A 57671-nucleotide genomic window follows, 5' to 3' on the forward strand; every position below is an offset into this window, starting at 1 on the left:
TGGTGTCGATGCTCAACTCTTATTCGGGCTGGGCGGCCGCCGGTATCGGTTTCTCGCTGAACAACTCGATGCTGATCATCGCCGGCTCGCTGGTGGGCTCGAGCGGCGCGATCCTCTCGTACATCATGTGCAAGGCGATGAACCGCTCGTTCTTCAACGTCATCCTCGGCGGCTTCGGTGCCGACGCCGATGCCGGCGGCCCGGCGGGCGCGCAGCAGGAGCGCAACGTGAAGTCCGGCTCGGCCGACGACGCCGCCTTCCTGCTGACCAACGCCGACACCGTGATCATCGTGCCCGGCTACGGCCTGGCGGTGGCCCGCGCGCAACACGCGCTGATGGAGCTGGCCGAGAAGCTGACCCATCAGGGCGTGACCGTGAAGTACGCGATCCACCCGGTCGCCGGGCGCATGCCGGGGCACATGAACGTGCTGCTGGCCGAAGCCGAGGTGCCCTACGAGCAGGTCTTCGAGATGGAGGACATCAACTCCGAGTTCGGCCAGGCCGACGTGGTGCTGGTGCTCGGCGCCAACGACGTGGTCAACCCGGCCGCCAAGACCGATCCGAAGTCGCCGATCGCCGGTATGCCGATCCTCGAGGCCTACAAGGCCAAGACAGTCATCGTCAACAAGCGCTCCATGGCCAGCGGCTATGCGGGCCTCGACAACGAGCTGTTCTACATGGACAAGACCATGATGGTCTTCGGCGACGCCAAGAAGGTGGTCGAGGATATGGTCAAGGCCGTGGAGTGAGCGTTAACCAGAAGCCGGCCCGGCAGGCCGGCAGAGCATCGATACAGGCGCAGCACTGCTGAGGGGAACGAAACATGAGTCGCGAATACATGGAATTCGACGTGGTGGTCGTCGGTGCCGGCCCCGCAGGCCTATCCGCTGCCTGCCGCCTGAAGCAGAAAGCCGCCGACGCCGGTCAGGAGATCAGTGTCTGCGTCGTCGAGAAGGGTTCCGAGGTGGGCGCCCACATCCTCTCCGGGGCGGTCTTCGAGCCGCGCGCGCTGAACGAGCTGTTCCCTGACTGGAAAGCGCTCGGCGCTCCGCTGAACACCCCGGTCACGCGTGACGACATCTACCTGCTGAAGAACGAGCAGGCCGCCAGCAAGCTGCCGAACATGCTGGTCCCCAAGACCATGCACAACGAAGGCAACTACATCATTTCCCTAGGCAACCTCTGCCGCTGGCTGGCCCAGCAGGCCGAGAACCTGGGGGTCGAGATCTACCCGGGCTTCGCCGCTCAGGAAGCGCTGATCGATGAAGACGGTATCGTGCGCGGCATCGTCACCGGTGATCTGGGCGTCGACCGCGAAGGCAACCCGAAGGAAGGCATGTACACCCCGAGCATGGAGCTGCGCGCCAAGTACACGCTGTTCGCCGAAGGCTGCCGCGGCCACATCGGCAAGCAGCTGATCAACCGCTTCCAGCTCAACGCCAACGTCGATCCGCAGCACTACGGTATCGGCATCAAGGAGCTCTGGGACATCGATCCGGCCAAGCACGAACAGGGCCTGGTGGTGCACACCGCCGGCTGGCCGCTGGACGACGAGAACACCGGGGGCTCGTTCCTCTATCACCTGGAGAACAACCAGGTGGTCGTCGGCCTGATCGTCGACCTGTCGTACAGCAACCCGTATCTGTCGCCGTTCGACGAATTCCAGCGCTACAAGCATCATCCGGTGATCAAGCAGTACCTCGAAGGCGGCAAGCGCGTTTCCTACGGCGCCCGGGCCATCGCCAAGGGCGGCCTGAACTGCCTGCCAAAGATGGTGTTCAAGGGCGGCGCACTGATCGGCTGCGACGCCGGCACCCTGAACTTCGCCAAGATCAAGGGCAGCCACACGGCGATGAAGTCCGGCATGCTCGCCGCCGAGGCGATTGCCGAAGCGCTGGCCGCTGGCCGTGAGGGCGGCGACGAACTGACCGCCTACGAAGAGAACTTCAAGAACAGCTGGGTCTACGACGAACTCTACAAGAGCCGCAACTTCGGCGCCGCCATCCACAAGTGGGGTGCGATCAAAGGCGGTGCGTTCAACTTCATCGACCAGAACATCTTCGGCGGCAAGATCCCCTTCACGCTGCACGACACCAAGCCGGACTACGCCTGCCTGAAGCATGCCGACCAGGCGCGCAAGATCGACTACCCCAAGCCGGACGGCAAGCTCAGCTTCGACAAGCTCAGCTCGGTGTTCCTCTCCAACACCAACCACGAGGAAGACCAGCCGGTCCACCTCAAGCTGATCGATCCGAGCATCCCGATCGAGAAGAACCTGCCGCTGTACGACGAACCGGCACAGCGCTACTGCCCGGCCGGCGTCTACGAGGTGGTCAGCAACGACGATGGCAGCCAGCGCTTCCAGATCAACGCGCAGAACTGCGTGCACTGCAAGACCTGCGACATCAAGGATCCGTCGCAGAACATCACCTGGGTGGCGCCAGAAGGTACCGGCGGGCCGAACTACCCCAACATGTAAGAAACAGAAAAGGCTCTTCGCCGGTCGGCGACTGGCTTCTGCACAAGCGCTGGCAGTCGGTTAAACTTGCCGCCTTTTTGCGCGGCCTTCCTACCGGCTGCGTCAGCAACACGAGCCGCCGCATTTCATGAGCCAAGCTGAAACACCCCGCCCTTCACCATCCCGCCGCTTCTCCGTCGCGCCGATGATGGATTGGACGGATCGCCACTTCCGCTACTTCGCCCGGCAATTGTCGCAGCGCACCCTGCTCTACACCGAGATGGTGACGACCGGGGCGCTGCTGCATGGCGACGCGTCGCGCTTCCTGCGCCACGACGAGAGCGAGCATCCGCTGGCGCTGCAGCTCGGTGGCAGCGTGCCGGGCGATCTGGCAGCTTGCGCGAGGCTCGCCGAAGCCGCGGGTTATGACGAGGTGAATCTCAACGTTGGCTGCCCCAGCGATCGGGTACAGAACAACATGATCGGTGCCTGCCTGATGGCCCACCCGCAACTGGTCGCCGACTGCGTGAAGGCCATGCGCGACGCGGTGGGCATCGAGGTCACCGTCAAGCACCGGATCGGCATCAACGGCCGCGACAGCTACGCCGAGCTGTGCGATTTCGTCGGGCAGGTCAGCGAGGCTGGCTGCCGCAGTTTTACCGTTCACGCGCGCATCGCGATTCTCGAAGGCCTCTCGCCCAAGGAAAACCGTGAAATTCCGCCACTGCGCTACGAGGTCGCGGCGCAGCTCAAGCAGGACTTTCCCGAACTGGAGATCGTGCTCAACGGCGGCATCAAGACACTGGAGCAGTGCGAGGCGCACCTGCGCGTCTTCGACGGCGTCATGCTCGGCCGTGAGGCCTACCAGAACCCCTACCTGCTGGCCAACGTCGACCAGGCGCTGTTTGGCAGCAGCGCTGCGCGCGTCAGCCGCGCCGAGGCGCTACGCGCCATGCGGCCCTACATCGAGCGTCATCTTGCCGAAGGTGGCGCCATGCACCATATCACCCGGCACGTGCTCGGTCTGGGCCAGGGTTTCCCGGGCGCCAGGCGGTTCCGCCAGCTGCTTTCCGTTGATGTGCACAAGACGCCAGACCCACTCGCCCTGCTCGACCAGGCGATCGACTTGCTCGAGGGCCATTGAGCGTCTGCAATCGGGAACACCCCGCGCCAGGCGCGTTCAAATGGCACCTCACGACTGTAGCCATTGAAGGCCGTCGAACCGCTCGGGTAAGGTCGTGCCAACCTCAGGACGGAGTTCCCATTGATGACTTCCAAGCTGGATCAACTCAAGCAATTCACCACCGTGGTCGCAGACACCGGTGACATGGACGCCATTGCTCGTCTGCAGCCGGTGGACGCAACCACCAACCCTTCGCTGCTGCTCAAGGCCGCCGCCCTGCCCCGCTACGCCGAGCACCTGGCCAGCGCAACGGCGCAGGCTCAAGGCGACGTCGGCCTGGCTTGCGATCTCTTCGCGGTGGCGGTCGGCAATGAAATCCTCAAGCTGATCCCGGGCCGCATCTCGACCGAGGTCGATGCGCGCCTGTCGTTCGACAAGCAGGCCATGGTACAGCGCGCCGAGCGCCTCATCGGTCTCTACCAGCAGGCCGGCATCGAGCGCGAGCGCGTGCTGATCAAGATTGCTGCCACCTGGGAAGGCATACGCGCCGCCGAGGAACTCGAAAAGGCCGGCATTCAGACAAACCTGACGCTGTTGTTCTCCTTCACCCAGGCAGTCGCCTGTGCCGAAGCCGGTGTATTCCTCATCTCCCCCTTCGTCGGACGCATCTACGACTGGTACAAGAAGCATGAAGGCCGCGATTATCTCGGCGCCGAAGACCCAGGCGTGCAATCGGTCACCCGCATCTACAACTACTACAAGGCGCATGACTACAAGACGGTGGTCATGGGTGCGAGCTTCCGCAATATCGGCCAGATCGAAGCGCTGGCTGGCTGCGATCGCCTGACCATCAGCCCCGAGCTGCTGGGCCAGCTGGCCGAAACCGATGGCACACTGGCGCGCCAGTTGACGTCCGGTGCGGGGAGCGAACCCCGCGTCACGCTGGATGAAAAGGCGTTCCGCTGGGGGCTGAACGAGGATGCCATGGCCACCGAGAAGCTCGCCGAAGGCATCCGGCAGTTCGCACGGGATCAGGAAAAGCTCGAAGCGCTGCTGGCAGCGAAGTCCTGATCAGGACCGTTCCAGCGCGGTGACGAGGTCATGGAAGGCCTCGCGGTTGGATTCGTTGAGGCTCATCAGGATTCGGTGGGCCTCGAGTACCTTGGCCTTGACCACTTCCTCGGACTGATCCTGCGTCGGCAGATCGGCGAGGCATTCCGGGCAGGGCAACGGCCGGTCAACGATGTTGAACACCTGGTCGAAGCCCATCGAATGCAGCAGCCGGGTAATATCCGGATGCGTCGTCACCAGCGTCGGCAGCATGCCGACCTTCTGCCGGGAAAGGATCGAAAGCTTGGCCAGCAGGCCGAGCGTGGTGCTGTCGACGCTCCGACTCTCGGTCAGATCGATGACGATCGATGAAAAATTCAGAGACGAGAAGATCTTCTCGATTGTCGCATCCAGCGCCGAACACAGCGTCAAGCGTATTTCACCGATGAACTTGAGCACAAAGGTGCCGTCCATCTCGGCGAACTGGATTTTCCCAGTACTCATGCAAGGTTCCTGCTCAACACCAGCAAGGCAATGTCATCAGGCATGTCGGCCAACTCGGCAAGGCCGAACATACGGCTTAAACCGTCCAGCGTGCCACCAGCGTTGCTGACCAACTCTGGTAGTGCAGACTCCTTTTCTTTGAGTGTGTCGCCCGGCAAAAGGTCCAAAATGCCATCCGAGAGCAGCGTCAGGCTGAAGGCCTCCGGCAGCTCCAGCTCGAAATCCTGGTAGACCGCATCGGCGAACAGCCCGACGGGCAGCCCTCGCCCCTCCAGATAACGTGCCGCTGCGCCGGTATAGAGCACCGGCAGCGGCAGGTGACCGCCAATCGCATAGTGCAGCACGTTGCGCTCGACGTCGATCACGCCGCCGAGCATGGTCACGTGCTTGCCCAGCTTGCAGTTGATCAGCCCGCGGTTGATGTGATCGAGTACCTCGGAAGGTTTGAACTCACGCAGGGTTCCACTGCGGCGCGACTCGTACAGCAGGCGCGTGGTCATGAACTTCAGCAGTACCGTCACGAAGGCCGAAGACGCGCCGTGACCGGAAACGTCCGCCAGATAGAAGCCTATCCGACGCTCGTCGACGCGAAAGTAGTCGACGAAGTCCCCGGACAGGTACAGCGAGGGAATGATGCGGTGGGCGAAGTCGAAGCCATCGGCGCTCCAGGGCGTCACTGGCAGCATGTTCATCTGCACCTGCCGACCGGCATCCTGGTCTTCCTGCAACAGGTGCAGGCTCGCCTGCAAATCCCGGTTGGCCGATTCCAGTTGCTCGCGGTAGCGGCGGTTCTCGAGCCGCAGGCGGGATCGGTCAAGCGCGCGACGCACCGAGTGCTCGAGCATCGCGAGGTCTTCGAGTGGCTTGATCAGGTAATCGGCAGCGCCCAGGCGCAGGGCCTCGACCGCATCGCTCATGACACCTGCGCCAGAGACCACGATGACCGGCAGGTCCAGCTGGCGTTCGCTGATCCGGCGTATCAGCTCGAGGCCGTCCATGTGCGGCATGCGCAGGTCACAGATGACCAGGTCGGGCTGCTCGGCGTCGAACAGGGCCATGCCGTCGGGGCCGTTGGCAGCCTGCAGAACCCGGAAGCCGCTGTCTTCGAGGTAGGCCGCGAGGCTCGCCCGCACCACATCGTCGTCATCAATGATCAGCAGCGTTGCGCTTGGTTTCTGCATGTTCCTACCAGGCGACGATTCGCCAGGATGATGGTCTTAGCATGGTCCGCGCCGACGAATGGGTGCGGTCGGTTTCAAGGCGCAGACGGTACTCCCATACGGAGGGGGTTTCAAGCCACACGCCGCCTGCCCTCCGGAACGCTTTGCAGCTTCCATTACCGGGAGCTATAAGAACCGCAATGCCAATAAAGAAAGGAAGACCACAATGAGTCAGAACGACCGTCAGTACAGCGAGAAGCGCGATTTCATTCGCATGCACGTCGAAACCGACGTGCAGTTGCTCATCGGCGAGCGCCAGGTGGCAGCCCGCTGCATCGACCTGTCGAGCACCGGCATGCAGGTGGTGCTGAGCGAGCCTCTGCAGGCCGGGCAACAGGTGCGGGTATTGATCCCCTCGAGTCATCCGGAGCTGAGGGGCCTGGACGCCGAGACCGAAGTCGTGCGCGTGGCCGACCTGGCGGACGGCCAGCACCGGATCGGGCTGGCCATTCTCAGGATGAACTGAGAACGCCACCCGACGAGCGCACGATCAGAAGTCGTCTTCTACCTGGCCATCCCGGGTGCGGAACTCACGATTCTGCAGGTAGGCGTTGCGCACGAAGATGTATTCGTCGCCGGTGATCAGCTTCTCGGCCGAGAGCAGGCCGGCTCGGGTATCGACCAGGTCCACACCGCGGGTCAGGTTGCGAGTCGGGACGTCGTCCATATACGGATAGGGCTGGAGGAAGGCATCCGGCACGCGTCCTGCGGCATCACGCACCGTGCTGGGCCCCAGCAACGGCAGCACGACGTAGGGGCCGTTGCCCAGGCCCCAGACACCAAGCGTCTGGCCGAAGTCCTCGTCGTTCTTCTGCAGCCCCATGTGCGTGGCTACGTCGAACAGGCCCAGCACGCCGAAGGTGGTGTTGAACAGAATCCGGCTGGCGTCGATGCCCGCCTCGCGCGGCTTGCCTTGCAGCAGGTCGTTGGTCATGACGATCACGTCGCCCAGGTTGCCGAAGAAATTGCCGATGCGATCCTCGACGAAATCCGGCGTGACCTTCTGATAGCCCTTGGCGAGCGGCTTGAGCGTGTAGGTATCGAGCGTGTCGTTGAAACGGTACACCACGCGGTTAACCCCTTCCCACGGGTCCTCTTCGGCCGCCTGCAGCGGCAAGGCGACAACGAGTGCTGCCATAGCGGTCAGCACGCCTGATTTGACGAGCCCGAATCGACGTGCACCGATCATAGGCATTGCAACTCTCCTGTGTTGAACGTGAGGAACCGGGCATCCAGCGCCCGCGCGGCGCGCAGTATAAAACCAATCGGCCGCCGCGCGCGTATCGCGTGGCCAGGCGGTCCGCAAAGAACCAGACAAATGGCCGAAGGCTGGTTTAATCTCGGCAGCAGGCAGCAGTCTTTGACCCTGCCGCTCCGTAAATCATGAGGGAAGCACTATGCCGGAACGTGAATTGCAGTCGCAGCTCCTCGAGTTGCGCAATCAGCTGGCTCAGGACACGCCGCTGACCGATGAGGAACGTGCCTCCTTGCAGGCCCTGGCACAGGATATCGAACTGCGTCTTGCCGCCCGTGGCGAGACCGAGTACAGCGATTCGCTGGTCGACGGCGTGAACCTCGCGGTAGAGCGCTTCGAGGTCAGCCACCCGAACATGGCGATGACCCTGCGCAATATCATGCAAAGCCTGGCGAACATGGGCATCTAGCGTTACGCCATTCGCCTCGTCCGGCAGGAAAGGTTGATTGCCTTTCCTGCATTCAGGTCATTGACGAACCAGGCGCCGGTTGTCGATGGCCAGCGGCCCGGTACTGCGATACGGGTTGATGTCCAACCCACCCCTGCGCACGTAGCGGGCGTATACCGTCAGCCGTTCGGGCTGCAGCAGCCGCTGCAGATCAAGGAAAATTCGCTCGACACACTGCTCATGGAAGTCCGCGTGCTGGCGGAAACTCACCAGATAGGCCAGCAGCCCTTCGGCCGAAAGCGCCGGTCCACGATACTCCACGACCACACTGCCCCAGTCCGGCTGCCCGGTAACCGGGCAGTTCGACTTGAGCAGGTGGCTATGCAAGGCCTCGTCCACCTGACGCGAAGCATCGCAACTCAATAGCGCCGGGCGCGGCTCGTCGTAGTGTTCGATGGCCACGTTCAGCTCGTCGATGCAGCGTCCGGGCAAGCCGGCAACGCCTTCGGCCGTCACTTCGTCAAGGCTCCGCAGCGTCACCTCCACCGACTTGCCCGCCGCGGCGGACAGGTCGCGCGTCAGGGTTTCGGCCACGGCGTCGGCGCTATCGAACACGCTCTGGTTCAGCGAGTTCAGATACAGCTTGAACGATTTGGACTCGATGATATTCGGCGAATCGGCCGGAATGCGGAACTCGCCGATCGCCACGACCGGCTTGCCAGACGGCAGCAACCAGGAGAGTTCGTAGCAGTTCCAGATGTCGACGCCCGAATAAGGCAGCGACTCGGCCGTGAGCCCAAGCTCTGCCCATTTCGGCGCACGGGCGATGGGAAACAGCAGCTCGGGGCTGTAATGGGCGATGTAGGCGCTGGATTTGCCCAGCGGGGATAACTCGGCGGGATGCTGCATCGGGATGACCTGCAAGACGAAACGCTGCGCAGTTTATAGCCTCGCCGCGACTTTTTCAGGAGCCTTACGGCGAGGCGGCCTAAAGCCGGCACGGCCTGCTCGAGGCAGGCCACTGCCTCACTGGCGCATACCCCTGCCGCTCTGCAGCAGCCGGACGCAGACCAGATACAGCACCACGGCGGCCACCAGCATGAACGTGATCGCCACGCCGATGCGGATATCCGACACGCCAAGGATGCCGTAGCGGAACGCGTTGACCATGTGCAGGATCGGGTTGGCCAGCGACAGCGTCTGCCAGAACGGCGACAGCAGGTGAATGGAATAGAAGACCCCCCCCAGGTAGGTCAGCGGCGTCAGGATGAAAGTCGGAACGATGGAGATGTCATCGAAGTTTCGCGCGAACACCGCGTTGACCAGCCCCCCCAGCGCGAAGATTGTCGCCGTCAGGGTGATCACCAGCAGCGTCACGCCCAGGTGATGGACCTGCAGATCGGTGAAGAACATCGACAGCAGCGTCACGATCACGGCTACCGCCAGACCACGGGTGATACCGCCGAGCGCGAAGCCCGTGACAATCACATGCGGCGAGACCGGCGAAACCAGTAGCTCCTCGATGGAGCGCTGGAACTTCGTGCTGAAGAAGCTCGACACCACGTTGCTGTAGGAGTTGGTGATCACCGACATCATGATCAGCCCCGGCACGATGTACTCCATGTAGCTGAAGCCATCCATCTCGCCGATGCGGCGGCCGATCAGGCTGCCGAAGATGACGAAGTACAGCACCATGGTGATCGCCGGGGGCAGCAGCGTCTGCGGCCAGATGCGTGTGTAACGACGGACCTCCCGCTGGACGATGGTCTGCAGCGCAACCAGGTTGGCGCGAATTTCGGCGCTCATTTGTTCACCTTCTGCAGATTGTTTTCCACCAGCGACACGAACAGCTCCTCCAGACGATTGGTCTTGTTTCGCAGGCTCAGCACCTCGATTCCCTGCGCGGCGAGCAGGCGGAAGAGTTCATTGACGCCCTGGCTCTTCTCCACCTGTATCTCGAGCGTATGGTCATCGACCAGGCGCACCGGGTAGCCCGCGAGCTGCGGAGCAACGGTTTGCGCGTCCTTCAGGTCAAGCAGGAAGGTCTCGACATGCAGCTGCTTGAGCAGCTCGCGCATGCTGGTGTTCTTGACGATCTGCCCATGGTCGATGATGCCGATATGCCGGCAGAGCTGCTCGGCCTCCTCCAGGTAGTGCGTCGTGAGGATGATGGTGATGCCTTCACGATTGAGTTCGGTGAGAAACGACCACATCGAGCGGCGCAGCTCGATATCCACCCCGGCGGTGGGCTCGTCGAGGATCAGCAAGCGAGGCTGGTGGATCAGTGCTCGAGCGATCATCAAGCGACGCTTCATGCCACCTGACAGCATGCGCGAGGAAACGTCGCGCTTGTCCCACAAGCCCAGCTGGTTCAGGTACCGCTCGGCGCGCTCCTTGGCCACCTTTGCCGGAATGCCGTAGTAGCCGGCCTGGGTGACGAGGATGTCGAAGGCCTTCTCGAACTGGTTGAAGTTGAATTCCTGCGGCACAACGCCCAGGCAGCGCTTGAGCCCTGCCGGGTCACGATCAAGGTCGTGGCCGAACACGTTGACCGTCCCGCTGGTCTTATTCACCAGGGTGGACAGAATGCCGATGGTGGTCGACTTGCCGGCCCCGTTGGGCCCGAGCAAGGCGAAGAAGTCGCCCTCGGCGACGTCCAGATCGATGCCCTTGAGCGCCTGGAAGCCGTTGCCGTAGGTCTTGGTCAGCTGCCGAATGGACAGAGCAGTACTCATAGGAAGATGCACACAACGCAAGAGGATCACCTTAGATGGGGACGGCAGCCAGGAATGCAACCGGAGATTTCCAGCGCCCTGGTTGCCCTCCACCGCACGACAAAATCGCCTTACATTGACCCCAGCGGCTTTTACCCATGGCGATGGCGCCTATGCTCATCGGCATGCACACATTCTAGGGAGCGGTCTCAATGGCTTTGATCTGGTTACTGGTTCTCCTGCTCGGCATCGCCGTCATCGCTCACCTGCGGCTCTCGCTGATACCCGCGCTGGCGCTGGTTGCGGTCTATCTGCTGGCGATGGGCGCGGCGGAAGACGTTCCTGGCTGGCTTGTCGGGTTGCTCTGGCTCGTGCTCATCGTTACCGCCGTGCCGTTGCTGGTCGGCGATCTGCGCCGCAAGTACATCAGTGAGCCGATGTTCGACTGGTTCAAGAAGGTGCTGCCGCCGATTTCGGACACCGAGCGCGATGCCATCGAGGCCGGCACCGTGTGGTGGGACGGCGAGCTGTTCAGCGGTAGGCCGGACTGGAACACCCTGCTCGCCTATCCGCCGGCCAGGCTCAGCGAAGAAGAACAGGCATTTCTCGATGGCCCCACCGAGACGTTGTGCGCCATGGTCAGCGAATGGGACATCGCCCAACGGATGGACCTGCCGCCGGCCGCCTGGGAATACATCAAGGAGCAAGGTTTCTTCGCCCTGATCATTCCCAAGGAGTACGGAGGCAAGGGCTTCTCGGCATACGCCCACTCGCAGATCGTGATGAAGCTGGCGACCCGCAGTGGCGACCTGGCCAGCACGGTGATGGTGCCGAATTCGCTCGGCCCGGCAGAGCTGCTCCTGCACTACGGAACCGAAGAGCAACGCAACCACTACCTGCCGCGCCTGGCCAATGGCAGCGAGATCCCCTGCTTCGCCCTCACCGGCCCTTACGCCGGCTCCGATGCCGGCGCCATGACCGATACCGGCGTCATCTGCCGCGGCCAATGGCAGGGAGAGGAAGTGCTCGGCCTGCGGCTGAACTGGGAAAAGCGCTACATCACCCTTGGCCCCGTCGCCACGCTGCTCGGCCTCGCCTTCAAGACCTATGACCCGGAGGGCCTGCTTGGTGGCGATGAAGAACTCGGCATCAGCCTGGCCCTGATCGCCACCGACACGCCCGGGGTCGAAATCGGCCGCCGCCACGTGCCGCTGGGCGCCGCCTTCATGAACGGTCCGAACTGGGGCAAGGATGTCTTCGTGCCGCTCGAAGCGGTGATCGGTGGGCGCGACATGATCGGCAAGGGCTGGATGATGCTGATGAACTGCCTGTCGGTCGGCCGCTCGATTTCGCTACCGGCCACCGGGACCAGCGCAGCCAAGCTGTGCAGCTACACCAGCGGTCGCTATGCGGCGATCCGCGAGCAGTTCAACGTGCCCCTGGCCGCCTTCGAAGGCATCCAGGAGCCACTGGCGCGCATCGGCGGCAACGCCTGGCTGATGGATGCGGCGCGTACGCTCACCGCCAACGCGGTGGATCTCGGGCAGAAGCCCTCAGTGCTCTCGGCAATCCTCAAATACCACCTGACCGAACGCGGCCGCGAATGCATACGCGACGCCATGGACATCCACGGTGGCAAAGGCATCATTCTCGGTCCGAACAACTACCTGGGCCGGCTCTGGCAGTCCGCGCCGATCTCGATCACGGTGGAAGGCGCCAACATCCTCTCGCGCAACCTGATGATCTTTGGCCAGGGCGCGATTCGTTGTCACCCGTACGTGCTGAAGGAGATGGCGCTGATCGGCGAAAACGATCGCGAACACGCCGTCAGACAGTTCGACGAGCTACTCATGCAGCATGTCGGCTTCGCCGTCAGCAATGCCGCCAGCACGCTCGTGCTCGGGCTGACCTTTGGTCGTCTGGGCAAGGCGCCGGGCAATGCCCTGTCGCGCGGCTACTTCCTCTCGCTCAACCGACTGGCGGCGGCTTTCGCCATGCTGGCCGACCTCTCGATGATGCTGCTCGGCGGCGAGCTCAAGCGCCGCGAGCGCTTGTCGGCGCGGCTCGGCGACGTACTCAGCCAGCTCTACCTCGCCTCTGCCGCGCTCAAGCGTTACCACGACCTGGGCGAACCCAGAGAGCAGGAAGCGCTTCTGCGCTGGGGCCTGGAAGACTGCCTGCAGAAAGCCGAACAGGCGCTGGATGAAATTCTCGCCAACTTCCCCAATCGCCTGCTCGGCGGCCTGCTGCGGCTCGTCGTCTTTCCGTTCGGTGCGCGGCACGCCGGCCCATCCGACGCACTCGATAGCGAAGTCGCCGGCATACTGGGGCGTGCCGAAGGCGATCCTGCGCTCGAGCAACTGCTCGACGGCCTCTACCGACCGACCGATGCCGACGAGCCGCTGGGCACGTTGCACCATGCCTTCGACCGGCTCGCCGCCAGCCGCAAGGTCAGTGGCAAGCTGCACAAGGCATTGAAGGCGGGCGAACTGCAGCCAGCCCCGGGCCAATGCCCGATCGAGGCCGCGACAGAAGCCGGTGTGCTCGAGCAGACCGAAGCGCAGCAACTGCGTGAAGCCGAGCAACTCAGGCGACGCGTGATTGACGTCGACGACTTCGCCAAAGAAGAACTCGTCCAACCGGACGGGCACGTGCGTTGACGGAACGCTCGAGGCGGCGCCCAGCCGCCTCGATGCCGAGCGAACCCTGCCTGAATCGACGAGTCAATCAACTAAGCACACCGACTCGACGCGGCTCTATAATCGCCCGCCCAGACCGAAACGAGGTATCCATGGCCAATTCCTACCTAGATCACAACCTGGCGCTGCTGGCGCATCTGCGCGGCATTCTTATCGCCATGGGCGAATCCGGACAGGTCACGGATGAAAGCCATCAGCTGTTTCTCGAACGCTTCGACGAACTCGTCATGAACCTGCCAAACGTTCCAGAAGAGCGCCACCTGGGCCAGGACCTGATCTGCCAGGTGTTCCACCGCTATCCGCAAATCGCCCATCTGGTGCCGCGCGACCTGCTCTGGTTCTTTGGCGGCGACTGCCTGCACTTCATGCCCGACGAAGAAATCGCCGTCTTCCAGCAACTGGAAGAGCGCCGCTACGAGGCCGAGCAGAACGACGAGCCGTTCGACTGGAATCAGGAAAAGCAACTGCTGAGCATGCCGGAAGAAAGCCCGCGGCATTGAGACACCCGGGTGCGCCGTAGGCGCTCCCAACCTTCGTGCTACCGCCGGGGCGGAACGCCGCGAAATTTCCGCCCCGTAGCACCTGCCGTTCACGCCCCGCGAAAACCCTGATTCCTTAGGATGTAACGCGCGCACCTCCGACATCCCTTTGCACCGCGCTACCCTTTGCCGCGCTGGAAAAATGCCCTACCACATGCCACGGTGGATCCGGTCTTCAGGCATCGGTTGGTTTCCGCCCAGGAAACCGCACTGCCCTTCGATTAAAGGCCGGTTAACCAGGCCTCAGACTGCGGAGCCGGAGTCAGTCCCCCGGCTCCGCTCTGCGCTGCTGGTAAATCCAGTCGACGATGTCGCCTTCCGGCTTGTAGCCACTGACTGCCTCGCGCAGCAGCTGACGCACCAACGGATAGTCGTCCTCGTCCACGGCGCCCATGAGGCGGCTCAGCAGTCTCTTCAGCTGATCCCATGGCAGATACTCTTCGCTCGCCGTCATGATCATCGGGTGCTCGGTGGGGCTGACGTTGTCGCCGATAAGCAGCTCCTCGTAGAGCTTCTCCCCCGGACGCAGCCCGGTGTACTCGATTGCGATATCGCCATGCGGGCATTTTTCCGAACGTACGCTCAGGCCAGACAGGTGGATGAGCTTCTCAGCCAACTCCGCTATACGCACCGGCTGGCCCATATCCAACACGAACACATCGCCGCCCTGTCCCATCGATCCAGCCTGAATTACCAGCTGCGCAGCCTCGGGAATGGTCATGAAATAACGGGTGATCTTGGGATGGGTCACCGTTACCGGCCCGCCGGCCCGAATCTGCTGGTAGAAGCGCGGAATCACCGAACCAGACGAACCCAGCACATTGCCGAAGCGCACCATGGTAAAGCGCGTCTTGTTGACGTGGTGTACCGCATCCCGGCTGCCGAACAGCACCGGCGCCGGCTCACGACTCAAGGCCTGGAGAATCATCTCGGCCATGCGCTTGGTGCTGCCCATCACGTTGGTGGGCCGCACAGCTTTGTCGGTGGAGATCAGCACGAAGTTGGTGACGCCCGCCTGCAACGCTGCCTGTGCCGTGTTGAGCGTACCAATCACGTTGTTGAGCACGCCCTCGGCAACGTTGTGCTCGACCATCGGCACATGCTTGTACGCGGCAGCGTGGTAAATGGTCTCTATTTGCCAGGTCCGCATCACATCTAACAGCCGATCGGCGTTACGAATGGACCCCAGAATCGGCACCAACCTGATTGGCAGCGAAGCGCGCTCGATCACCCGCTCGAGCTCCATGTGAATGCTGTAGAGATTGAACTCGCTGTGCTCGAACAGCAGTAAGGCCTTGGGTTTGTTGGAAATGATTTGCCGACACAACTCCGAACCAATCGACCCGCCAGCGCCAGTAACCATCACCACCTTGCTGCGAATGCACTGCTCGAACAGCGCCTGCTGCGGCGGCACTGCGTCGCGCCCGAGCAGGTCGGCAATGTCCACTTCTTGGATGTCCTCGACCTTTACCTTGCCGCTCGCCAGATCCATGAAGCCCGGCACACTGCGGACATGCAACGGATAGTGCTCCAGCATCTCCAACACCTCGCGGCGCCGCGCACGCGATGCCGAAGGGATGGCAAGCAGAATCTGATCGCTGCCCGTCTCGTCGATCATTTGCTGGATATGCTTGGGTGAATACACCCGTAATCCAGAAATGCTCCGGTTATAGATATTTGGGTCATCATCGATGAACGCGACCGGGCGCATGCCCCGGCCCAGGCGCAATGCCGCAACTAGCTGGTTACCTGCTGCACCAGCCCCGTAGACGGCCACCTTCGGCAGGCCTGCGTCGCGCCCCTTGAACTTTGTGAGCGAATCCGGCGAAAACCAGTCACCCATAAAGTACTGCCGCATGACGAGGCGCAGCCCACCTATCAGTAAAAGGCTCAACCACCAATAGTTCAACACTATTGAGCGTGGGATGAGTTTAGGCGCATCGGAACGCCAATAAACAGCTAACGCAAGCAGTAGTGCCGAGAGCGTAACCGCCTTTGCAATCGCCACTAAAGCGTCGTTACCGAAATATCGCATGACCGCGCGATACATGCCAAAGCGGATAAAAAATGGAATCGCAATTAGCGGCGAAACGCCGAACAGCCATGCGTGGCCGCTGAAGGGCTCAACGAACTGAAAATCCCCTAGACGCACAAAAAACGCAAGCCAAAGTGCCACCCAAACCAGAAATACATCCGCTAACACCTGGATGAAGCGCTTGTGTCGCCTCGGTAGACGGACGAGCTTCGCGCGCAAATTCTCAGCTGATCTCAACACAGCGCAACCCTCGAAAAATGCACAGGCCTAGGCAATGTAAATTTGACGCACGATTACCATCTGAACTGTAAAAACCGGCTCACCTGCTTCACGTGAACCATTAAGACTACTAAGGAAACCCTGAAGAAGACTTCCCGTTTCTGATGAAATACGCCACTCCCGTTGCCCGAGTTTTCCGATGAAGCAGATGACCTTCGCCGACGCCGAGTACGCCGGCAAGCGCAAGCAGACCCGCAAGGAGTTGTTCCTGATCGAGATGGATCAGGTGGTGCCGTGGAAGGGCTTGATCGCCCTGATCGAGCCGCATTACCCGAAGGGCGAAGGCGGTCGTCCGGCATACCCGTTGATGGCGATGCTGCGCGTGCATCTGCTGCAGAACTGGTTCGGCTACAGCGATCCGGCGATGGAGGAAGCGCTCTATGAGACCACGATCTTGCGCCAGTTCGCCGGCCTGAGCCTGGAGCGTATTCCCGACGAAACCACCATCCTCAACTTCCGCCGCCTGCTGGAGAAGCATGAGTTGGCGGCGGGGATTCTGGCGGTGATCAATGGCTACCTGGGTGACCGGGGCCTGTCGCTGCGCCAGGGCACCATCGTCGATGCCACGCTGATCCATGCGCCGAGTTCGACCAAGAACCAGGACGGCAAGCGCGACCCGGAAATGCACCAGACCAAGAAGGGCAACCAGTATTACTTCGGCGCGAAAGCCCACATCGGTGCCGACGAAGACTCGGGCCTGGTGCACAGCGTGGTGGTGACCGCCGCCAATGTCGCGGACATCACCCAGGTCGACAAACTGCTGCACGGCGAGGAAAACGTGGTGTGCGCGGACGCTGGCTACACCGGAGTCGAAAAGCGCCCTGAACATGAAGGCCGCCCAGTCATCTGGCAGATCGCGGCTCGGCGCAGCACCTACAAGAAGCATGGCAAGCACAGTGCCTTGTACAAAGCGATCCGCAAGGTCGAGAAAGCCAAGGCTCAGGTGCGGGCGAAAGTTGAGCATCCATTCCGAGTGATCAAGCGGCAGTTTGGCTACACCAAGGTGCGCTTCCGTGGATTGGCCAAGAATGCTGCGCAAATGATGACGCTGTTTGCCCTGTCGAATCTGTGGATGGCCCGCCGACATTTGCTGTCGACCACAGGAGAGGTGCGTCTGTGATGCGGGAAATGGCCGCCGCGAGGTCCTCGCCGCAGCTGAAAGCACCGAAATGAGCGAGTGTCCGCTCAATTTTGATCGGCTCGCCTCTTTCAAAATCGGCGGTGGCTGAAGTCAGCCAGAAATGCATGGCTATTTCAGACCATCCCTAAGGCCGCCGGAGCATCGAAAAAGCCAAAATAACTGCTTGCTGCGATCGAGCGCGATTGCGCGCTACGGCCTGACTCGATCTCCCATACCTCTCCCAACGACCGTCATAAAAATGAACTTAAAGTAACGGCCGATCGTTAGCTGCCGAATCATCATCTGATCCGTTTCGGCTAGCAATACGGGAGTGGACATATCGATGCCGTTAATCTGGGCCAGGCCGGTGATACCCGGCCGAACCTCGAATATACCGCGTTTGGCTCGCTCTTCGGTGAGTTCTTCCTGATTGAATAACCCCGGACGCGGCCCCACCAAGCTCATTTCACCTTTAAGCACATTCCATAGCTGCGGCAACTCATCCAGCTTGGTTTTGCGTAGAAAACGCCCAAAACGAGTTATTGACGTCGAGCTTGCTAGATGACTGGCAACCGATACTGTACCTACCTTCATGGTACGAAACTTGACCAATGTAAAGGCTTTTTGGTGACGACCGACACGCACCTGCCTGAAGAGCGGCGAGCCAGTGTCGAACAGCCCAATAATCGTCAGCACTGTTAACACCGGTGCCCCAAACACCAACCCTAGCAGAGAAAAAACAAAGTCAAAAAAACGAATCACAGGTCCATCCGTCTCATATTACTCAGAACGCTCGAAGCAACGCCTCAGCCCCTCTTTCATAGTATAAGGCGGCGACCAGCCCAAGCGCTTGCAGGTCTTGCCAATATCTATTTGCAAAGATCCGAGCAGCCTCTGAACAATAGCCCTCTTGCCCAAAAGACTCGCGCCAACCTGAAGTATGCGAGCCGGCACCCGGATCAACCGCGCAGGCTTACCCATGGCCAGACCCACGCCCCGTAGAAGTTCGGTGGTGGAAACGTCTTCGCCGTCGCCTGCAAGAAATACCTGATTAGCGGCAGCTGGGCAATCAACACAACGGATGATCAGGTCGACTAGATTATCGATACCAACAAGTGATCGTTTGTTATGTATAGCCCCAAGCGGAAGCGGTATACCCTTTTCCACCCACCGCACTAGATTACGAAAGTTACCTGGCGCACCCGGCCCGTATACAAGCGGCGGGCGGATGATCACAACTTCCATATTGGTCTCGGTAGCCACTTGCATCAGGCCCAGCTCCGCCTCCCATTTGGATTGAGCATAAGGCTCGGCCGGATTTACCCGATCATCTGCACGAAACGGGCGAATGGTGCTGTTGCCATTAACGCCGATCGAACTTATGAATATAAAACGCTGAACGCCCGCTACTGCTGCCTGTCGAGCCAACTCCAGCGTGCCCTCCGTATTGACCCGACGATACTCAGCTAACTGACCTTCAGCATGATCGGCGATGACATGGGCTCGCCCTGCGGTATGCACCACAACATCGTGATCCCGCAGAACTTCACTCCAGTCCATATTGGGGCCAACAGCATCAGCCTGAACAAAGCCATCGGCACAGACGGCGCTACGTACCACGCCGGTCACCGGGACGCCCCGTTGCCGTAGACCGGCAACCAGCGCAGTGCCAATAAACCCATTTGCGCCACTGACCAGGCAGCGGGGCACGGGTTGCGCCTCTCTCATCGCTCAGCCTTATAAAAGTTCGTGTACCATGCGATGAACTCCGCTATGCCATTTTCGATGGTCATCTTCGGTTGGTAGCCGGTATCTCGCATCAACGCCGATACGTCGGCATATGTATGCTCGACATCGCCAGGCTGCAACGGCAGCAACTGCTTTTCTGTCGTTTTGCCGAGCGCCTTCTCGATCAGCTCGATATAGCGTAGTAACTCAACCGGCTGACTGTTGCCGATGTTGTACACCTTCCAGGGCGCCCGACTGCTGGAGGGGTCCGGATCGAGGCCCGACCAGGATGAGTTGCCGGCGGGAATACGGTCCAGCGTGCGAACGACGCCTTCGACAATGTCGCCGATATAAGTGAAATCGCGCCGATGCTTGCCGTGGTTGAAGATCTTCAGTGGCTTGCCTTCGAGAATCGCCCGGGTGAACAGGAACGGCGACATGTCCGGCCGGCCCCAAGGGCCGTAGACAGTAAAGAAGCGCAGCCCGGTGGTCGGCAGGTTGTAGAGATGGCTGTAGGTATGCGCCATCAATTCGTTGGCCTTCTTCGTGGCCGCGTATAACGACACCGGGTGGTCGACATTATCCCGCTCGGCGAAAGGCATGGTCTCGTTAGCGCCGTACACTGAACTGGACGATGCATAAACAAGATGCTCGACGCGGTTGTGCCTACACCCCTCAAGTATGTTGACGAAGCCCACCAGATTGCTGTCGACGTAGGCGTGCGGGTTCTCCAGCGAATACCGCACGCCAGCCTGCGCGGCCAAGTGAACCACACGATCGAAGCGCTCTGCGCCGAACAGGTTCGCCACCGCATCACGATCGGCGATGTCCATTTTCACGAAGCGGAACGCGCCGTAGGGCCGCAACTGCTCGAGCCGTGCCTGCTTGAGCGACACTTCGTAATAGTCGTTAAGGTTGTCGATGCCGACGACCTCGTCGCCCCGCTCAAGCAAGTAGCGCGACGCATGGAAACCGATGAAGCCGGCGACGCCGGTGACGAGCACTTTCATTTGGCGGCCTACCGAACCGGATTCAACGAATCGGCCCGACCGACCGCGTAGTACATGAGCCCAGCCGCCTTGACCTGTTGCGGGTCGAACATGTTGCGCCCGTCGACGAGCACTGGGCTACCGAGATGCGTCCTAAGCCACTCGAAGTCGACAGCGCGAAACTGCTTCCACTCAGTGCATATCACCAGGGCATCGGCGCCTTCCACGGCTTCATCTCGGCTGCTAACCAAACGCAGGTCGTCACGTTTACCGTAGATTCGCGCCGTTTCGTGCATGGCTTCCGGGTCATAGGCCTGAACCTTCGCGCCGCAGGCCCAGAGTGACTCCATTAGCACCCGGCTCGGCGCTTCGCGCATGTCATCCGTGTTGGGCTTGAACGCCAGCCCCCAGACGGCAATGGTCTTGCCGCGCAAGTCGCTATCGAACGCCTTGTGGAGCTTATCGAATAGGATGCTCTTCTGACGGTTGTTCACCGCCTCGACCGCCTTAAGCAGCTCTGCCTCATAGCCTACTTCCGCTGCGGTGCGCGCCAGCGCCTGGACATCCTTGGGGAAACAGGAGCCACCGTAGCCACAACCGGGGTAGATGAACTGGAAGCCGATCCGCGGATCCGAGCCGATGCCTAGCCGAACCTGCTCAATGTCGGCACCCAGCCGCTCGGCCAGTTGCGCCATCTCGTTCATGAAGCTGATCTTGGTCGCCAGCATGGCATTGGCCGCATACTTGGTCAGCTCCGCCGAGCGCACGTCCATGAACACCAGCTTGTCGTGATTACGGCTGTAGGGCGCATAGCACTCACGCATGCGTGCCCGAACATGGTCCGAATCTGTCCCGACGACAATCCGCGCACCCTGAGTGAAGTCCTGGATAGCCGCGCCTTCCTTCAGAAACTCGGGGTTGGAGCACACATCGAACGGCACCTCCACCTGCCGCTCGGCAAGCACCGCCGCCATCGCAGCGCGCACGCGATCGGCTGTGCCGACCGGCACGGTGGATTTGTCGACCACCACCTTGCGGCTGGTCATGTGCTGCGCAATCGTGCGGGCGACTGCCAGCACGTATTTCAGGTCCGCCGAGCCGTCTTCGTCCGGCGGCGTACCGACGGCAATGAACTGCAGCTCCCCGAATGCAACGCCTTCGGCGGCATCGGTGGTGAAGCGCAGACGGCCCTCGGCGAAATTGCCTTTAACCATGGGCTCGAGGCCCGGCTCGAATATTGGGAGCACGCCGTTCTTCAGGCCTTCGATCTTTGCCTGATCCACGTCAACGCACATGACTTGGTGGCCGACATCGGCGAGGCAGGTACCAGTGACAAGGCCAACGTAGCCTGTTCCAAATACAGTGATCTTCATATGTAATCCATAAAACCAGCCGAGGGATCGGCCTTTTCAATCGAGAACGCCTATTCTACGCGCCAGCGAGGGAAAGCGGTGCCGCAGATAGCCTCGAACCGCGTAGTTGGCAAAAAACCACCAGGCGCGAACTAGAGGTAATTTCTCGACCTCGCGGTAGATTCGCCAGGTGAAAACCGCAGCATTCCGCTTGTTCGACGAGATTGAGCCGGGGCGCACCCGGTAGCGCACCAGCACGCGCTGAATGCCGGTAGCCCGATCTACCCGTTTCAGCAAAGCCAACCACAGACCGAAGTCCTGCCGCATTCGGATGACCGGCATGTAGACCTTGCCGAAATAACTTGTGTCGTACATTGCCGTTGAACAACCTACCACCGAGGTTTTTAGCATCCTGGCGTAGCTGGTCGACTCCGGAACGCCCACAACGCCGATCAACTCCCCGTCTGGCGTGACTTTCTCGTAGCGCGTAAACGTAAAAGGCACTTGGTGACGCTTCATGTAGTCGAGTTGTACCGAGAGTTTGTCAGGGAGCCAGAGGTCATCGCAGTCAAGAAAGGCGATGAAGCGCCCCCTGGCATACTGGATCGCCGTGTTGCGCGCCACTGCGGCTCCACCGTTCTCCTCCAAGACGACTACCGAAACACGTGAGTCGGTTTCGTACCGTTGATGCAACAGCTCCACCGTGCGGTCGCCAGAAGCGTCGTCGACCACAATCAGCTCCCAATCAGTGAAGGTTTGTGCGATGACGCTATCGATGGACTCGCAAATGAACTGCTCGGCGTTGTGAGCAGGCATGATGACCGAGACCTCAGGTGACCGGGACTCAGCAATCGTGTTCAATTAATTTGCTCCAGCAATCAGCGTAACGTCGGGCCGCGTACTCAACATCAAAAGCATCGCGGATCTTCGACGCGGCAGCCCTACTTAGCGATGCGGCCTGATCATTTGCGAAGCCATAGCCAATCGCCGCCTGGATCGCCTCGCCGTCGTCTACGTCACATATGAAGCCGTCCACCCCGTATTGGATTAGCTCATCGATTCCCGGCGAGTGGCTGGCAATAGCGACACAGCCTGCTGCCATGGCCTCCTTTACCACGTTGGGTAGACGCTCCCCCGGCTTGGATGAAAGCAAAACGAAAACGCGACTGGCGAGCAGCTGCTCACGGACTTCAGCTTCCGACAACCAGCCGGGGAAGGAGACGCGTCCGGACAACCCCAGCGACTGTACAAGGGTGCCCAGGCGCTCCAGATCGGGGCCCGCTCCAGCAATCACCAGCTCAGCCTCGGGATACTGATTCATGACGTCCGCGAACTGATGAATTACTTTATCGAAACCCTTCTCCGGAATGAGACGGCCCGCCGTGAATATGCGCCGGGGCCGCCGGGAGAACCGGAGAGCATCGACCGAGGGGTAGCCAGAGAGGTCGATCCCGCGGTGAACAACATGAACGTTTCTGTCTCCCACGAGAGCCTTCATTTGAGGAATGTTTACGTGCGCATGGGTAAAACAGACTTCGGAAAGTTCAGCCGCCCACCGAGACACGGGCAGCCTGAGCTCAAGGTCATAAGCGCCAAGGAACAGGCTGAACCGTGAGTGCGGAAGCAATGGCCTAACTAGCAACGTCACCAGCGCAGGGTAGTGCCCCCAGAACAGATGTACTACATCCGGTTGTACACGGCTCAACTCGCCGGCCACCCGGGCGGCAGCAGGCAGCAGCGCGATGCACTTGAGCCGCTCAAGCGGACGCCAGCCAGGAGAGAACAGCAGCCGCACCAACAGCTGAAACACTGCGACTGGTCCTGGACTGTATAACAGCGCTCGCAAACACTCACCCCAGTACCGCAGCCGCGAAGCCCCCTGGGCACGATACACGGACAGTGGCACCAGCTCGTGACCGAGAGAACGGAGCGCATCGATATCGCGGCGAGCAAATGTTTCCGACGGCGCGGGAAAAAGCATGAGTACATAAGCAATGCGCAACGACGTATCCTTACTCAACGGCCCCACCCTCCGGCTCTCCAAGCATGGCCGCCAGATACTGCCGCGCAATATGCCTCACCTCATACCGGGCCAGCACAGACGCAGGGGGAGCTACCGGTGGCTGCCTCAACACTTCGACGATTGCCTCGGCCATCGAATCTACATCGTCGACCGGAACCAATCGGCCCCATAGCCCATTTTCTAGAATTTCATCTGGACCGCTGGGACAGCGTGTGGCCACCACCGGGGCCCCACACGCCATTGCCTGGATAAGAGTATTAGGCAACCCTTCCCACCGTGAAGACAGTACATAGACGCTGGCCTTGCGCATATGCGGGAAGGGATTGGCGGTGAAACCGGGCATCCATACATCCGCTTCTACACCCAGCGCGAGCGCCTCGGCACCAAGCGCCACGCGGTCAGGCCCCTCCCCAAGGATTATGAGGTGACAGGGCACACGCCGCCTTACTTCGGCAAAAGCGCGCAGCAACACGGAAAACCCCTTCTGGGGAACCAGACGCCCCACCCCTAGAACTACCGGGCAGCAGTCAGCCCAAGGCCATGCGGGAAAGCACGCCTCCGTTTGACGAACGTAAAGGTCATTACCTACCACTGGATTAAGAATCACCTTGGACCGCATAGAGCCAGGCAACTCAAAACAATTACGAAGCGCCTCGAGGGAACCGTCTGACACGCCTACTAACAAATCCGCCCGTCGATAAGCGAAGGTCGCAAGGAGCATTTTTATACGGGACTTTAGCCCTCTCGACTGGCCCGAGACGCCAACAGTATTTGCCTCACGAATAATGAAACGCAAAGGAACTGCCGACATCCAGCACGCCAAGGCTGCAATAACGTTAGCATGCATCAGCGAAGACAGAAGCGCAGCAGGACGTTCCGAACGTATATAGCGTACCAGCGGCAGAACGCTTGCCAGCACGCGACCACCGCCGACCTCAAGGACGTTTACCTTGGAATACACTTCAGCGAGGTAGGGGCCCTCTTTTTTCGCCAACAACAAGTCAACCAAATAGCCGTCGGCGGCTAACTGATTGGCCAGAATCACAATCACGCGCTCAGCACCGCCTCCCGAAAGGGAAGGCAAGTAAAAGGCTAACCGCCGGCCAGGTTGGGCAAGCTGCATATTGGCGCTAGTCATCGAAACACATCCATCCAGCGTCTGAGAACCCTATCCCCCGCGTAATTTTCCCCTATCGCTCGGGCTTGCTGGGCTAGACGCGCCCTCAATGAACTGTCCCGCGCGAGGCTGCTCATAGCATCTGCAAGCTTGTTAACGTCTTCCGGCGGCACGAGCAGCCCACTCTGACCATCGACGATTACCTCGGCAGGTCCGACCTCGCAATCGAAGCTGATAGATGCGCAGCCGCTGGCACAAGCCTCGACCAGGGCGTTCCCGAAACCTTCATAGCGAGAACTAAAAACAAAGACATCGGCCCGCGAGTACCAGTCACCTATATTTCCCGCGCGGCCAGGCATGAGCACCCGCTCAGAGACTGAAAGCTCTCTCGCCAGGTGCGACAGCTTAGCCCTCTCCGCCCCCTCTCCCAATAAAACCAGTTTCGCCTCGGGGCAGCTCGGCAAAGCTTTTGAGAAAGCCTCAATTAATAAATCAAACCCTTTTTGAGGGTGCAATCTTCCTACGGCCAGAAAGACGAAATCATGTGGACTAATTAAATCTGCAACCGCAACCATCGGCGCCATGATTGGCAGTGGCAAGTCGACAGAGACAGGTATGACATGCACATTCCTACACCCTCGGGCGACCATCCAAGAGGCCGTCTGGTTCGCCAGCACCACCGAGGCGTAGCTAAACCTATAGCTGAGCCAACGCAGCAGGCGCCATCGCAGCGGGGCTTTTTTTCGAGGGGGGTGATTACGCTCAGAAATAACCACCCGAACGGGCAGCCCAACAGCAGCAAAAAGACAAACCAAGCTGGGAACAGTCATCATCCCGAGCACATAATCAGGCTTGATGTCCTTAAGCACACTACGCACAGCGGAAATAGCCTTCATAAAACCGGAGCCGCGGGCGGCTTGAGCATTTACGGAGACTCGATTGACCGCCTCGGCGAGCGGGTAAGAATCATCTGTCGAATGCAACGTGACTAACGTCACACGCTTCCCTTTGGTCACCAGATAAGCGCAGAGATTTGCCACGACGCGCTCAGCACCACCGCCAGACAAGGAATTGATAACAATACAGATGTTATTGGGCAAAGCTATAACACTCGAATTCAGGATAGAGAGCGCTTGTTCTACTGGCGACGTAGATATCTCCACCTAGCCCGCGGACCAAGGCTCGCAAGGCTACCAAATAATCCCTTACGCCATACGGACGCTCCGTAGATGCCCCATGCGGGTGTGCACCGACACCTGCCGAAGAGCGAATCAAAGATAAACCTGGGAAAGCATTAACATAAGACTCAACGTCATAGAAATGCCCCCTATCATTCATATCGATACCGCATAGGACAAGCGTCTTGTACCCTTGTCTTATGGCATGAGCAACCATCAGGCAGATTGTCGAGCCAAACTTCGGAACGGGCAGATCAGAGTCCTCTTCAAAAAAACCATAATCCATTAGCCACCCAATCAACTCGCTTGGAGGAATCTTGGAGTAGCTGGGCACAAAAGCCTCCTCCATAAAGTAAACTGGCCTGTCAACGCTCATCAGCAAGCGTCCTACCGACATCTGCTCAAATATTTCCCTGTTAACCGCATCTCCCCGCGCAAAGAACTCGACACGTTCATATTCCACTAGCCGAGTCTCCAACAGACTAGCCATCAGCTGATCGAGATCAGGCCTTTTGTAAGGCGTCTGGAAATAAAAACGGTTCGGAACATGCGCGTGCACCATAAAAAAATTGAATGCCCATGAATGCCCTGAACGAATTTCAGCCCACTGCTCTTTTGAGAGTTCATTGATGCTAGGCCCGCTCCCTAGCAGGAACAGAGAGCGCTTATCCCCTCCTCTAGCCTCAACAAAGCGCGGACGAAGCTTTTTATAACGCCGTACAGCTCTGATAGAGCGTCGAGTCTCAACGAGGAAGCTTTTAGCACCAACAGGGTCAGCAGCGCGCATCTTAAAGTAGATCAGAAGAGCAAACCAAAGGCCTCTACGCCCAAGGCAAAGCCCAGACAGCGCCTCTATAGACGCACCAAATAAGTATATGAAGAACTTATTCACACCATCCACCACCGCCACAGCAAAATCACAAAAAGGAGATCACTAAGCAAGCACCTTCCAGCTAACCGGACTATTAGCACTTACATCGATGATGGCTCGCTTACCAATTACCTTATCCAGATACTTAGGCGGCAGACCGTATCCAGGCCTAACACTTTTGACATAATCAGGCGTGACAATATCGCCAGCTTTAATATCCTTCACAAAATATAGAGATCGCCTGAACTTAACATTAACCGACTCACTAGCTTTCTGGCCATAATCAACACAGCCTAGCGCCTCCCAAGCCGTCAGCGCCCCGCGACAAAGTTTTTCCAACTCATCGGGCTCCAACGAAAAACTGTCATCTGGCCCTCCACCCTGCCTGTCTAGAGTGAAATGCTTTTCAATAATCGACGCCCCCATTGCAACGCTAACAAGCGCTGTAGTGTTGTCTAGCGTGTGGTCGGAAAGCCCGGTTACTAACCCAAAGCGCTCACACATATCCCAAATCGTCCGTAGATTATAATCCGCTGCTGGCGCAGGATAGCCACTCACACAGTGAAGGATAGCCAGCTCCTTGCAACCGCCTTCCCGAGCCGCGTCAATCGCTTCTTGAATTTCTTCCGCATCAGCCATGCCTGTCGAAATGACAATTGGCTTGCCGGTACTGGCCGCATATTTAATCAGCGGTAGATCAACCGCCTCGAAGGACGCAATCTTGTAGGCTGGAGCGTTGAGGTTCTCCAGTAGGTCGACGGCTGTATTGTCAAACGGCGAACTAAAGATGGTGATCTCGTGCTTGCGGGCGTGCTCGAAGAGCGGCTTATGCCACTCCCAAGGCATATGGGCTTCTTGGTAAAGCTGGTAAAGGCTTTTGCCGTCCCAAAGCCCACCATGGATCTGAAACTCCTCGGAGTCACAGTTCAACGTAATAGTGTCCGCAGTATAGGTCTGCAGCTTGACAGCGTCGGCGCCGGCCTTCTTGGCTTCTTCGATAATTTTCAGCGCCGTCTCTAGCCGGCCATTATGGTTGGCGGAGAGTTCGGCAATGATGTAAGGAGGAGCGTCAGCCGCGATGCGGCGTCCTGCAATATGGATGCTCGGAATGTTCGACATGCGGTTATCTCTCAATCGCTCGGTTGCCATTCGCCGGCTAGCAAGCCGAAGCACACCACATCGTGGTGATGCTGACCATCGAAATGCTGTTGACGCAGGACGCCTTCCTCTCGGAAGCCCATGCTTCGGTGGAAGCGGATTGATCGCTCGTTAAAAGCTAAGGCTTGGCCGCAGAGCTTGTGGAAGCCAACTTCGTCGAAAGCGTATCGAAGCGCAACCCGACCTAGTTGACGGCCGGTCCCTTTTGGAGCATCCGGCGCTGCGTAGAAGCCCCATTCAGCTATCCCACCGGGCGCTATCTGTTGGAGATTAATAAAGCCAAGCGGGACTTCCCCGTCTTCGAAAATCAGCAGGTGCCGGCCGGGGTCTTTCGAAGCCCTCTCAAACCACCCGGCATGCTCTTCAAGCGTGATCTCATGCCGGGTATACATGTAGCGGCGGACCTCCGGGTGATTGCGCCAAGCTAATACGCACTCGAGATCGACCGGGCTCATGGGTCGTATTCGCTGGCAAGGTAATTGCTTCACGTCAGCTCTCCATTTTCTTGATCACAGCACCTACGCCATGGCCATCTACGATTTGCATGGCAGCCTGGCTCATGGTCTGGAGAGCGTTGAAATTACCAGCTATTCGCAGCAACAACCTGGGGATGGAGTCTGCGATAGGCTGACCCTCCCCGACGATCAGTGCGGCACCAGCGTCTTCCAGACCTTTAGCAACCTGCTGCTGGTTCTTCGCTAGCACTAGCATGATCGCTGGAACGCCGAGGCAACAGCGCTCCCAGGAAGTGGCGCCTGCTGCACCAATCACCAGATCACTGTCGGCCATCAGTTGCGCCATATCGCTCACACCGACCTTAACCTGAGTGGGCCAGGGGAAGCCTTGGGCGATACGCTCAACGTCAGCAAGCCAAGGAGCAGTCGCTCCCATTACGATCGTAACCTTGCAATCCGCGGGAAGCGGACAGGAGCGAAGCGCCTCCAGCACCTGGCTGGTGGCATTGCCCTTGTCGACGCCCCCCATGGTGATCAGTAGTCGGCGCAGCTCTGGCGGAGAACGGCGCTGAAGGCTATAGCGGCGCAGTGCCGCAAACTCCGGTCTCAACAAAGCGTATTGCGAGCCGCACAGCAGTCGACAATCCGTTGGCACCCATGGGCGATAATCCTCGCTAGCGCGGCCAAACGTTTGGTCGAGGAGCAGGTCGCATCGATGTGGCCGATCAGCCAAGTCATCGATAACCATCAACCGACCGTAATGGGGCTTAAGGTCATGTTCCCAGCGAGCATCCAGCGCATAGTGATCGACAACAAGCCAGTCGGGCTGTATCTCGCTCAAGAGTCGAGCGCAGGCTTCAGCATCCTGCTGCTGGGTTGCGCCAAGCCAGTGGGCGTGGCTTAGTGCTTTTTCATTGGCTGGCTCAGGCGCATTTAGCGCCACTTCCGGCAACGCCACGGATGGCAGGGCGTGGCAGATATAGCCCTTGGTCCGGATCAACTCAATCAGATTGCCGGCATGCTCGCGACAGATGAACCGGCAGGCCGCGCCTTGAGCGGCCAGGGCCTCGGCAAGGGTCAGGCAACGCATAACGTGACCGGTACCAATATGCAAGGAGGCATCAGCGCGGAAGACGACGTTCATCAGTGATCTCGACCTTCGTGCGCCTGCATGGCCTTGAACAGCCACTCTGCCTGCGCCCAGTCCTCTGGCGTGTCGATGTCCTGTACACGGTGACGGGGCAGTACCACCGGCAACGAACCCGGGCTGAAGATCAACCTGCTCTGCAGCCAGGCGTCAGCGCGTCCCCAATAGAACTGGCCGGCGTCGTGGAACGCCTCTTCCAAGTCTTGCGAGCGTGTATTGAAGTGCGCGGGGTTGAGCATTTCCACGCGGCCTTCGCCATTTATGCGGACAGCACGCTGGATGGGGAACGCGTAACTGGTTACTGAGAAGGCGTAGTCGCAGTCGCTCTCTTCGAGGATTTCCAGACCACGTCGCAAGTCTTCGATCTTCACAAACGGGGCCGTAGCGTATAGACAGCAAGCGTGCTCCACCGAAAGGCCCTGCTGGATGAACCAGTCGATGGCATGACAAATCACCGGGATGGTACCGGTGTGGTCATCGGACAGTTCTGGCGGACGCATGAAGGGCACGACGGCGCCGTACTGGCGAGCCACCTTAGCGATCTCTTCATCATCGGTGGAGACGACGACCTGATCGAAGCAGCCACTCTGCAGCGCAGCCTCGATCGACCAGCCAATCATCGGCTTGTCGCAGAACGGCTTGATATTCTTGCGCGGGATACGCTTGCTGCCGCCACGAGCGGGAATAAGGCAGAGTTTCATATAGCACGGCTCAACTTAAAGCCCGCAAGATGGCCCGCTCCGCCATTTCGCTATACGACTTTATTTCTTTATCAAACCCCATAAACCTCTCAAACCCGTTTTCGCGATCGCTACTTATCAAGCTTAGCAATTGAAGCGCTGGCGCCACTGAAGCGGTGGGCTTTCTTAAAAAATCACCCTGAAATAGCATTTTCAACCCACTCTTTACGCTGCGAACCGGAGCACCAAATGAATAATTTGGGACACTCACCTTTCTACCCAAAGTAAGCCCGTAGTCACACCCTCTCCCGTCCTGCTCAAGCAAATACGAGTACTTGCCTCGCTTCAATGCAGATACGTGAGCATGAACCCTAAACCCCACGTGCATATCGGCATCCTCATAGATGTCGAGACCGCTTTCCGGATTCTTATATATTTGAGCACTGCCCACGGAGTTAGCTTTGCAAAACTCCTCTACAGCCAGACCAACGCCATGTTGCGCAATTGTTATACCAGCATCAGGAAATAGATCTTGCAGACCCCGTACGAGAGTAGACAACGCAGGCATATACACTTTTGGGCGATGCGGATCTGAAACCACAATCCTCCGGATTGGCCTAGCCCGCTCAAAGCTAGCGGAACAGGATGAATCTGAGAAAAAAGCGATATCACCGGAAAACTCAGCGCGATCAAGCCCTATCCTCATACAAAGTGTTTGAGTTAACGACCCCCTTGTAGTAAATACTTTCGATTTATCGTTAACCTCGCGAAGCAATCGAACTGTTTCATCACTGAAACCTGAGTAAATGGACGAGCTGCTGACTTCCAAGTCCGTCCCTGCGGAAATCACTGAAAACGGTACGCCTGACCTGGCCACATCATTCAAATAAGGGTACTCGACTTTATGCATGTTCCGCCTGATCGCCAAACAGGCAAAAAAAACATGATCGGCCCCCAAAACAATAGAAGAAACCTTCTCCCAAGCATCCGCTCGCCACACCACAGCAAACTCAGCATGCCGAAAAAGGCGGGCAATAGACCTTTTCAAACAAGCAGTAATGAGATAATCACCGATATTCCTCGACCCATGCTCGGGATAGGTTGTGACTATTACTATCTTCATGCGCAAATAAACCCTTACGAAACCCTGCCCAATCAGAACGAAGAGAGCCAGCTACGATAACTATATTTAAAACGCGTAAAAATCATCGCGCACTTCGCACAAGTGCACGCACAACGTTGGCTTGCTGCGCATCACTTAAGGCGGGAAAAATTGGGAAACTGATGGCCTCGGCGTAGTAACGCTCCGCGTTAGGCCAATCACCGGGCTCGAAACCCATGCGCTGGTAGTAGGGCTGGGTGTGGACCGGTATGTAGTGCAGATTGACGCCGATGCCTTGCTCACGCAGCGCTTCGAACACCTGCCGATGAGTTTTGGTGATTTTGTTCAGTTGAAGGCGGATAACGTACAGGTGCAAACCGGAATAGCTGTCCGGGTGCTGCCAAGGCGCGGTAACCGGCAGGCCGTCCAGCAGGGAGTTATACCGCTGGGCCAACTGGTGTCTGCGAGCAACGTACTGGTCGAGGCGTTTCATCTGGGCGATGCCCAAGGCAGCTTGCAATTCGGTCATCCTGTAATTGAAGCCCAAATCGATCTGCTGGTAATACCAGGGACCATCGCTGTCGTGCGTCATCTGCGCGGGATCGCGCGTGATGCCATGACTGCGCAGCAGCTCCATACGCTCGGCCAGCGCCGGGTCGTTGGTCATGGCCATTCCGCCTTCGGCGGTGGTGATGATCTTGACGGGATGGAAGCTGAACACCGTGATGTCGCTGTACCGGCAGTTACCGACGTATTGGCCTTGGTACTTGCCGCCGATGGCGTGCGATGCGTCTTCGATGATGCGGAAGCCATAGCGCTGGCTTAGTGCATGGATCGCCTCCATTTCGCACGATTGGCCGCACAGGTGCACCGGGACGACGATCTTTGGCAGTTTGCCCGCCTTTTCCGCCTCGATCAGCTTGGCTTCCAGCGCCACGGGTGAGAGGTTGTAGGTTCGCGGGTCGATATCCACGAAGTCGACGCTCGCTCCGCAATACAGGGCGCAGTTGGCCGAAGCGACGAAGGTGATCGGGCTGGTCCACAGGTAATCGCCCGGGCCAAGTCCCAGTGACAGGCAGGCGATGTGCAGCGCCGAGGTGGCGCTGTTGACGGCGACCGCATGCCTGGCGCCTACATGCCGGGCGACAGACTCTTCGAACCGGGGCACGACAGGCCCTTGGGTGAGGAAGTCGGAGCGAAGGACCTCCACGACAGCCTCGATGTCCGCCTCGGTGATGTCCTGCCGGCCATACGGAATCATCGCTTAGATACTCCCGATCTTTTCCCGGTTGGTTTCGATCCACGCCTGCAGTTCGGAATCGCTCATCCACTCCCGGTTATTGTCGCTGGAATAGACGAAGCCTTCCGGCACCCGTTTACCAGCCTTGATCCGCTTGGGGCAAGTCGCCCAGCCATGGATGGTGGGCAGGATCTTGAAGTGCTCCGGGTATTCATAGGTGAAGTAGGCATCCTCGACGCTGATCATCTGCTCGTGCAGTTTCTCGCCAGGTCGGATCCCAACGACCTCCTGCCGCGCTTCCGGCGCGACGACCCGGGCGAGGTCGGTCACCTTCATGGACGGGATCTTCTTCACGTAGATCTCACCACCCTCCATGTCATCGAAGGCGTGCCACACCAGTTCCACGCCCTGCTCGAGAGAGATCATGAAACGGGTCATGCGTGGGTCGGTAATAGGGAGCACGCCCTTGTCGCGGATCGACATGAAGAAAGGGATCACCGAGCCACGCGAGCCCATTACATTGCCATAGCGCACCACTGCGAAGCGCGTTTCGTGCCCACCGGTATAGGAGTTGCCAGCGACGAACAGCTTGTCCGAAGCGAGCTTGGTCGCACCGTACAAGTTGATAGGGCTGCTGGCCTTGTCAGTGGATAGCGCCACGACCCGCTTCACGCCACGGTCGATGCAGGCATCGATCAGGTTCATCGCGCCGTCGATATTGGTCTTGATGCACTCGAAGGGGTTGTATTCGGCAGTCGGCACGATCTTGGTTGCAGCGGCATGCACCACGTAATCGACGCCATCCAAAGCACGGTATAGGCGATCCTTGTCTCGTACATCGCCGATGAAGAAGCGCACCCGGTCATCGCCAACAAATTTCTTGGCCATTTCCCATTGCTTCATTTCATCGCGGGAAAAGATAATTACCTTCCTGGGGTTGTATTTGGCCAGGGTCATCGGCACGAACGTATTACCGAACGAGCCGGTACCGCCAGTGACCAAGATGGTCTTATCTGTTAACACGTGAATACTCCAAATCAGGCGTTACCCGAGGCCATACGATTGAATGCCTCGTTCGTTTTAATAAGTTCATCGTAGCTGCCCATACCGCTCAGGCGCCCGAGATTCAGCATATAGATCGTATCGCAGCGCTTCACCGTACTCAGACGGTGCGCAATAAGAATGACCGTCTTGCTCCCCGCCAGCTCATTGACCGCCTCCATGACTGCGGCTTCCGTCGCATTATCCAACGCGCTGGTGGCTTCGTCGAATACTACTACGTCGGGATCATGGTATAACGCTCTAGCAATGCCTATCCGCTGGCGCTGCCCACCAGACAAGCGAATACCCCGCTCGCCGATCCCGGTGCGATATCCCTCGGGAAGGTGAGCACTTATAAATTCATGAATATGTGCCGCTTGGGCGGCGCGCTCGACAGCTGCTTGGTCGATCTCATGGTACGGAATACCGAAGGCGATGTTCTCCGCGACGGTTGCATCCGCGAGATAAATGCTCTGTGGGACGTAGCCAATATTACGCTGCCAAGCAGACACGCTTTCTACATTGAGGGCGCGTCCGGCTACACGAACTTCACCCGCTGTAGGATCCAGTAACCCGAGAATCAGATCAACTACTGTGCTTTTGCCCGCCCCGGTACTACCAACGAAAGCGACGCAGCTTCCGGATGCGATTTTTAGGCTGAGGTCTTCAATGACAGGCCGATCCACATCAGGATAATGGAAAGTGACCTGACACAACTCGACATCGCCACGGAGCCGTTCCATCCCGGCGTCAAAAGCAACCTTGGCGTCCTCGGTGGAGGCCTGCGGAACGCTGAACAGATCAGCATGCAGGCTGTCCAGCGCCGCGTGATAAAAGCGCAATTGGGTACTGTTCTTGAATATTTCCTGAAAGGCGGGCAACAGGCGATAACCAGCAAACGCATACAAGGCGATCATCGGCATGGCCTGCTGTAGACCACCGTACTGCGCCATTAGATAAAGCACCAACACCAGAACGCCGCCAAATGCGATGGCCTGGATGGCGTACTGAGGGACATCGCCCAAGGCCTTGCTCGCTGACTGATGAGACGCGTAAGCGAAGGAAGCTTTTTCGAAGCGCTCCAGATATGAGCGCTCGCGGCCTAGCAGCCGGAGCTCCTTGTTTCCGTTGAGCGCTTCATTGGCGAGGACGAACCGTTGCCTGTTGGCCTCGACGCGCTGCTGGCCCAGACGTTTCAGCAACCGTCGACTTAGTACATATACGCAAAAGAAACTCCCACCGAGCACCGCGCCTACGACCAGTGTTAGCACTGGCTCGACGACAAACAGCAAGGTGATGACCAGTACCGCTACGATGCAGCCCGAGGTCATCTTGAGCGCCGGTAGCAGGACCCCGTTGATCACCTCCTGCACTTCCGAAAACAGAGCCTTGCTCAAGTCTGCCGTATTGCGCCCGAGGAAAAATATATACGGCTTGGCCATGTAACCGGCTAGCAGCCGGTATGAAAAGGCGTGCGCCCGCATACTAGAAAAACGCAGCACGCAGTACGCGGTCAATGCTTTCAAAGCCAGGCTGGTGACGAACACCACCAGCACGACAGTGCCGAGTATGACCATGAACGTACGAGGTTGCTGCATACCCGACCATTGATACAGGGCAGCCAGGTATGGATTCGTTTCCACTACCGCAGGGTTCGACAATACAGCCACGAACGGCATAACGGAGGCCACACCAACCACCTCGACCAGCGCGGCACCCAGCATCAACAGGAAAAGCAACGCAACCTTACGGCGTTCTTGCTGATTAAAGAGAGCGTTCAATTTTTTGTAGACTTCAAACATTACAACCTCAACATTCGGTAGCTGCCAATACCAACACGCCAGCTGATATCAGATGAACACCCGAATCGTGCGAGAGGTGATCAAAAAAAAACAAAACCACAATAATACGGACAGCTCACAACGTCACCCGAATATAGTTCGATAGGGCAGCGCTCGCTCGTACTTCAGATAAAAGAAAGCACTACAGTACATCAGGATCGCCAAAAAAATGAATATCCGCCTACCAGCGCAAAATAACAAAATACAAGACGGCACCAATATCAGCAACAAGGGCGCGCAAATAAGCTCATTAACTCTTAAGGAAATTATTCCGTAATCATGAAACAAAAGAACAAACGACAACCCTGCCAGGTATAGATGTATAACCAATTTATTATAGACACTCAGACCGATAAGCTTTTCATAATAAAAAATCGCGAAAAAGGCAAAAAACAGCTTCATTAAAATCCCACCACCGAAAACATTTACTGCATTGGCATGCTCTGAAGAGGCATAGGTGATGATTCGGGCACTATTTGACACGCCTAGCGACGTTGCGAGTTCTGGGAGTAACCAGCCCGCCCCTCCCATCACAGCGCACAACAAAGAAAAGCATAAAAGAAAAGCAAGAGCCCGTAACCTTAGCTTCCTTACGAGCAAAAATGGAATAGCAAAAAACGCTATCAAGTGAAACATGGAGGCGACAACCATCAACCCAACGTATCGCCAGACTTTCCCTTCACATAAATAAAACACCCCACACAGAAAAATTCCGGCGGCAAATGCATTTCTTACCTGTCCAATTTCCTTCCAGAACAGCTCACTCAAATAGACAAGTACTGAAACCCCAATCAGAGGAGACATTTCACTAATAGCCCAAAGCTTTAACCCTATCGCAACCGCCGAAAACAACGCGACAAAGCTAAAGAACGTCCCAAAGATTGATTTTTCCAGCACTACCATTAAAGCAAAGCCTGGCTCTATGCTACGCAAACCTGGGACATTAAAAGCCCAACTATCGAACGAACCTGAACTATCGATTGCGTCATATAACTGCCAATAACTGAAATAGTCCACCGTAGCATATCGAAACGCAACCACGGCGAAAATACTAAGGAAAAAAACTACAACTGCGCGCCGATCCAGCTCCCTGGAGAACAGGCCGACCCCCGCAACCGAACTTATCAATGCAAAAAGCAACCAAACAGCCATCAGTATTTCACTATCAATGCAGTTTTAACTGTCTGTTGCGAACCAACCGAGCTTCTCTGGCTAACAATAAAAAAGACGCGCCCCCAAAACCCACAACAAGAGAAAAAGCCACAATTAGGATTTTTTCAACACCCCCCTCTTGCTCCTGAAAATCGAGGGTTTCAATTCTGTAAAAGGATAGATCTTTTGCTGAGACTTCTGCACCAAAGCCTCTGTAGAACCTTTCAAGATCCGAAATCGTTTCCTGCTTAGCCAGCTCGAGCAACGCTCTTAGGTTGTCTTTCGCTTTTTTTGGCGAATTAGAGAAACTTATCACCTCTACCCTTCCAGTGAATCTATTGGATGCGAGCCGTACCGGACTTATAAGCACATTGAATCTGGCAGCATCGATCTCGTTTTGTACACTTAGCCTAGACAAATTTAAAGCCATCAGATCAAACATGCCCTCAGCCGCTTCCAAGCCTTCGGAGACGGATAGTGGGGGCAGACTTCCATCCGAAGCCAGGCCGACCGTGACAATGCCTTTTACTTCACCGATCGAAACAGGCGAAATAATGGCGCTAGCCTTGTAAGCGCCCTCAATCGAAGCGACATACAACCCTGAGATAACCGCAGAGACGACCAGAAAACAAAAAAGCAGTTCTTTACCGGCCCATAGAATCGCCACCACTTCCGATAACTTGAAGAAACCATCAAACACGATTTGGTTTCCTTGGTTCCCCTCCATTGAGCTTTCACTCCCCCCTTTCGCCTCGTGAAGCGCATTGTCCGTTTCCACCGGCAGCTCGCATTCCAGTCAAGAAACTAGCTAATCCCTTCTGATTAGCATGAGCGGAATAGCCGGAAACTATCGTGTGGCCTGCCATGCCCCGAGCCTGACAAACGACGAATAGCACTTATGCTTTAAATCGCCCAGCATGGCTTTCAAGTTAGCAATCCTGCCACTTGAGCAAATGCCGTGGCCGGCAATCACGTTGGCTGGACGAGCGGCAAGTAATGTGCGCTCGGCCATTCGCAGGTGGCCGGCGTGGCTACAGAAGATGATCAGCCGCTCGAAATCCAACGGGCGATAGCTGAACTTTACACGTTTGAGGGAGTCTTGATTCCAGAAGTGCAGGACTTTCCGATAGACTGTGAAGCCGCTGGCCAGCGGCGAGTCGAGGATGATGGGACGTTTTAGCCAGTCTGCTCCTTCGAGCTCGTGATTAGACACGTTCTTCATGACCAAGCTCGCTCCAGCTGGGGCAGGCGACCTGTTCAGCTTGACCCGAATGATCTCTTCCAGCTTATACAGAAGTTCTTGGGTTCGAACGATGCAAAATGCGGAGATCAGTACTATGCCGCTGTCGCGGAGCTTTTGCTCGATAAGGCGCTCCAAGCGATGCCGCTGCGTGCGACGGTTCTCGTGCTGGCGGTCTTCATAACTACTTTCAATAATGAAGGGCATCGGCTGGTTGGTTCCTTTAACCTTGCTTTGTGAGCGGCATCGCAAAATAGGAACATTCTGCCATGCGATTGCCCGCACACCAAGCGCGGGGAAAATATTTTTTCTAAGCAAGGGAACTTTTGCATATCCGCCGCCTGGCCTTATGAGTGTTCTAAACCGAATGCAGACATGCGCCTACTGCTCGTCATTCACCCGATCCCGTAGCTCCTTCCCCGGCTTGAAGTGCGGCACGTACTTGCCGTCGAGGCTGACGGACTGGCCGGTCTTGGGGTTGCGGCCGATGCGGGGGGCGCGGTAATGGAGGGAAAAGCTGCCGAAGCCACGGATCTCGATCCTTTCACCGGTGGCGAGGGCCTGGGCCATCTGCTCGAGCATGGTCTTGATGGCGAGCTCGACGTCCTTCGACGAGAGCATGCCCTGCTGGCTCACGATTCGTTCGATCAACTCCGACTTGGTCATGGTTTTCCCTTCGTTTTCAAGCGGCTAGATCATTGCGGTGCGTTCGTTTGTAGCATGTTGATCAGACTTTGAACAGCCCGAAGGGATTGACAGATCGATCGTCATTAAGGTGGCCATGCGCGACGAGAAACGCGTCGCCCACCGATCGGCCATCAGCGGGCGTCCAGGCCCCCTTGGGAGGGTCTCGGTTGCCGTTGCAGCGCGACTCCGGTTGCGGTGTTTGGCGTTCCTTCACTAGCGGCAGAAAACTTGAATAAAAAAAGGCGACGCCATGATGGGGGTCGCCTGTTCAACCATTCGGGTCGATATGCACTTATTCATCGGATCACGCAGATTCGATGGGTTAATTCTCGGCGCACCGCCTCTGTTCAGCCACTGCACGTTGGTCTAACAAATCGATGTCCTCAGGCTTGTTCAGGGTCAAGAACAACGCTGGGGCTTTCGTTCGATTGTTCGCCACCTTCGCTCTGGGGCATGCTCGACGCTTTTCATGGCGACGGCAGGGCGAAAAATGAACGACAGGCAAACAGCGCATCTGCCGCTGCACGGGCTCAAGGTGATCGAAATGGGGCAGCTGATCGCCGGCCCCTTCGCCAGCAAGTTGCTCGGCGAATTCGGCGCCGACGTGATCAAGATCGAGCCGCCTGGCGTCGGCGACCCGCTGCGCAAGTGGCGCAAGCTCAAGGACGGCACCTCGCTCTGGTGGCATGTGCAATCGCGCAACAAGCGCTCGGTAACGCTGGATCTCAAGGCCGCGGAAGGCCAGGAAATCGTCCGCCAGCTGGTGGCCGAAGCCGACATCCTGGTGGAGAACTTCCGCCCCGGCACGCTGGAAGAATGGGGCCTGGGCTGGGATGAGCTGTCGAAGCTGAACCCTCGGCTGATCATGCTGCGCATTTCCGGCTACGGACAGACCGGACCTTATCGCGACCTGCCGGGCTTCGGCGTGATCGGCGAAGCCATGGGCGGCCTGCGTCACCTGTCCGGCTATCCCGGCCAGCCGCCGGTGCGGGTCGGCGTCAGCATCGGCGATTCGCTGTCGTCGCTGTATGGCGTGATCGGTGTATTGCTCGCCCTGCAGGAGCGCAACCGTAGCGGCCAGGGCCAGGAGATCGACGTGGCGCTGTACGAGTCGGTGTTCGCCATGATGGAAAGCCTCGTGCCCGAATACGACGCCTTCGGCTACGTACGCGAGCCGGCTGGCAGTGCCCTGCCCGGCATCACGCCGTCCAATTCCTATCTGTGCAACGACGGCGCCTACGTGCTGATCGCCGGCAATGGCGACAGCATCTACAAGCGCCTGATGACCCTGATGGGCCGCCAGGACCTCGCCGACGACCCGCGCTTCGCCCACAACGACGGCCGCGCCCAGCACGCCGAGCTGATCGATGCCGCCATCGGCGAATGGACCATCCAGCACAGCCGCGACGAGGTGATCGAAGCACTCAAGGGCGCCCGCGTGCCGGCCGGCTATCCCTACACCGCCGCCGATATCGTCAAGGACCCGCACTACCTGGCGCGACAGATGATCGAGCAGGTGCAGACCTTCGCCGGCCCGCTCAAGGTGCCGGGCGTGCTGCCCAAGCTGTCGCGCACGCCGGGACGCATCGGCGAAGGCGGCCCGCAACTGGGCGAGCACACCGACGATGTGCTGGCCGGCCTCGGCCTCACCGATGAACAACGCCAGGGCCTGCGCGAACGCGGAATCATCTGACCAGTGCGTCATCCACCCTGCGCCCATACGTAGGGTTGGACAACGCGAAGCTTGTCCACCTGCCAGCAAGCCACAACGGTGGATGGGTAGAGCGTCATCCACCCTGCGAAACCCCAGGACTCCCCATGAGCAAACGCCTGTATATCCAGGAAGTCGCTACCCGCGACGGCTTCCAGATCGAAGCGGACTTCGTGCCGACCGAAGCCAAGATCGCTCTGATCGACCGCCTCTCGCAAAGCGGGCTGGCGAAGATCGAGGTCACCTCCTTCACCTCGCCCAAGGCCATCCCCAACCTGCGCGACGCCGAGGACGTGATGCGCGGCATCCGCCGTGCGGAGGGCGTCGAGTACACCGTGCTGGTGCCCAACGTGAAGGGCTGCGAGCGCGCCCTGGCCTGCGAGGTGGACGAGATCAACCTGGTGATGTCGGCCAGCGATACCCACGGCCTGGCCAACCTGCGCATGACGCCTGAGCAGTCGCTGGTGCAGTTCCGCGAAATCATCGAAGCCACTCGCGGCAGTGGCGTATTCATCAACGCCTCGCTATCGACCACCTTCGGCTGCCCCTTCGAGGGCGACGTGCCCGAGCGGCGCATCCATGAGCTGGTGCAACGCCTGCTGGAAATCGGCGTGCAGGGCATCACCCTCTGCGACACCACCGGCATGGCCGACCCGGCGCAGGTCGAGCGCATCTGCCGCGAGGTGCTGCACAGCTGGCCGCAGGCGGTGTTCACCGCACATTTCCACAACACCCGCGGCATGGGCCTGGCCAACGCGCTGGCAGCGCTGAACGCCGGCATCGACCGCTTCGATGCCTCGCTCGGCGGACTCGGCGGCTGCCCCTACGCGCCAGGCGCCAGCGGCAACATCTGCACCGAAGATCTCGTGCATATGTTCCAGCGCATGGGCCTAGACACCGGCGTCGATCTCGACCGCCTGCTGCAATGCGCCGCCGACCTGCCCCAACTGGTCGGCCACGACGTACCGGGCGCCGTGCTCAAGGCCGGCAAGGCCGATCGCCGTTATCCGAGACCGAAGTGGATGCAGGACGCCGGCCTTTGAATCCGTGCGAAGCGCCCGGCGGTGTGGCGTCATGAGCGCAAGTCCAGTAGCGACTGGCACAGCACAAAGCCTGCTGAAGGCGGGATCGAGCAATGAGGTGTGATTCTAGTGCTTGTGGTGAGAAGCGAGACTGTCGGCGCAGGCGGATCCCGCTGCAGAACGTTTGGTTAAGGGGCGGGCTTTAGCCATCCCGAGTGAGCGAAGCGAACGGCTTGAACCACTTGTTAGGAGCTTGCCACAAACAATTGGCTGTATAGCTCATTTATTGTTTGAAATTTCATGAAGCTACCTTTTTTTATAGTTCTAATATTTGGTCTTTCAGTTTTTAGGCCGGAAGCATTACCTTTTGTATGCTTGGCGATTTTTAGATTTTCTAGGCTCGGTAGTGGTTGACCTGGAGCCGCGCCGAAAAAATAATACGGCCCGAGTTCTAGCGTTTCATTGTTGAAGTGAACCAAAACTACACAGCCAGATGGTTTTTTTGCCAGCGATACATGGATTTTTTGTGTTGCGGTTGCCGAGCCAATGAATGTGGCTTTGAGTTGAATATGTCTAATGACACCGTTTGCTTCGGCAATAATATCGTAGCCAGAGTTGTCGACCTCAGGTTTAGAGATTTCGAGACTAAAGTCTTTTATTTTCCAAGAGAGTTTGAGTAACTCGCCAATGAGCAAGTGTTCAATCAGCTTTTCACGATATGAGGAGTGGAGCGAATGCTCTGTCATTTCTTTGATTCCTGCTCCGAGTGAAAATCGGATAGTTCCTAACGTTTGGTTAAAGGGCGGGCTTTAGCCCGTCCCAGTGAGCGACGCGAACGATTTGAACCACTTGTTAGCCGGCCCCAATAGGTGCATTGCATACGGGGCAATGACGAAATCGAGTATCTACTCGGGTGGTGGAGGATTTTCGACGTTTTGAGTCCCAGCATGCTGGGCAGTACAGACCACTGTCGGCCTCGAAGATATAGCAGCCCCACTTTCTTCCAGTAGGTTTTTCATCAACGGGCTGTGATGTCTGTTTAAGCAGATTATTTTCTTCTTGTAGCTGAGCGATGCGCTCTTTAAGAGAGGTAGCTTCCAACTTTAGGTCAGCAAGTTCGCTCGAAAGATCAGCTAGCAGATTTTTAAATTCGGCATCTTCAATATTTTTGGAGATTTCACGGAGCCGCTTCGTCAGGCTAAGTGACGTACTTATTGTCGAGATAATATCCATTAACTCTTCCTTGATAGACCAACTATAATTAGACGCCATGTGGTATATAAGGCGCCGAACGGGCTTGGTGTATAACATTCCACTCGCTGTTGTCTCCGACCTTCTAGCTCGGGCCTCTCAGTGACGCCGGGTGTTTATACACCAGCCCAACGAGGCATGAAATTGCTGCCGCCCAACATTGCCCCGCCTGTGACCTTCGGCGCACTCTCTACCATTGCCGCGTCGATGAGTTGTCGAGATCACCGAACGTCTACCAGGCAAACGAAAGCTGGCAAGCACAAGCGGCAGGCCTAGCAGAGCCCTAAAAAAACCAACCACTGCAGGCCAGAGAAACGGTTAGGTCTCCCCGTCCGCAGCATCTAGCAACTGGCTCAATCCCCCTGACAGAATCGTAGAATCGCCTCCGCCACCACCTGCGGCGCCTCGCGCTGAGGGAAATGGCCGACGCCCGGCAATAGCTGTCGGTGGTATGGGCCGCTGAATAAGGCCTCACGCCCGGCCGAGGTTTCCGGTGCGTTGCAGGTATCGGCCTCGCCGTGCAGCACCAGCGTTGGCACGGCGAGCACCGGGGCCGGTTGCAGCAGCGCCTCGTCCGATGCATAGGCAGGATCGCCGTCGACGAAGCCCCAGCGGTGGCGATAGGAATGCAGTACCACGGCAGCCCAGTCCGGGTTGTCGAACGCCTCCAGCGCCTGGACGAAATCCGCCTCCCTGTACCAGCCGGCCGGTGACCAGGTATCCCACAGCAGCCGCGTGAAGGCCGCGCGATCCTCGACTACCGTCTGCTCGCCGCGCGGGGTGGCCATGTACCAGTGGTACCAGTAGTTGCGCGCCTGGCTGAGCGAGATGTGCTGGTTCGGGTCATTGGTGCCGTAGCCCACCGCGAGCATTACCAGCCGTGCGGCGACGTGATGGCGCAGCCCGCAGGCATTGGCCACCGCCCGCGCGCCCCAGTCATGGCCGACCAGCACCGGCTGGTCGAGGCGCAGCGCATCGATGAAGTCCAAGAGATCGCGGCCCAGTGCGGCCAGCTGGCCGCTACGTGGGGTCAGAGGGTCGATAAAGCGCGTCTGGCCGAAGCCGCGCAGCGTCGGGCAGAGCACCCGGTAGCCCGCTGCGGCCAGGCGCTCGGCCACGGGCTCCCAGCCTTCGGGGCAATCCGGCCAGCCGTGCACGAGCACGGCCACCTGCTGGCCGCGGGGGTTCCATTCGAGATAAGCGATATCCAGCACGGGTGTGCTGACCGTGGCGTAACGACTCATGCCGGCGTCTCCTTGCGCGCTCTGGTCGGTCAGCATAAGCCTGGTGCTAAGCATAAAAAACGGGCCGGTCACATTGGACAGGCCCGTTCGTTCTCGCCGCTTGCTGCCTTTGCAGGCTCAGGAGCGGTTGGCCGCCTGCGCCGCTTCGATCAGCTCGACGCCGATGTCGTTCTCGAACTTCTTCCACACAGGTTTCATCGCCTCGCGCCACTGGGCGCGCTGCTCGGGGGTGAGCTCGATGATTTCGGTCTTGCCGGAGGCCGCGATGGCCTGGCGTGCCTGCTGGTTGAGGTCGTCGGCCTGGCGGTTCACCTCGGCGGTGACCTCTTCCATGATCGTTTCCAGTTCGCCGCGCACATCTTCCGGCAGGCCGTTCCAGAACTTGGTGTTGGTGATCACCATGTAGTCGATCAGGCCGTGGTCGGAGGCGGTCATGTAAGGCTGCACCTCGTGCACCTTCTGGCTTTCGTAGTTCGACCAGGTGTTCTCGGTGCCGTTGACCACGCCGGTCTGCAAACCCTGGTAGACCTCGGCGAAGCTCATCTTGCGAGGGTTGGCGCGCACCGCCTTGAACTGCTCGTCGAGCACGGCGGAAGCCTGCACGCGGAACTTCAGCCCACGGGCATCCTTCGGCTCGCGCAGCGGCTTGTTCGCCGAGAGCTGCTTCATCCCGTTGTGCCAGTAGGCCAGGCCGGTGATGTTCTTGTCCTCCATAGCGCGCAATAGCGCCTTGCCCTGCGGGCCGCTCTGGAAACGATCGGCAGCCGCCAGGTCATCGAACAGGAACGGCAGGTCATAGATCTGGATGGCCTTGGCGTAATGCTCGAACTTGGCTAGCGACGGCGCCAGCATGTGCACGTCACCGAGCAGCAGGGCCTCCATTTCCTTGCCGTCGCCGAACAGCGAGGAGTTCGGGTAGACCTCGACCTTCACCTTGCCCGGCAGGCGTTCCTCGGCGAGTTTCTTGAACAGCAGGGCGCCCTGCCCCTTCGGTGTGTTGTCCGCCACTACGTGGGCGAATTTGATGGTCACGGGGTCGGCATGCACCAGCCCGGCGACGGTGAAAGAAAGCGCGCAGGCGAGTGCCTTGAGCTTGTTACTCAGCATGGAAGTACCCTCTTGTTTTTGTCGGTTGGTACGTTTCGCGGGCAAGCGTTGCGGTCAGGGCACCGCTTGCCCGGCACGTTGCAGCAGGCGACGGGCACGGCCGATGACGGGGGCGTCGACCATCTGTCCGTCCACCACGAAAACCCCATCGCCGGAAGCTCCGGCGGCGAGGATGCGTTGCGCCCAGTCCAGTTCCGCGGCACTGGGCATCAGGGTTTCGTGCACCACGGCCACCTGGCTCGGGTGGATGCACAGCAGGCCGCCAAAGCCCATGTCGCGGGCGTCGGCAGCGGCACGGGCGAGGCCTTCGAGGTTCTTGATGTCGGGAAATACGCTGTCCAGCGGTGCTGCCAGCCCGGCCAATCGCGACTGCAGCAGCAGCGCATAGCGTGCCTGGTCGAGCATGCGCTCGGCGCCGGCGCTGCCATTGGCCAGGCCGAGATCGAGGCCCAGGTCCAGCGCGCCGAAGGACAGCCGCTCGACACCCTGGGCGTGGGCAATTTCCGCCAGGTTGGCCAGCCCGCGGGCACTTTCGACGATTGGCCAGACCGGCTTGCCGCAGCTGGCCGCCAGCGCAACCTGCACCGCGCTTTCGACCTTCGGCAGCAGCACGCCGGCGACGCCGGCATGACGGGCACAGAGCGCCAGGTCCGCGGCCTGCTCGGCATGGGTCGGCGCGTTGATGCGCACCAGCAGGCGCGCCTCCGAGTTGGCCGCGAGGAAGGCATCGAGGTTGCCCCGCGCCTCTGCCTTAAGGTTCTCCGCGACCGCATCCTCGAGGTCGACGATGACCGCGTCCGCGCCCGTCGCCAGTGCCTTGGGGATGCGCTCCGGGCGGGTCGCGGGGACGAACAGCGCGCTACGGATGATCGATGAGTTCATGGGCTGGCTCCTCGGCGCGCTCATACCGCGCCCTGCTCGTGCAAGCGCTGAATGTCGCCGGGGGCGTAACCCAGCTCGACCAGCAGGCTGTCGGTGTGCTGGCCCAGCGCGGGGATCGGATCCATGCGCGGGGCGAAGGCGCTGTTGCGCCCCGGCGGCAGCAGCGCAGGCAGACGACCGGCCGGGCTGTCCACCTCGCTCCAGCGCTGGCGGGCCTTGAGCTGCGGATGCGCCCAGACACCGGCCATGTCGTTGACATGCGCATTGGCGATGGGCGCGGCATCCAGCCGGGCGATCACCTCTTCGGCGCTCAGGTGGCTGAACGCCTCGACGATGAGCGCACGCAATTCGGTGCGATGCTCCGAACGCCGGGCATTGCTGGAGAAGCGCTCGTCCTGCGCCAGTTCCGGCTGCAGCAGCACCTTGTCGCAGAACGCCAGCCACTCGCGCTCGTTCTGCAGGCCGAGCATCACCGTGCCACCGTCACCGGTGGGGAACGGGCCGTAGGGGTAGATGGTGGCGTGGGCGGCGCCGGCACGCGGCGGCGGCGTCGCGCCCTTGTAGGCGTAGTACAACGGGTAGCCCATCCACTCCACCAGGCTTTCGAGCATGGAAACGTCGACGCGGCTGCCCTCGCCCGTCTTGTCGCGCAGCATCAGCGCCGAAAGCACACCGGTGTAGGCGTACATGCCCGCGGCGATATCGGCAATGGAGCAGCCGGCCTTGGCCATCTCGGTCTCACCCGGCCCGCCGGTGACGGAGAGAAAGCCGCCCTCGCTCTGGATCAGCAGGTCATACGCCTTCTTCTGCTCGTAGGGGCCGCCCTCGCCGTAACCGGAGATGTCGCAGACGATCAGCCGCGGAAAGCGCTCATGCAGCACCTCGAAGGACAACCCCATGCGCGCCGCGGCGCCCGGTGCCAGGTTCTGCACCAGCACGTCGGCCTTGGCCAAGAGCTGATCGAGTACCTGGGCGGCGGCGTCCTGTTTCACGTCCAGGCTCAGGCTTTCCTTCGAGCGGTTGGTCCAGACGAAATGCGAGGCCAGGCCGTCGACCCGCTCGTCGTAGCCGCGGGCGAAGTCGCCGGCACCGGGCCGCTCGATCTTGATCACCCGTGCGCCGAGGTCGGCCAGCTGGCGCGTGCAGAACGGCGCGGCGATGGCGTGCTCGAGGCTGACCACGGTGATGCCATCGAGTGGGCGGGGTTTGGCTTGGGTGTCGTTCATGTTCGGTTCCTGCAAATTCGGCGTAGGGTGGAAATCGGCGAAGCCATTTCCACGCGTTTGTTCAAGCCCCTGGGACTCTGGCGCCACTTTGGTGGATGAGGCTTCGCCGTCATCCACCCTACGTTCAGGCCAATGCGTCCAGCCGCTGCAGCTCGCGCAGGCGCCAGACCGTATCGATCAGGACGCCCGCCTGGTCATCGCTACGCGCCGCGGAGAACTGCACCAGGCGGCGGAACTTGTCCTCCAGTTCGGCGCGGCTCAGCGTGTTGCCCGGGTCGCCCTTCGGCTCGTCGATGGCGCCGTGCAGCGTGCGGCCATCGGCGGTGATCACTTCGACGCGACCGAGCCAGCGTGCCGGGTAGGCGCCGTCCACCTCGGGATCGAGCGTCATCGAGACCTTCTCGCGGAACTCGCCGACGCGCGGGTCGCTGAGCGCATGGCTGTGAAATTCGGTCAGGCCGGCCTTGCCGTACAGGGCGATCAGCCCCAGCACCGTGCCCATGGAGAACTTCGCCTGATGCACCGTCTGCGGCACCGTCACGCGCCCAAGCACGTCGATCGCGCCCTGATGCACGCGGGTGGTGACCGAGGCAATGTCATCGGCCCCGAGCCCCTCGCGCTGCATCAGCGCCAGCAGCGCATCGGCCGCCGGATGGGTATGCCGGCAGGAGGCGTGGAACTTGAACGAGGTTTCCGCCAGCGCCCAGCGCGTGCCGAGCCGGTCGGACAGCTTGCTCGGCTCGGCATCGCGGGACATGCCCGCCGCCATGCCCTGCTCGCCTTCGAGGATGTCTTGCGCGCCGGTCAGGCCATCGGCGGTCAGGTAGGCGGCGAGCAGGCCATCGGCAGCCGCCTTGGCGGTGTGCAGCTGCTTGGAGTCCGCCGCGTCACGGAGAAACTCCCACAGCCCCGCCGCTTGCGTACCGGCACTGCCGAGCAGATGGGTGAACTGCTGCTGGTCGAAATCCATCAACTTGCCAACGGCCACCGCCGCGGCCAGGGTGCCGACCGTCGCGGTGGTGTGGAAGATGCGGTAATGCGAGCGGCCGAGGAACTCGCCGATGCGGATGCCCGCCTCGTAGCCGGCCACCGAGGCCACCAGCAGCTCGCGGCCGGACTTGCCGAGATCCTGCGCCGCCGCCAGCGCAGCGGGAAACACCACGGTGGCCGGGTGCAGCACGGAGCTGTTGTGCAGGTCGTCCTGCTCCACCAGGTGCGAGCTGGCGGCATTCACCAGTGCGGCGAAATAGGCCGAGCTGCTCTGGCCGTTGACCAGGATGCGCGCCGGTCCTTCGGCAGGGCCCATGCTCTGCGCATAACGCTCGAACAGCGGAATCGGATGCGAGCCGGCGCTAGCCAGGGCCGAGCCGAACCAGTCGAGAAAGAGGTCTTCGGTGCGGGCGAGCACCGGTTCGGGGATCTGCTCGTAGGCGAGCCCGGCGAGGAATTCAGTCAGGGCTCGGGTGTGCTGGCTCATGCGTTGGGCTCCAGCGGATTCTCTAACGGATTGGACAGTTCGATGAGGTTCTGGTCGGGGTCGCGCAGGTACACCGAGCGGATCGGTCCGGTCGCGCCGGTGCGTTGCACCGGACCTTCGACGATGGCGACCTGCTGCGCCTGGAGGTGGGCGATCACCTCGGCCAGCGGTGTGGCAACGATGAAGCAGAGGTCCGCCGAACCCGGCGTCGGACGCTCGGCCTTGGGCTCGAATTCGCGCCCGGCCTGGTGCAGGTTGATCTTCTGGTTGCCGAAGGCCAGCGCCTTGCGCCCTTCGCCGAAAGTCACCGCCTGCATGCCGAGCACGCGGGTGTAGAAGTCGATCGTCGCCTCGAGATCGGCAACGGTGAGGACCAAGTGGTCGAGGTGGTCGATCTGCATGACGTTCATCCCTCACTCGTAGGGTGGAAAACGGCGAAGCCTTTTCCACGCGTCTGTCCGAATCCGCTCAGTTGCATCGCCTGCTGGAGGCGCGTGGAAAAGACCTGCGGTCGTTTTCCACCCTACGGTCCCGTTTACTCACCTGTAGGAGCGAGCTTGCTCGCGAAGCCGTTCTTGCACCTCGTTCGCGAGCAAGCTCGCTCCTACAACCTGACTGCGTGCGCCCTCAGAAGCTGCGCGGCAGCTCGAGCAAGTGCTCGGCCACGTATGACAGGATCAGGTTGGTCGAGATCGGCGCCACCTGGTACAGCCGCGTCTCGCGGAACTTGCGCTCGACGTCGTATTCGTTGGCGAAGCCAAAGCCGCCGTGAGTCTGCAGGCAGGCGTTGGCCGCCTCCCAGCTGGCCTTGGCCGCCAGGTATTTGGCCATGTTGGCCGCGGCTCCGGCGTTGCGCCCGCTGTCGTATTCCTCGCAGGCGCGCCAGCGCATCAGGTCGGCGGCCTCGATCTCGATATGCGCTTCGGCGATGGGGAACTGCACGCCCTGGTTCTGCCCGATGGGCCGGCCGAATACCACACGGTCGCGGGCGTACTGCGCGGACTTCTCGACGAACCAGCGGCCATCGCCGATGCACTCGGCGGCGATCAGCGTGCGCTCGGCATTCAGGCCGTCGAGGATGTAGCGAAAGCCCTTGCCCTCCTCGCCAATCAGGCTACTGGCGGGAATCTCCAAGTTGTCGAAGAACAGCTCGTTGGTCTCGTGGTTGACCATGTTGGCGATCGGCTGCACGGTCAGGCCGTTGCCGATGGCCTCGCGCAGGTCGACGAGAAAGATCGACATGCCCTCGGACTTGCGCTGCACTTCGGCCAGCGGCGTGGTGCGCGCCAGCAGGATCATCAGGTCGGAATGCTGGATGCGCGAGATCCACACCTTCTGCCCGTTGACGACGTACTTGTCGCCCTGGCGCACGGCGGTGGTCTTGATCTTGGTGGTGTCGGTGCCGGTGGTGGGTTCGGTCACGCCCATGGACTGCAGCCGCAGCTCGCCGCTGGCCAGCTTCGGCAGGTAGTAGCGCTTCTGCTCCTCGCTGCCGTTTCTGAGCAGGGTGAACATGTTGTACATCTGCCCGTGGATGGTCCCGGAGTTGCCGCCGCAACGGTTGACCTCCTCGAGGATCACCGAGGCCTCGGCCAGACCCAGGCCGGAACCGCCGTATTCTTCCGGGATCATCGCCGACAGCCAGCCGGCTTCGGTCATGGCGGTGACGAAGGCTTCCGGGAAGCCCTTTTCCTCATCGATCTTGCGCCAGTATTCGGCGGGAAATTCGGTGCAGAGGGCGCGCACGCCTTCGCGGATGAAGCTCAGTTCTTCGGTCTTGTTCGGGGTCATCTCGGTTTCTCGCTTGTGCGGCACGCGGCCTCAACGGTGGATAAGGCTGCGCCGTTATCCACCCTACGATTCAGTCGAATTCCACTTCGGCTTTCTGCGCCAGGCCGTTGTGGTCGCCGGCCCAGAGTTCGGCCTTGCCCGGCGCGACGATGCGGCCGCCGACCTCGAACGGCTGCGGCGCGATCAGCGGGCGCAGGCCGCGGTAGGCGAAGCGGCGCAGGCGGGCGTCGGGATTGGCGCGACAGAAAGCACGCAGGTTCAAGGTGGCGATCAGCGGACCGTGAACGACCAGGCCGGCATAGCCCTCGGTCTCGGTGACGTAGGGCCAGTCGTAATGGATGCGATGGCCGTTGAAGGTGACCGCCGAATAACGGAACAGCAGCGTCGGCGTCGGTGTGACCGCCTCGCGCCAACCACCGGCGACCATGGGTTCGCCACTGCTGGTCTTCGGCGGGCTCGGCTCGCGGTAGACGATGTCCTGTTCCTCACGGATCGCCAGCCGGCTGTCCTGCAGGTAGTCGTGCTGCACGGTGACGAACAGCAGCGCGCCGGTGCGGCCCTGTTTTTCCTCGATGTGCTTGATGGTCGAGACGCGTCGCGCCTCGCCGCCGGCTTCCAGCGGGCGCAGGAACTCGACCCGGCCACCGGCCCACATGCGGTTGCGGTTGTCCGCCGGCGGCAGGAAGCCACCGCGCGCCGGGTGACCGTCCTCGCCGAGGCCGCTTTCGGCGACCGGCTCCTGGAAGAAGCACCATTGCCATAGCGGTGGTAGCGCTTCGCCGTGCGCGGGCGTGGTTTCGCCGAAGGTCGCGGCGATGCGCATCAGCAGGTTGCGGCTGAGCTGGTCGTGGGCCTCTTCGGTGCGGCCGATCCAGGCAGAGATGTCGGTCATGGCTGAGCTTCCGGCTGTTGTCTTGTTTGGCCGTAGCATGCAGCGCCGCCAGCGTTCCGTGAATTTGTATTTAATGACACCAGCGTTCGGCTAAGCTGAACACCAACCTCATCTCGAGCACCGCCATGCATTTCGATCTGGCCGACCTGCGTCTGTTCATCCATATCGCCGAATCCCCAAGCCTGACCCAGGGCGCACGCCGCGCGCACCTCTCGCCGGCCGCGGCCAGCGCGCGGATCAAGGCGCTGGAGAGCCAGCTTGACAGCCGCCTGCTCTACCGCGACAGCCGCGGTGTCGAGCTGACGCCCGCCGGCCATAAGCTGCTGCAGCACGCGCGGCTGATCATGCGTCAGGTGGATTACCTGAAAAGCGAGTTCACCGAGTACGGCACCGATTCAGCCGGGCATATCCGCATCTTCGCCAACACCACGGCCGTGACCGAATTTCTGCCCGAGGTGCTGGCCGGTTTTCTCGCCGAGCGCCCCGGCGTCACGGTGGACCTGCAGGAGCGCCTGAGCCGCGACATCGTCCGTGGCGTGCTCGACGGCAGCACGGACATCGGCATCATCGCCGGCCCGGTGCAGGCCGAAGGCCTGCAGGTGCTGCACTTCAGCACCGACCGCCTGTTGCTCGGCGTGCCGATCGGCCACCCGTTGGCCGGCGAAACGCAGGTCACGCTGCGCCAGACGCTGGCCTATCAGCACATCGGCCTGCACGAAGGCAGCACCCTGCTGACCTTTCTGCGCGACCGCGTCGAGAAACTCGGCAGCCAGCTGTCGCTGCGCATCCAGGTTTCGAGCTTCGAGGCGGTGTGTCGGATGATCGAGGCCGGCGTGGGCATCGGCATCATCCCCGAGTCCGCCGCGAGGCGGCACAGCCGCACCATGCAACTGGCGCTGGTGGAGCTGGACGAGCCCTGGGCGGTGCGCGAACGCAGCATCCTGGTGCGCGAACTGGACGCCCTGCCCGGTTCGGTACGGGCCCTGATCGCCACCCTGGCGCCCGATGTAGCTACCGAAGCGAACGTTGCCCGGCCTTTGCTGCCGAACGGCGGGTAGGCACGCATCGCCGAACCTCTGCAGGGAGCTGACATGTCCGCACTGACCAACAGGCTGTTTCGCCTGTATCACCGAGTCATCGGCAGCATCGCCTTCTACCCGACACTTATCGCCCTGGGCCTGGCCTGCCTGTGCCTGATTACCATCGTGCTGGAACTGACCTGGCTGCAGCCCTACAAGGAGCAGCTCGAACTCGGCGTGGTGAAGAATGCCGAGAACGCCCGGCTGATTCTCGGCACCCTGGTCGGCGGGATCATCTCGCTGATGGTGTTCAGCTTCTCGATGGTCATGGTGGTGCTCAATTCGGCGGCCTCCTCGCTGTCGCCGCGGGTGATTCCGGGGCTGATCAGCAGCCGCAGCCATCAGCTGGTGCTCGGCGTCTATCTCGGCACGATCATCGATTCGCTGATGCTCATTTCCACCATTCAGGAAGGCGACGACATCAATGTGCCGAGCCTGGGCGTCTTTCTGGCGCTCTTTCTGGGCGTGATCTGCCTCTGCCTGTTCATCTACTTCATCCGCTCGATTTCACTGTCGATTCAGGTCGACTACATCCTCAACCGGGTCTACAAGCAGACCCTCGCCCAGCTCCACGCCAGACGCCGCCAGGCTGACGACCACGAGGTGATGCCCTGGCCCGACGACAGCCACTGGACGACGATCCGCGCGCAACGTTCGGGCTACTTCAAGGCGCTGAACCTCTCGGCGGCGCAGGCACTGCTGCAAGAGCAGGACGCGCACATGACGGTGCAGGTGCATTACGGCTTTTTCGTCATGCCGGGCCACCCGCTGATCCGCCTGGACCGCGAGCTGGACGAAGCCTGCGTGAGCCGGTTGCTGGACTGCTTCGACTTCTATGTCGAGGAATACGCCCACCGGCACTTCTTCTTCGGCTTCAAGCAGATCGTCGAAATCGCCATCCGCGCCTTGAGCCCGGGCATCAACGACCCGGGCACGGCGATCAAGGCGATCGACATGCTTGGCGTGCTGCTGGCCGAACGCATGCACCTGCCCAACCACGAGGTCGCCCCGATCGAGGGCCAGCCACGCCTGTATATCCGCGAGCTGGAGCTGGACGCGATGCTGCAGCTGGCGTTCGGCCCCCTGCGCCGCTACGGCAGCAGCGACCTGCAGGTACTGCTGACGCTGCTGCAGGCCTGCAAGAACCTGCTGTATGCCGCTGGCGACAGCGCCACCGAGCGCATCCTGCTGCACCATGCCGAAGCGGTCGTCGAGCAGGCATCGATCACCCTGTCCGGCGCGCTGGATCGCCAGGCGATGGCCGAGGCGGTGCAGTCACTGAACCAGGCGGTACGTCATGCCGAGCCGCTGTCGCGCGCGCCGCTGCGGGAATCCTGAGCGCTTGCTGCTGCCCAACGACAACACAGGGAGCGGTGTGTCGCCATGAGCCACCCCACTCGCTCAGGTTTTTACCTCTCAAAATCAGCAAGTTATGAAAGTTCGCCGACCCATGGCCGGCGCGCCGAAACTTGCTTTAGCCGATTTCGTTGCCTAGGGTGTCGCCCATGAAGTCCTTGATCGCTCCCATTAGTTCGCTGCTCGGCGGCGTGGCCTTGCTGCTGCTCGGGCACGGCTTGCTCAATACCCTGCTCACGCTGCGCGGCGTCGCCGAAGGTTACTCGACCGGGATGGTCGGCCTGTTGATGTCCGGCTACTTCGCCGGCTTCCTGATCGGTACCTGGCTCGCGCCCTCGCTGATCCGGCGCATCGGCCACATCCGCACCTTCTCCTTCTACGCCTCGCTCGCCGCGACCGCCGTACTGCTGCACGTGATGATCGTCAATCCCTGGGTCTGGCTGGTATTGCGGGTCATCTACGGTATCGCGCTGGTGACCCTGTACATGGTCATCGAGAGCTGGCTCAACGCCCAGGTCAGCGGCGAGAAGCGCGGCCAGGTATTTGCCGTGTACATGGCGGTCAACCTCGGCTCCCTGGCCGCCGCCCAGCAGCTGCTGGGGCTCGACAGCCCGATGGAATTCACCCTCTTCGCGCTGGCGACCATTCTTATCGGCGGCGCGATGATGCCGATCACCCTCACCCGCCAGCCGCAACCGACACTGCCGGACATTCCGCCAACCGACCTGCTGCAGCTGGCGCGCATCGCCCCGCTGCCGCTGATGGCCGCCGGCGTGTCCGGGTTCGCACTCGGCGGCTTCTGGGGCCTGGCGCCGGTGTATGCCAGCCAGGTCGGCTTCGACGCCTCCGGCGTGGGCCTGCTGATGAGCGTGACCATTCTCGGCGGCGCCGTGCTGCAATGGCCGATCGGCCTGTTTTCCGACAAGCATGAGCGCCGCATCGTGCTGCTCTGGGTGGTGGCGCTCGCCGCGCTGCTGGCACTGGCGGTGGCGCCGCTGAAGGCCGGTGCCCTGTTGCTGGGGCTGATGTTCGTCTGGGGCGGCCTGGCGTTCTCGATCTACTCGATTGCCGTGGCGCAGATGGTCGACCACCTGAACCCCGACGAAATTCTCTCCGGCTCCAGCGGCCTGTTGCTCGCCAACGGCTTTGGCGCGGCACTCGGGCCGGTTGCCGCCGGTGGCCTGATGCACCTGGCCGGGCCGATCGCGCTGCCGCTGTTCTTCGCGGTCAGCCTGGCTCTGCTGGCGGCTTACGCCTTCTACCGGCCGCGCAAGGTGGTCGACCTGGTGACCGAACCGCACGGGCACTTCACCCCCGTGCTGCGCACCAGCCCTACCGTCATGGAGCTGATGCCCGACACCCCGGAAGATGCGACCGCCCATGCGCCGGCCAACGAGGACGAACTGAACGAGCTGGACGACCTGCCGCCCGCCGAGGAGCCGGCCGAACCGCGCACCGGCACCTGAGCCTCAGAAGTCGACGCGGCCGCGCCCGGCCTTGATCGCACCGCGGCGCGTCTTGCCCTCGAGCCGGCGCGTCTTGGAGGCCAGCGTCGGCCGGGTCGGCCGGCGCGCCTTTTCCACCTTGGTCACACTACGGATCAGCGCCACCAGTCGCTCGAGCGCGTCGGCGCGGTTCTGCTCCTGGGTGCGGTAGCGCTGGGCCTTGAGCACGATCACCCCGCTGTCGCTAATGCGGTTGTCGCGCAGCGCCAGCAGGCGTTCCTTGTAGAACGCCGGCAGTGACGAAGCCTGGATATCGAAGCGCAGGTGAACGGCGCTGGAAACCTTGTTGACGTTCTGCCCACCGGCACCTTGCGCCCGGATGGCAGTCAGCTCGACCTCGCTGTCGGCGAGGTGAACGTTGTTCGATATCTCCAGCATGGGCTTCCCTGATCCTGTCGTGCGCGCAGCAGGCGCGATTGTCCTACGACCTGTCCGCCGCCGACAGGTTTGAAACAATTTCCCGCTGCCGGAACGTTCGCCTTCGGCGTAGGGTCCGCTTGAAACGCAACCATCCACCGCCCGGAGCACTCATGGATTCGATCACCCAGGCCCTGCTCGGCGCCACCGTTCATACCGCCGTGCTGGGCCGTTGGCAGGGACGCAAGGCACTGCTGTTCGGCGCCGCACTCGGCACCCTGCCCGACCTGGACGTGGTCATCGACTACGGCGATGCCGTGGCGAACATGACCTATCATCGCGGCTTCAGCCATTCGCTGTTCGTGCTCAGCGGCCTGGCCCTGCTGCTGGCGTGGCTGGTGCGACGGTTGCGGCCGCACCCGGGCTATTCGAGCCGGCGTCTGTTTCTGGCCATCTGGCTGGTGCTCGTCACCCACGTGCTGCTCGACGCCTTCACCAGCTATGGCACCCAGCTGTTCTGGCCCCTGCACACGCCGCCGGTGGCCTGGGCCAGCATTTTCATCATCGATCCGCTGTACAGCCTGCCGCTGCTGCTGGCCGTGCTCGCCGTCGGCTTCAGCGGCTTCCAGGGCCGCGCGCGCCATTGGCCGGCCGTGGCGCTGGCGGTGTCGACGCTGTACCTGGGCTTTACCGTCGCCGGAAAACTCATGGCCGAGCAGCGCGTGCGTCTGGAGATGGCACGCCAGGGCATCACGGCCGAGCGCGTGTTCAGTACCCCTACGCCGTTCAACAGCCTGCTCTGGCGGGTGATCCTGATCGACGGCGAGCGCTACCACGAGGCCCTGGTGAGCTGGCTCGACAACCGGCCGCCCCAACTGGTGAGCCTGCCCCGCGGCGCCCGCCTGCAAGAAATCCTGGTGGGCTCGCCGCAACATGCGCGGCTGCAGTGGTTCACCGGTGGCATCCTGCGCTACGACGTCGAGGGCGACGCGCTACTGGTGACCGATCTGCGCCTCGGCATGACGGGTTATCACCCCTTCCGTTTCCCGCTAGCCCGGCAACAGGCCGGGGGCTGGCAGCTGGTCGACGAGGCCGAGCGCCTGCCGGCCGAACGGGGTGACCTGGCGCGCCTGGAACTCTTGTGGCAACGGATCTGGAGCCAGCGACCCGAGGTGCCGCTCGGCGAATGGGCGATCGACCTCAGCCGCCACTGACGCGCCCGGCCCGGCGCCGACCGACGCCATACAGCAGCGCACCGAGCCCGAGCAGCAGGCCGGCACGCAACCAGGTTTCGCCGCTCTGCTGGGCCAGCAACAGCAGGCAGGCTAGAATAGCCAGTACCGGCAGCGCCGTCGGGGTGCGGAAATGCGCTTCGGCGATGCGCTCCTTGCGCAGCGCCAGCACGGCTGCGTTGGTCGCGATGAACACGAACAACAGCAGCAGCACGACCGTTTCGGCAAGCGCGGTCAGGCTGCCGGTGACGGTGAGCAGCATCGCCACCAGCGTCGTTGCGACGATCGCCAGCCACGGCGTGCGCCGACCCGGCAGGACACGGGTCAGGCCCAGCGGCAGCAGGCCGCGATCGGCCATGCCATAGGCCAGGCGACTGGACATGATCATGGTCAGCAATGCGCCGTTGGCCACCGCCACCAGCGCGACGAGCGAGAACGCCCGGTCCGGCACGGCGAAGCCGGTCGCCCTCACCACGTCCAGCAGCGGCGCGGTCGAGGCGCCAAGTGCCTCCGGCGTCAGGACCGCAGTAGCCGCCAGGCCGACCCCGACATAGATCAGCCCGGCCACCAGCAGCGCACCGAACAGCGCGCGCGGGTACACGCGGCGCACGTCCCTGACCTCCTCGGCGACGTTGGCCGACACCTCGAAGCCGACAAAGGAGTAGAACGCCAGCAGCGCCGCGCCGAGTACCGCCGCCGCCGGCGAGACACCCGGGGCGAAGGCCATCGCCCGCCCCGGGTCGCCGCCCCCGGCCAACACCAAGCGCGCCGCGACAAGCACCACGAACAGCAGCCCGGAGACCTCGATCACGGTCATCACCGCATTGGCCCTCAGGGATTCGCGGATGCCGCGCGCATTGAGCAGGCCCACCAGCAGCAGAAAGCCCAGCGCCGTGGGTATCGTCGGCAGGTCGAGAAAGGCGCCCAGGTAGTCGCCGGCAAATGCCAACGACAGCCCGGCCGCACTGGTGACGCCCGCCGCGAGCATGGCGAAGCCGACCAGGAACGAGAGCAGCGGGCTGCCGAAGGCGCGCGCGGTGAACACGGCCGTACCCCCGGCGCGCGGGTATTTGGACACCAGCTCGGCGTAGGACCCGGCCGTGAGCAAGGCGAAGAACAGCGCCAGCAGCAGGGGCGCCCAGACGGCGCCACCG

General features: G+C 60.5%; 54 protein-coding genes and 1 pseudogene (2 of these 55 running past the window's edge). 15 read left to right on the forward strand and 40 right to left on the reverse strand.

Annotation, left to right across the window (positions count from 1 at the left end):
• The 4 genes and pseudogenes from AC0KXH_RS10170 to tal all read left to right on the forward strand — a co-directional run.
• Window positions 1-749: pseudogene (locus AC0KXH_RS10170) on the forward strand (NAD(P)(+) transhydrogenase (Re/Si-specific) subunit beta); its annotated part reaches 109 nt to the left of the window's first position; the annotation flags it as partial.
• 74 nt (window positions 750-823) lie between these two features.
• Entirely contained in the window at window positions 824-2479 is a 1656-nt protein-coding gene (locus tag AC0KXH_RS10175) for an electron transfer flavoprotein-ubiquinone oxidoreductase (protein WP_488223340.1), read from the forward strand.
• Between the two features lie 127 nt (window positions 2480-2606).
• Window positions 2607-3602: a tRNA dihydrouridine(20/20a) synthase DusA gene (gene dusA / locus AC0KXH_RS10180; RefSeq protein ID WP_488223341.1), complete on the forward strand. Its 996-nt coding sequence runs from the start codon at window positions 2607-2609 to the stop codon at window positions 3600-3602.
• A 123-nt stretch (window positions 3603-3725) separates the two neighbouring features.
• Window positions 3726-4652, forward strand: a complete 927-nt coding sequence (gene tal / locus AC0KXH_RS10185; RefSeq protein WP_428744474.1) for a transaldolase — start codon at window positions 3726-3728, stop codon at window positions 4650-4652.
• Here the strand turns inward: tal and rssC are convergent, their stop codons facing one another.
• Together rssC and rssB are read right to left on the reverse strand one after the other, a co-directional pair.
• Window positions 4653-5135: an anti-sigma factor antagonist RssC gene (gene rssC, locus AC0KXH_RS10190; protein ID WP_041104763.1), complete on the reverse strand. Its 483-nt coding sequence runs from the start codon at window positions 5133-5135 to the stop codon at window positions 4653-4655.
• Window positions 5132-6316 (reverse strand): two-component system response regulator RssB, encoded by a 1185-nt coding sequence (gene rssB / locus AC0KXH_RS10195; RefSeq protein WP_041104761.1) that lies wholly within the window; start codon window positions 6314-6316, stop codon window positions 5132-5134. Before rssB ends, rssC begins: the two co-directional genes overlap by 4 nt.
• Before the next feature lie 205 nt (window positions 6317-6521).
• Between rssB and AC0KXH_RS10200 the strand changes: the two genes are divergently transcribed.
• Complete coding sequence (locus tag AC0KXH_RS10200; protein ID WP_041104760.1) at window positions 6522-6821, forward strand: PilZ domain-containing protein; 300 nt, start codon at window positions 6522-6524, stop codon at window positions 6819-6821.
• A gap of 24 nt (window positions 6822-6845) precedes the next feature.
• Here the strand turns inward: AC0KXH_RS10200 and AC0KXH_RS10205 are convergent, their stop codons facing one another.
• On the reverse strand, window positions 6846-7550 hold the full coding sequence (locus tag AC0KXH_RS10205; RefSeq protein ID WP_061340794.1) for an MlaA family lipoprotein: 705 nt from the start codon (window positions 7548-7550) through the stop codon (window positions 6846-6848).
• Window positions 7551-7752: 202 nt separating this feature from the next.
• Between AC0KXH_RS10205 and AC0KXH_RS10210 the strand changes: the two genes are divergently transcribed.
• Window positions 7753-8019: a DUF4404 family protein gene (locus tag AC0KXH_RS10210; RefSeq protein WP_041104757.1), complete on the forward strand. Its 267-nt coding sequence runs from the start codon at window positions 7753-7755 to the stop codon at window positions 8017-8019.
• Between the two features lie 57 nt (window positions 8020-8076).
• Here the strand turns inward: AC0KXH_RS10210 and queF are convergent, their stop codons facing one another.
• From queF to AC0KXH_RS10225, 3 genes are all read right to left on the reverse strand, one after another.
• Window positions 8077-8907 carry an NADPH-dependent 7-cyano-7-deazaguanine reductase QueF gene (gene queF / locus AC0KXH_RS10215; protein WP_061340798.1) on the reverse strand — a complete coding sequence of 277 codons (831 nt, stop codon included), beginning with the start codon at window positions 8905-8907 and terminating at the stop codon, window positions 8077-8079.
• Between the two features lie 117 nt (window positions 8908-9024).
• Window positions 9025-9804 carry an ABC transporter permease gene (locus tag AC0KXH_RS10220; protein ID WP_041104755.1) on the reverse strand — a complete coding sequence of 260 codons (780 nt, stop codon included), beginning with the start codon at window positions 9802-9804 and terminating at the stop codon, window positions 9025-9027.
• On the reverse strand, window positions 9801-10733 hold the full coding sequence (locus AC0KXH_RS10225; protein ID WP_041104753.1) for an ABC transporter ATP-binding protein: 933 nt from the start codon (window positions 10731-10733) through the stop codon (window positions 9801-9803). Before AC0KXH_RS10225 ends, AC0KXH_RS10220 begins: the two co-directional genes overlap by 4 nt.
• A gap of 191 nt (window positions 10734-10924) precedes the next feature.
• Here AC0KXH_RS10225 and AC0KXH_RS10230 point away from each other — a divergent pair, with 191 nt between their 5' ends.
• Together AC0KXH_RS10230 and AC0KXH_RS10235 are read left to right on the forward strand one after the other, a co-directional pair.
• Window positions 10925-13372: an acyl-CoA dehydrogenase gene (locus tag AC0KXH_RS10230; RefSeq protein WP_488223342.1), complete on the forward strand. Its 2448-nt coding sequence runs from the start codon at window positions 10925-10927 to the stop codon at window positions 13370-13372.
• 131 nt (window positions 13373-13503) lie between these two features.
• Complete coding sequence (locus AC0KXH_RS10235; RefSeq protein ID WP_061338859.1) at window positions 13504-13911, forward strand: PA2817 family protein; 408 nt, start codon at window positions 13504-13506, stop codon at window positions 13909-13911.
• Between the two features lie 301 nt (window positions 13912-14212).
• Here the strand turns inward: AC0KXH_RS10235 and AC0KXH_RS10240 are convergent, their stop codons facing one another.
• Window positions 14213-16225: a polysaccharide biosynthesis protein gene (locus AC0KXH_RS10240; protein WP_488223343.1), complete on the reverse strand. Its 2013-nt coding sequence runs from the start codon at window positions 16223-16225 to the stop codon at window positions 14213-14215.
• Between the two features lie 178 nt (window positions 16226-16403).
• On the opposite strand from AC0KXH_RS10240, the gene AC0KXH_RS10245 reads away from it, so the two are divergent.
• Window positions 16404-17384 (forward strand): IS5 family transposase, encoded by a 981-nt coding sequence (locus tag AC0KXH_RS10245; protein WP_037045410.1) that lies wholly within the window; start codon window positions 16404-16406, stop codon window positions 17382-17384.
• 210 nt (window positions 17385-17594) lie between these two features.
• Here the strand turns inward: AC0KXH_RS10245 and AC0KXH_RS10250 are convergent, their stop codons facing one another.
• The 21 genes from AC0KXH_RS10250 to ihfB form a co-directional block, all read right to left on the reverse strand.
• Window positions 17595-18146 (reverse strand): sugar transferase, encoded by a 552-nt coding sequence (locus tag AC0KXH_RS10250; RefSeq protein WP_439931648.1) that lies wholly within the window; start codon window positions 18144-18146, stop codon window positions 17595-17597.
• A gap of 18 nt (window positions 18147-18164) precedes the next feature.
• Entirely contained in the window at window positions 18165-19112 is a 948-nt protein-coding gene (locus tag AC0KXH_RS10255; RefSeq protein ID WP_439931647.1) for a UDP-glucose 4-epimerase family protein, read from the reverse strand.
• Window positions 19109-20122: an NAD-dependent epimerase gene (locus tag AC0KXH_RS10260; RefSeq protein WP_488223344.1), complete on the reverse strand. Its 1014-nt coding sequence runs from the start codon at window positions 20120-20122 to the stop codon at window positions 19109-19111. Before AC0KXH_RS10260 ends, AC0KXH_RS10255 begins: the two co-directional genes overlap by 4 nt.
• A gap of 8 nt (window positions 20123-20130) precedes the next feature.
• A complete protein-coding gene (locus tag AC0KXH_RS10265) occupies window positions 20131-21474 on the reverse strand; it encodes a UDP-glucose dehydrogenase family protein (protein ID WP_439931645.1) in 1344 nt (447 codons plus the stop codon).
• A 36-nt stretch (window positions 21475-21510) separates the two neighbouring features.
• A complete protein-coding gene (locus tag AC0KXH_RS10270; protein ID WP_488223345.1) occupies window positions 21511-22314 on the reverse strand; it encodes a glycosyltransferase family 2 protein in 804 nt (267 codons plus the stop codon).
• Window positions 22298-23263: a glycosyltransferase family 4 protein gene (locus AC0KXH_RS10275; RefSeq protein ID WP_439931643.1), complete on the reverse strand. Its 966-nt coding sequence runs from the start codon at window positions 23261-23263 to the stop codon at window positions 22298-22300. Before AC0KXH_RS10275 ends, AC0KXH_RS10270 begins: the two co-directional genes overlap by 17 nt.
• A 202-nt stretch (window positions 23264-23465) precedes the next feature.
• Entirely contained in the window at window positions 23466-24614 is a 1149-nt protein-coding gene (locus tag AC0KXH_RS10280) for a glycosyltransferase (protein WP_439931642.1), read from the reverse strand.
• Window positions 24611-25693 carry a glycosyltransferase family 4 protein gene (locus AC0KXH_RS10285; protein ID WP_439931641.1) on the reverse strand — a complete coding sequence of 361 codons (1083 nt, stop codon included), beginning with the start codon at window positions 25691-25693 and terminating at the stop codon, window positions 24611-24613. The genes AC0KXH_RS10280 and AC0KXH_RS10285 overlap by 4 nt, the downstream gene beginning before the upstream one ends.
• Window positions 25683-26663, reverse strand: coding sequence for a hypothetical protein (locus AC0KXH_RS10290; RefSeq protein ID WP_439931640.1), 981 nt, complete (start codon window positions 26661-26663; stop codon window positions 25683-25685). Before AC0KXH_RS10290 ends, AC0KXH_RS10285 begins: the two co-directional genes overlap by 11 nt.
• A gap of 42 nt (window positions 26664-26705) precedes the next feature.
• Complete coding sequence (gene pseI / locus AC0KXH_RS10295) at window positions 26706-27761, reverse strand: pseudaminic acid synthase (protein WP_439931639.1); 1056 nt, start codon at window positions 27759-27761, stop codon at window positions 26706-26708.
• A gap of 11 nt (window positions 27762-27772) precedes the next feature.
• Window positions 27773-28255, reverse strand: coding sequence for a UDP-4-amino-4,6-dideoxy-N-acetyl-beta-L-altrosamine N-acetyltransferase (gene pseH, locus AC0KXH_RS10300; RefSeq protein WP_439931659.1), 483 nt, complete (start codon window positions 28253-28255; stop codon window positions 27773-27775).
• 34 nt (window positions 28256-28289) lie between these two features.
• Window positions 28290-29399 carry a UDP-2,4-diacetamido-2,4,6-trideoxy-beta-L-altropyranose hydrolase gene (gene pseG, locus AC0KXH_RS10305; RefSeq protein ID WP_439931638.1) on the reverse strand — a complete coding sequence of 370 codons (1110 nt, stop codon included), beginning with the start codon at window positions 29397-29399 and terminating at the stop codon, window positions 28290-28292.
• The gene (pseF, locus tag AC0KXH_RS10310; protein ID WP_439931637.1) at window positions 29399-30103 is read right to left on the reverse strand and encodes a pseudaminic acid cytidylyltransferase; all 705 of its coding nucleotides are present in this window, start codon (window positions 30101-30103) and stop codon (window positions 29399-29401) included. The genes pseG and pseF overlap by 1 nt, the downstream gene beginning before the upstream one ends.
• Window positions 30104-30113: 10 nt before the next feature.
• On the reverse strand, window positions 30114-31205 hold the full coding sequence (locus tag AC0KXH_RS10315) for a polysaccharide pyruvyl transferase family protein (RefSeq protein ID WP_488223346.1): 1092 nt from the start codon (window positions 31203-31205) through the stop codon (window positions 30114-30116).
• A gap of 82 nt (window positions 31206-31287) precedes the next feature.
• On the reverse strand, window positions 31288-32445 hold the full coding sequence (gene pseC, locus AC0KXH_RS10320) for a UDP-4-amino-4,6-dideoxy-N-acetyl-beta-L-altrosamine transaminase (protein WP_439931635.1): 1158 nt from the start codon (window positions 32443-32445) through the stop codon (window positions 31288-31290).
• 3 nt (window positions 32446-32448) lie between these two features.
• Window positions 32449-33447 carry a UDP-N-acetylglucosamine 4,6-dehydratase (inverting) gene (pseB, locus tag AC0KXH_RS10325; RefSeq protein WP_439931634.1) on the reverse strand — a complete coding sequence of 333 codons (999 nt, stop codon included), beginning with the start codon at window positions 33445-33447 and terminating at the stop codon, window positions 32449-32451.
• Window positions 33448-33461: 14 nt separating this feature from the next.
• Window positions 33462-35267, reverse strand: a complete 1806-nt coding sequence (locus tag AC0KXH_RS10330; RefSeq protein WP_488223347.1) for an ABC transporter ATP-binding protein — start codon at window positions 35265-35267, stop codon at window positions 33462-33464.
• Window positions 35268-35390: 123 nt separating this feature from the next.
• Window positions 35391-36458, reverse strand: a complete 1068-nt coding sequence (locus AC0KXH_RS10335) for an EpsG family protein (protein ID WP_439931632.1) — start codon at window positions 36456-36458, stop codon at window positions 35391-35393.
• Window positions 36459-36471: 13 nt separating this feature from the next.
• Complete coding sequence (locus AC0KXH_RS10340) at window positions 36472-37236, reverse strand: hypothetical protein (protein WP_439931631.1); 765 nt, start codon at window positions 37234-37236, stop codon at window positions 36472-36474.
• A gap of 69 nt (window positions 37237-37305) precedes the next feature.
• Window positions 37306-37905 carry a hypothetical protein gene (locus AC0KXH_RS10345; RefSeq protein WP_439931630.1) on the reverse strand — a complete coding sequence of 200 codons (600 nt, stop codon included), beginning with the start codon at window positions 37903-37905 and terminating at the stop codon, window positions 37306-37308.
• 174 nt (window positions 37906-38079) lie between these two features.
• The gene (ihfB, locus tag AC0KXH_RS10350) at window positions 38080-38364 is read right to left on the reverse strand and encodes an integration host factor subunit beta (protein ID WP_439931629.1); all 285 of its coding nucleotides are present in this window, start codon (window positions 38362-38364) and stop codon (window positions 38080-38082) included.
• 511 nt (window positions 38365-38875) lie between these two features.
• Here ihfB and AC0KXH_RS10355 point away from each other — a divergent pair.
• Both AC0KXH_RS10355 and AC0KXH_RS10360 read left to right on the forward strand, forming a co-directional pair.
• A complete protein-coding gene (locus tag AC0KXH_RS10355) occupies window positions 38876-40078 on the forward strand; it encodes a CaiB/BaiF CoA transferase family protein (protein ID WP_043220438.1) in 1203 nt (400 codons plus the stop codon).
• Between the two features lie 125 nt (window positions 40079-40203).
• Complete coding sequence (locus AC0KXH_RS10360; RefSeq protein WP_488223348.1) at window positions 40204-41139, forward strand: hydroxymethylglutaryl-CoA lyase; 936 nt, start codon at window positions 40204-40206, stop codon at window positions 41137-41139.
• Between the two features lie 224 nt (window positions 41140-41363).
• Here AC0KXH_RS10360 and AC0KXH_RS10365 read toward each other — a convergent pair whose 3' ends face one another.
• From AC0KXH_RS10365 to AC0KXH_RS10410, 10 genes are all read right to left on the reverse strand, one after another.
• Window positions 41364-41864 (reverse strand): hypothetical protein, encoded by a 501-nt coding sequence (locus tag AC0KXH_RS10365; protein WP_138300106.1) that lies wholly within the window; start codon window positions 41862-41864, stop codon window positions 41364-41366.
• Between the two features lie 106 nt (window positions 41865-41970).
• Entirely contained in the window at window positions 41971-42351 is a 381-nt protein-coding gene (locus AC0KXH_RS10370; protein WP_224109948.1) for a hypothetical protein, read from the reverse strand.
• Between the two features lie 371 nt (window positions 42352-42722).
• Complete coding sequence (locus tag AC0KXH_RS10375; protein ID WP_488223349.1) at window positions 42723-43613, reverse strand: alpha/beta fold hydrolase; 891 nt, start codon at window positions 43611-43613, stop codon at window positions 42723-42725.
• 117 nt (window positions 43614-43730) lie between these two features.
• Window positions 43731-44720 (reverse strand): TRAP transporter substrate-binding protein, encoded by a 990-nt coding sequence (locus AC0KXH_RS10380; protein ID WP_063541819.1) that lies wholly within the window; start codon window positions 44718-44720, stop codon window positions 43731-43733.
• A gap of 54 nt (window positions 44721-44774) precedes the next feature.
• A complete protein-coding gene (locus tag AC0KXH_RS10385) occupies window positions 44775-45602 on the reverse strand; it encodes an HpcH/HpaI aldolase/citrate lyase family protein (RefSeq protein ID WP_488223350.1) in 828 nt (275 codons plus the stop codon).
• Window positions 45603-45622: 20 nt separating this feature from the next.
• Window positions 45623-46828: a CaiB/BaiF CoA transferase family protein gene (locus AC0KXH_RS10390; RefSeq protein ID WP_488223351.1), complete on the reverse strand. Its 1206-nt coding sequence runs from the start codon at window positions 46826-46828 to the stop codon at window positions 45623-45625.
• Between the two features lie 124 nt (window positions 46829-46952).
• Window positions 46953-48305, reverse strand: a complete 1353-nt coding sequence (locus AC0KXH_RS10395; protein WP_488223352.1) for an MmgE/PrpD family protein — start codon at window positions 48303-48305, stop codon at window positions 46953-46955.
• Window positions 48302-48706, reverse strand: a complete 405-nt coding sequence (locus AC0KXH_RS10400; RefSeq protein ID WP_133456866.1) for a VOC family protein — start codon at window positions 48704-48706, stop codon at window positions 48302-48304. Before AC0KXH_RS10400 ends, AC0KXH_RS10395 begins: the two co-directional genes overlap by 4 nt.
• Window positions 48707-48932: 226 nt before the next feature.
• Window positions 48933-50096 carry an acyl-CoA dehydrogenase family protein gene (locus AC0KXH_RS10405; protein ID WP_488223353.1) on the reverse strand — a complete coding sequence of 388 codons (1164 nt, stop codon included), beginning with the start codon at window positions 50094-50096 and terminating at the stop codon, window positions 48933-48935.
• A gap of 70 nt (window positions 50097-50166) precedes the next feature.
• On the reverse strand, window positions 50167-50988 hold the full coding sequence (locus AC0KXH_RS10410; protein WP_488223354.1) for an HTD2 family dehydratase: 822 nt from the start codon (window positions 50986-50988) through the stop codon (window positions 50167-50169).
• 125 nt (window positions 50989-51113) lie between these two features.
• Between AC0KXH_RS10410 and AC0KXH_RS10415 the strand changes: the two genes are divergently transcribed.
• The 3 genes from AC0KXH_RS10415 (at window position 51114) to AC0KXH_RS10425 (ending at window position 54889) form a co-directional block, all read left to right on the forward strand.
• Window positions 51114-52046 (forward strand): LysR family transcriptional regulator, encoded by a 933-nt coding sequence (locus tag AC0KXH_RS10415; protein ID WP_041104715.1) that lies wholly within the window; start codon window positions 51114-51116, stop codon window positions 52044-52046.
• A gap of 33 nt (window positions 52047-52079) precedes the next feature.
• Window positions 52080-53405, forward strand: a complete 1326-nt coding sequence (locus tag AC0KXH_RS10420; protein WP_488223355.1) for a DUF2254 domain-containing protein — start codon at window positions 52080-52082, stop codon at window positions 53403-53405.
• A gap of 167 nt (window positions 53406-53572) precedes the next feature.
• Window positions 53573-54889: an MFS transporter gene (locus tag AC0KXH_RS10425; RefSeq protein ID WP_488223356.1), complete on the forward strand. Its 1317-nt coding sequence runs from the start codon at window positions 53573-53575 to the stop codon at window positions 54887-54889.
• Between the two features lie 3 nt (window positions 54890-54892).
• Here the strand turns inward: AC0KXH_RS10425 and arfB are convergent, their stop codons facing one another.
• The gene (gene arfB, locus AC0KXH_RS10430) at window positions 54893-55306 is read right to left on the reverse strand and encodes an alternative ribosome rescue aminoacyl-tRNA hydrolase ArfB (protein ID WP_041104708.1); all 414 of its coding nucleotides are present in this window, start codon (window positions 55304-55306) and stop codon (window positions 54893-54895) included.
• 152 nt (window positions 55307-55458) lie between these two features.
• Between arfB and AC0KXH_RS10435 the strand changes: the two genes are divergently transcribed.
• A complete protein-coding gene (locus AC0KXH_RS10435; RefSeq protein WP_488223357.1) occupies window positions 55459-56499 on the forward strand; it encodes a metal-dependent hydrolase in 1041 nt (346 codons plus the stop codon).
• On the opposite strand, the gene AC0KXH_RS10440 is transcribed toward AC0KXH_RS10435, so the two are convergent.
• Window positions 56486-57671 carry the 3' portion of an APC family permease gene (locus AC0KXH_RS10440; RefSeq protein WP_488223358.1) on the reverse strand. It continues 167 nt past the right edge of the window, so 1186 of the gene's 1353 nt are visible here — the last part of the coding sequence; the start codon falls outside the window, past its right edge — the gene reads right to left on this strand; it ends in the stop codon at window positions 56486-56488. The genes AC0KXH_RS10435 and AC0KXH_RS10440 overlap by 14 nt on opposite strands.

This window comes from Stutzerimonas sp. CXK-1, from assembly GCF_057738225.1.

Coding starts and splice junctions, on each gene's coding strand:
- AC0KXH_RS10175 (WP_488223340.1), top strand. CDS start 824: ATGAGTCGCGAATACATGGAATTCGACGTGGTGGTCGTCGGTGCCGGC.
- dusA (WP_488223341.1), top strand. CDS start 2,607: ATGAGCCAAGCTGAAACACCCCGCCCTTCACCATCCCGCCGCTTCTCC.
- tal (WP_428744474.1), top strand. CDS start 3,726: ATGACTTCCAAGCTGGATCAACTCAAGCAATTCACCACCGTGGTCGCA.
- rssC (WP_041104763.1), bottom strand. CDS start 5,135: ATGAGTACTGGGAAAATCCAGTTCGCCGAGATGGACGGCACCTTTGTG.
- rssB (WP_041104761.1), bottom strand. CDS start 6,316: ATGCAGAAACCAAGCGCAACGCTGCTGATCATTGATGACGACGATGTG.
- AC0KXH_RS10200 (WP_041104760.1), top strand. CDS start 6,522: ATGAGTCAGAACGACCGTCAGTACAGCGAGAAGCGCGATTTCATTCGC.
- AC0KXH_RS10205 (WP_061340794.1), bottom strand. CDS start 7,550: ATGCCTATGATCGGTGCACGTCGATTCGGGCTCGTCAAATCAGGCGTG.
- AC0KXH_RS10210 (WP_041104757.1), top strand. CDS start 7,753: ATGCCGGAACGTGAATTGCAGTCGCAGCTCCTCGAGTTGCGCAATCAG.
- queF (WP_061340798.1), bottom strand. CDS start 8,907: ATGCAGCATCCCGCCGAGTTATCCCCGCTGGGCAAATCCAGCGCCTAC.
- AC0KXH_RS10220 (WP_041104755.1), bottom strand. CDS start 9,804: ATGAGCGCCGAAATTCGCGCCAACCTGGTTGCGCTGCAGACCATCGTC.
- AC0KXH_RS10225 (WP_041104753.1), bottom strand. CDS start 10,733: ATGAGTACTGCTCTGTCCATTCGGCAGCTGACCAAGACCTACGGCAAC.
- AC0KXH_RS10230 (WP_488223342.1), top strand. CDS start 10,925: ATGGCTTTGATCTGGTTACTGGTTCTCCTGCTCGGCATCGCCGTCATC.
- AC0KXH_RS10235 (WP_061338859.1), top strand. CDS start 13,504: ATGGCCAATTCCTACCTAGATCACAACCTGGCGCTGCTGGCGCATCTG.
- AC0KXH_RS10245 (WP_037045410.1), top strand. CDS start 16,404: ATGAAGCAGATGACCTTCGCCGACGCCGAGTACGCCGGCAAGCGCAAG.
- AC0KXH_RS10255 (WP_439931647.1), bottom strand. CDS start 19,112: ATGAGAGAGGCGCAACCCGTGCCCCGCTGCCTGGTCAGTGGCGCAAAT.
- AC0KXH_RS10260 (WP_488223344.1), bottom strand. CDS start 20,122: ATGAAAGTGCTCGTCACCGGCGTCGCCGGCTTCATCGGTTTCCATGCG.
- AC0KXH_RS10265 (WP_439931645.1), bottom strand. CDS start 21,474: ATGAAGATCACTGTATTTGGAACAGGCTACGTTGGCCTTGTCACTGGT.
- AC0KXH_RS10280 (WP_439931642.1), bottom strand. CDS start 24,614: ATGACTAGCGCCAATATGCAGCTTGCCCAACCTGGCCGGCGGTTAGCC.
- pseI (WP_439931639.1), bottom strand. CDS start 27,761: ATGTCGAACATTCCGAGCATCCATATTGCAGGACGCCGCATCGCGGCT.
- pseH (WP_439931659.1), bottom strand. CDS start 28,255: ATGAGCCCGGTCGATCTCGAGTGCGTATTAGCTTGGCGCAATCACCCG.
- pseG (WP_439931638.1), bottom strand. CDS start 29,399: ATGAACGTCGTCTTCCGCGCTGATGCCTCCTTGCATATTGGTACCGGT.
- pseF (WP_439931637.1), bottom strand. CDS start 30,103: ATGAAACTCTGCCTTATTCCCGCTCGTGGCGGCAGCAAGCGTATCCCG.
- AC0KXH_RS10315 (WP_488223346.1), bottom strand. CDS start 31,205: ATGAAGATAGTAATAGTCACAACCTATCCCGAGCATGGGTCGAGGAAT.
- pseC (WP_439931635.1), bottom strand. CDS start 32,445: ATGATTCCGTATGGCCGGCAGGACATCACCGAGGCGGACATCGAGGCT.
- AC0KXH_RS10330 (WP_488223347.1), bottom strand. CDS start 35,267: ATGTTTGAAGTCTACAAAAAATTGAACGCTCTCTTTAATCAGCAAGAA.
- AC0KXH_RS10335 (WP_439931632.1), bottom strand. CDS start 36,458: ATGGCTGTTTGGTTGCTTTTTGCATTGATAAGTTCGGTTGCGGGGGTC.
- AC0KXH_RS10345 (WP_439931630.1), bottom strand. CDS start 37,905: ATGCCCTTCATTATTGAAAGTAGTTATGAAGACCGCCAGCACGAGAAC.
- ihfB (WP_439931629.1), bottom strand. CDS start 38,364: ATGACCAAGTCGGAGTTGATCGAACGAATCGTGAGCCAGCAGGGCATG.
- AC0KXH_RS10355 (WP_043220438.1), top strand. CDS start 38,876: ATGAACGACAGGCAAACAGCGCATCTGCCGCTGCACGGGCTCAAGGTG.
- AC0KXH_RS10360 (WP_488223348.1), top strand. CDS start 40,204: ATGAGCAAACGCCTGTATATCCAGGAAGTCGCTACCCGCGACGGCTTC.
- AC0KXH_RS10365 (WP_138300106.1), bottom strand. CDS start 41,864: ATGACAGAGCATTCGCTCCACTCCTCATATCGTGAAAAGCTGATTGAA.
- AC0KXH_RS10370 (WP_224109948.1), bottom strand. CDS start 42,351: ATGGATATTATCTCGACAATAAGTACGTCACTTAGCCTGACGAAGCGG.
- AC0KXH_RS10375 (WP_488223349.1), bottom strand. CDS start 43,613: ATGAGTCGTTACGCCACGGTCAGCACACCCGTGCTGGATATCGCTTAT.
- AC0KXH_RS10380 (WP_063541819.1), bottom strand. CDS start 44,720: ATGCTGAGTAACAAGCTCAAGGCACTCGCCTGCGCGCTTTCTTTCACC.
- AC0KXH_RS10385 (WP_488223350.1), bottom strand. CDS start 45,602: ATGAACTCATCGATCATCCGTAGCGCGCTGTTCGTCCCCGCGACCCGC.
- AC0KXH_RS10390 (WP_488223351.1), bottom strand. CDS start 46,828: ATGAACGACACCCAAGCCAAACCCCGCCCACTCGATGGCATCACCGTG.
- AC0KXH_RS10395 (WP_488223352.1), bottom strand. CDS start 48,305: ATGAGCCAGCACACCCGAGCCCTGACTGAATTCCTCGCCGGGCTCGCC.
- AC0KXH_RS10400 (WP_133456866.1), bottom strand. CDS start 48,706: ATGCAGATCGACCACCTCGACCACTTGGTCCTCACCGTTGCCGATCTC.
- AC0KXH_RS10405 (WP_488223353.1), bottom strand. CDS start 50,096: ATGACCCCGAACAAGACCGAAGAACTGAGCTTCATCCGCGAAGGCGTG.
- AC0KXH_RS10410 (WP_488223354.1), bottom strand. CDS start 50,988: ATGACCGACATCTCTGCCTGGATCGGCCGCACCGAAGAGGCCCACGAC.
- AC0KXH_RS10415 (WP_041104715.1), top strand. CDS start 51,114: ATGCATTTCGATCTGGCCGACCTGCGTCTGTTCATCCATATCGCCGAA.
- AC0KXH_RS10420 (WP_488223355.1), top strand. CDS start 52,080: ATGTCCGCACTGACCAACAGGCTGTTTCGCCTGTATCACCGAGTCATC.
- AC0KXH_RS10425 (WP_488223356.1), top strand. CDS start 53,573: ATGAAGTCCTTGATCGCTCCCATTAGTTCGCTGCTCGGCGGCGTGGCC.
- arfB (WP_041104708.1), bottom strand. CDS start 55,306: ATGCTGGAGATATCGAACAACGTTCACCTCGCCGACAGCGAGGTCGAG.
- AC0KXH_RS10435 (WP_488223357.1), top strand. CDS start 55,459: ATGGATTCGATCACCCAGGCCCTGCTCGGCGCCACCGTTCATACCGCC.